52 protein-coding genes and 7 tRNA genes (1 of these 59 cut by a window edge) are annotated in these 56,779 nt (G+C 71.9%); 43 read left to right on the top strand and 16 right to left on the bottom strand.

The features are described 5' to 3' along the window. The 10 genes from AB0F04_RS31820 to AB0F04_RS31775 all read left to right on the top strand — a co-directional run. Window positions 1–110 carry the 3' end of an HAD family hydrolase gene (locus tag AB0F04_RS31820; protein WP_362047882.1) on the top strand. Its footprint begins 541 nt before the window's first position, so 110 of the gene's 651 nt are visible here — the last part of the coding sequence; the start codon falls outside the window, past its left edge; it ends in the stop codon at window positions 108–110. A 375-nt stretch (window positions 111–485) separates the two neighbouring features. Further along, complete coding sequence (locus AB0F04_RS31815; RefSeq protein ID WP_362047879.1) at window positions 486–1,520, top strand: ATP-binding cassette domain-containing protein; 1,035 nt, start codon at window positions 486–488, stop codon at window positions 1,518–1,520. Next, complete coding sequence (locus tag AB0F04_RS31810; protein WP_189726498.1) at window positions 1,517–2,224, top strand: methionine ABC transporter permease; 708 nt, start codon at window positions 1,517–1,519, stop codon at window positions 2,222–2,224. The genes AB0F04_RS31815 and AB0F04_RS31810 overlap by 4 nt, the downstream gene beginning before the upstream one ends. 62 nt (window positions 2,225–2,286) lie before the next feature. Then, window positions 2,287–3,105 (top strand): MetQ/NlpA family ABC transporter substrate-binding protein, encoded by an 819-nt coding sequence (locus AB0F04_RS31805; RefSeq protein ID WP_362047875.1) that lies wholly within the window; start codon window positions 2,287–2,289, stop codon window positions 3,103–3,105. A gap of 140 nt (window positions 3,106–3,245) precedes the next feature. Next, window positions 3,246–3,878 (top strand): GNAT family N-acetyltransferase, encoded by a 633-nt coding sequence (locus tag AB0F04_RS31800; protein WP_362047873.1) that lies wholly within the window; start codon window positions 3,246–3,248, stop codon window positions 3,876–3,878. 145 nt (window positions 3,879–4,023) lie between these two features. Next, on the top strand, window positions 4,024–5,244 hold the full coding sequence (gene cbiE / locus AB0F04_RS31795; RefSeq protein ID WP_362047870.1) for a precorrin-6y C5,15-methyltransferase (decarboxylating) subunit CbiE: 1,221 nt from the start codon (window positions 4,024–4,026) through the stop codon (window positions 5,242–5,244). A 378-nt stretch (window positions 5,245–5,622) separates the two neighbouring features. Continuing rightward, a complete protein-coding gene (cobT, locus tag AB0F04_RS31790) occupies window positions 5,623–9,882 on the top strand; it encodes a nicotinate-nucleotide--dimethylbenzimidazole phosphoribosyltransferase (RefSeq protein ID WP_362047867.1) in 4,260 nt (1,419 codons plus the stop codon). A 194-nt stretch (window positions 9,883–10,076) separates the two neighbouring features. Further along, window positions 10,077–11,318, top strand: coding sequence for a uroporphyrinogen-III C-methyltransferase (gene cobA, locus AB0F04_RS31785; RefSeq protein ID WP_362047864.1), 1,242 nt, complete (start codon window positions 10,077–10,079; stop codon window positions 11,316–11,318). A gap of 64 nt (window positions 11,319–11,382) precedes the next feature. Further along, on the top strand, window positions 11,383–12,201 hold the full coding sequence (locus AB0F04_RS31780; RefSeq protein WP_104778730.1) for an RNA methyltransferase: 819 nt from the start codon (window positions 11,383–11,385) through the stop codon (window positions 12,199–12,201). 3 nt (window positions 12,202–12,204) lie between these two features. Continuing rightward, window positions 12,205–12,597, top strand: a complete 393-nt coding sequence (locus AB0F04_RS31775; protein ID WP_362047861.1) for an NUDIX domain-containing protein — start codon at window positions 12,205–12,207, stop codon at window positions 12,595–12,597. 53 nt (window positions 12,598–12,650) lie between these two features. Here AB0F04_RS31775 and AB0F04_RS31770 read toward each other — a convergent pair whose 3' ends face one another. Continuing rightward, the gene (locus AB0F04_RS31770; protein WP_362047858.1) at window positions 12,651–14,105 is read right to left on the bottom strand and encodes a protein kinase; all 1,455 of its coding nucleotides are present in this window, start codon (window positions 14,103–14,105) and stop codon (window positions 12,651–12,653) included. A gap of 195 nt (window positions 14,106–14,300) precedes the next feature. On the opposite strand from AB0F04_RS31770, the gene AB0F04_RS31765 reads away from it, so the two are divergent. The 4 genes from AB0F04_RS31765 to AB0F04_RS31750 all read left to right on the top strand — a co-directional run bounded on the left by AB0F04_RS31765 (window position 14,301) and on the right by AB0F04_RS31750 (window position 16,479). Further along, window positions 14,301–14,540, top strand: coding sequence for a hypothetical protein (locus AB0F04_RS31765; RefSeq protein ID WP_053668256.1), 240 nt, complete (start codon window positions 14,301–14,303; stop codon window positions 14,538–14,540). A 235-nt stretch (window positions 14,541–14,775) separates the two neighbouring features. Continuing rightward, complete coding sequence (locus AB0F04_RS31760) at window positions 14,776–14,985, top strand: hypothetical protein (protein WP_362047855.1); 210 nt, start codon at window positions 14,776–14,778, stop codon at window positions 14,983–14,985. A gap of 188 nt (window positions 14,986–15,173) precedes the next feature. Next, window positions 15,174–16,109: an aminoglycoside phosphotransferase family protein gene (locus tag AB0F04_RS31755; protein ID WP_362047852.1), complete on the top strand. Its 936-nt coding sequence runs from the start codon at window positions 15,174–15,176 to the stop codon at window positions 16,107–16,109. Window positions 16,110–16,188: 79 nt separating this feature from the next. Further along, window positions 16,189–16,479 (top strand): zf-TFIIB domain-containing protein, encoded by a 291-nt coding sequence (locus AB0F04_RS31750; RefSeq protein WP_362047849.1) that lies wholly within the window; start codon window positions 16,189–16,191, stop codon window positions 16,477–16,479. Window positions 16,480–16,552: 73 nt separating this feature from the next. Here AB0F04_RS31750 and AB0F04_RS31745 read toward each other — a convergent pair. The 5 genes from AB0F04_RS31745 to AB0F04_RS31725 form a co-directional block, all read right to left on the bottom strand. Further along, window positions 16,553–16,624: transfer RNA gene (locus tag AB0F04_RS31745), tRNA-Val, on the bottom strand. 43 nt (window positions 16,625–16,667) lie between these two features. Beyond that, a tRNA-Val gene (locus tag AB0F04_RS31740) sits at window positions 16,668–16,739 on the bottom strand. Between the two features lie 23 nt (window positions 16,740–16,762). Next, window positions 16,763–16,834: transfer RNA gene (locus AB0F04_RS31735), tRNA-Val, on the bottom strand. A gap of 1 nt (window position 16,835) precedes the next feature. After that, a tRNA-Cys gene (locus AB0F04_RS31730) sits at window positions 16,836–16,909 on the bottom strand. Between the two features lie 37 nt (window positions 16,910–16,946). After that, a tRNA-Gly gene (locus tag AB0F04_RS31725) sits at window positions 16,947–17,019 on the bottom strand. A gap of 178 nt (window positions 17,020–17,197) precedes the next feature. On the opposite strand from AB0F04_RS31725, the gene AB0F04_RS31720 reads away from it, so the two are divergent. The 3 genes from AB0F04_RS31720 to AB0F04_RS31710 are packed head-to-tail and all read left to right on the top strand — an operon-like array spanning window position 17,198 to window position 19,950. Continuing rightward, window positions 17,198–18,253: a chorismate-binding protein gene (locus tag AB0F04_RS31720; RefSeq protein WP_362047846.1), complete on the top strand. Its 1,056-nt coding sequence runs from the start codon at window positions 17,198–17,200 to the stop codon at window positions 18,251–18,253. Further along, a complete protein-coding gene (locus AB0F04_RS31715) occupies window positions 18,250–19,071 on the top strand; it encodes an aminodeoxychorismate lyase (protein WP_362047844.1) in 822 nt (273 codons plus the stop codon). Before AB0F04_RS31720 ends, AB0F04_RS31715 begins: the two co-directional genes overlap by 4 nt. A gap of 54 nt (window positions 19,072–19,125) precedes the next feature. After that, on the top strand, window positions 19,126–19,950 hold the full coding sequence (locus AB0F04_RS31710; protein ID WP_362047841.1) for a GNAT family N-acetyltransferase: 825 nt from the start codon (window positions 19,126–19,128) through the stop codon (window positions 19,948–19,950). A 30-nt stretch (window positions 19,951–19,980) separates the two neighbouring features. Here the strand turns inward: AB0F04_RS31710 and AB0F04_RS31705 are convergent, their stop codons facing one another. Then, the gene (locus tag AB0F04_RS31705; protein ID WP_362047838.1) at window positions 19,981–20,505 is read right to left on the bottom strand and encodes a DsbA family protein; all 525 of its coding nucleotides are present in this window, start codon (window positions 20,503–20,505) and stop codon (window positions 19,981–19,983) included. Between the two features lie 179 nt (window positions 20,506–20,684). On the opposite strand from AB0F04_RS31705, the gene AB0F04_RS31700 reads away from it, so the two are divergent. Together AB0F04_RS31700 and AB0F04_RS31695 are read left to right on the top strand one after the other, a co-directional pair. Next, on the top strand, window positions 20,685–21,122 hold the full coding sequence (locus AB0F04_RS31700; protein WP_362047835.1) for a hypothetical protein: 438 nt from the start codon (window positions 20,685–20,687) through the stop codon (window positions 21,120–21,122). A 159-nt stretch (window positions 21,123–21,281) separates the two neighbouring features. Further along, complete coding sequence (locus AB0F04_RS31695; RefSeq protein ID WP_078955791.1) at window positions 21,282–21,500, top strand: hypothetical protein; 219 nt, start codon at window positions 21,282–21,284, stop codon at window positions 21,498–21,500. A 111-nt stretch (window positions 21,501–21,611) separates the two neighbouring features. Here the strand turns inward: AB0F04_RS31695 and AB0F04_RS31690 are convergent, their stop codons facing one another. Together AB0F04_RS31690 and AB0F04_RS31685 are read right to left on the bottom strand one after the other, a co-directional pair. Further along, window positions 21,612–22,172 carry a CGNR zinc finger domain-containing protein gene (locus tag AB0F04_RS31690; RefSeq protein WP_362047832.1) on the bottom strand — a complete coding sequence of 187 codons (561 nt, stop codon included), beginning with the start codon at window positions 22,170–22,172 and terminating at the stop codon, window positions 21,612–21,614. 309 nt (window positions 22,173–22,481) lie between these two features. Further along, complete coding sequence (locus AB0F04_RS31685) at window positions 22,482–22,895, bottom strand: SsgA family sporulation/cell division regulator (RefSeq protein ID WP_004002642.1); 414 nt, start codon at window positions 22,893–22,895, stop codon at window positions 22,482–22,484. A 191-nt stretch (window positions 22,896–23,086) separates the two neighbouring features. Here AB0F04_RS31685 and AB0F04_RS31680 point away from each other — a divergent pair, with 191 nt between their 5' ends. From AB0F04_RS31680 to AB0F04_RS31650, 7 genes are all read left to right on the top strand, one after another. Further along, the gene (locus AB0F04_RS31680) at window positions 23,087–23,545 is read left to right on the top strand and encodes a TIGR02611 family protein (RefSeq protein ID WP_362047829.1); all 459 of its coding nucleotides are present in this window, start codon (window positions 23,087–23,089) and stop codon (window positions 23,543–23,545) included. Window positions 23,546–23,591: 46 nt separating this feature from the next. Then, window positions 23,592–23,663, top strand: a tRNA-Val gene (locus tag AB0F04_RS31675). Between the two features lie 713 nt (window positions 23,664–24,376). Further along, window positions 24,377–25,666, top strand: a complete 1,290-nt coding sequence (locus AB0F04_RS31670) for an extracellular solute-binding protein (protein ID WP_362047826.1) — start codon at window positions 24,377–24,379, stop codon at window positions 25,664–25,666. Next, window positions 25,666–26,667 carry a sugar ABC transporter permease gene (locus AB0F04_RS31665; RefSeq protein ID WP_362047824.1) on the top strand — a complete coding sequence of 334 codons (1,002 nt, stop codon included), beginning with the start codon at window positions 25,666–25,668 and terminating at the stop codon, window positions 26,665–26,667. Before AB0F04_RS31670 ends, AB0F04_RS31665 begins: the two co-directional genes overlap by 1 nt. Beyond that, window positions 26,664–27,542 (top strand): carbohydrate ABC transporter permease, encoded by an 879-nt coding sequence (locus AB0F04_RS31660; protein ID WP_362047821.1) that lies wholly within the window; start codon window positions 26,664–26,666, stop codon window positions 27,540–27,542. The genes AB0F04_RS31665 and AB0F04_RS31660 overlap by 4 nt, the downstream gene beginning before the upstream one ends. A gap of 7 nt (window positions 27,543–27,549) precedes the next feature. Then, window positions 27,550–28,140 (top strand): hypothetical protein, encoded by a 591-nt coding sequence (locus tag AB0F04_RS31655; RefSeq protein ID WP_362047818.1) that lies wholly within the window; start codon window positions 27,550–27,552, stop codon window positions 28,138–28,140. Window positions 28,141–28,251: 111 nt separating this feature from the next. Then, window positions 28,252–30,987: a Tat pathway signal sequence domain protein gene (locus AB0F04_RS31650; RefSeq protein WP_362047815.1), complete on the top strand. Its 2,736-nt coding sequence runs from the start codon at window positions 28,252–28,254 to the stop codon at window positions 30,985–30,987. Between the two features lie 54 nt (window positions 30,988–31,041). On the opposite strand, the gene AB0F04_RS31645 is transcribed toward AB0F04_RS31650, so the two are convergent. The 4 genes from AB0F04_RS31645 to AB0F04_RS31630 all read right to left on the bottom strand — a co-directional run bounded on the left by AB0F04_RS31645 (window position 31,042) and on the right by AB0F04_RS31630 (window position 36,990). Then, window positions 31,042–31,248 carry a hypothetical protein gene (locus tag AB0F04_RS31645; protein WP_362047812.1) on the bottom strand — a complete coding sequence of 69 codons (207 nt, stop codon included), beginning with the start codon at window positions 31,246–31,248 and terminating at the stop codon, window positions 31,042–31,044. Window positions 31,249–31,259: 11 nt separating this feature from the next. Then, window positions 31,260–32,576: a diaminopimelate decarboxylase gene (locus tag AB0F04_RS31640; protein ID WP_362047809.1), complete on the bottom strand. Its 1,317-nt coding sequence runs from the start codon at window positions 32,574–32,576 to the stop codon at window positions 31,260–31,262. 261 nt (window positions 32,577–32,837) lie between these two features. Then, window positions 32,838–34,484, bottom strand: a complete 1,647-nt coding sequence (locus tag AB0F04_RS31635) for a helix-turn-helix domain-containing protein (RefSeq protein WP_362047806.1) — start codon at window positions 34,482–34,484, stop codon at window positions 32,838–32,840. Window positions 34,485–34,605: 121 nt separating this feature from the next. Continuing rightward, a complete protein-coding gene (locus AB0F04_RS31630; RefSeq protein WP_362047803.1) occupies window positions 34,606–36,990 on the bottom strand; it encodes a hypothetical protein in 2,385 nt (794 codons plus the stop codon). A gap of 98 nt (window positions 36,991–37,088) precedes the next feature. Between AB0F04_RS31630 and AB0F04_RS31625 the strand changes: the two genes are divergently transcribed. Then, window positions 37,089–37,535, top strand: coding sequence for an SRPBCC family protein (locus AB0F04_RS31625; RefSeq protein ID WP_362047800.1), 447 nt, complete (start codon window positions 37,089–37,091; stop codon window positions 37,533–37,535). Window positions 37,536–37,574: 39 nt separating this feature from the next. After that, window positions 37,575–37,646 (top strand) — tRNA-Val (locus AB0F04_RS31620). 68 nt (window positions 37,647–37,714) lie between these two features. Here AB0F04_RS31620 and AB0F04_RS31615 read toward each other — a convergent pair. Then, window positions 37,715–38,443 (bottom strand): 3'-5' exonuclease, encoded by a 729-nt coding sequence (locus AB0F04_RS31615; RefSeq protein WP_362047797.1) that lies wholly within the window; start codon window positions 38,441–38,443, stop codon window positions 37,715–37,717. A 170-nt stretch (window positions 38,444–38,613) separates the two neighbouring features. Here AB0F04_RS31615 and AB0F04_RS31610 point away from each other — a divergent pair, with 170 nt between their 5' ends. From AB0F04_RS31610 to AB0F04_RS31595, 4 genes are all read left to right on the top strand, one after another. Then, entirely contained in the window at window positions 38,614–39,180 is a 567-nt protein-coding gene (locus AB0F04_RS31610; RefSeq protein ID WP_053668277.1) for a DUF4365 domain-containing protein, read from the top strand. Then, a complete protein-coding gene (locus AB0F04_RS31605; RefSeq protein WP_362047794.1) occupies window positions 39,177–40,403 on the top strand; it encodes a hypothetical protein in 1,227 nt (408 codons plus the stop codon). The genes AB0F04_RS31610 and AB0F04_RS31605 overlap by 4 nt, the downstream gene beginning before the upstream one ends. 212 nt (window positions 40,404–40,615) lie before the next feature. Then, window positions 40,616–42,592 carry a threonine--tRNA ligase gene (thrS, locus tag AB0F04_RS31600; protein ID WP_362047791.1) on the top strand — a complete coding sequence of 659 codons (1,977 nt, stop codon included), beginning with the start codon at window positions 40,616–40,618 and terminating at the stop codon, window positions 42,590–42,592. A 66-nt stretch (window positions 42,593–42,658) separates the two neighbouring features. Then, window positions 42,659–43,219 carry an HIT domain-containing protein gene (locus AB0F04_RS31595; RefSeq protein WP_031104476.1) on the top strand — a complete coding sequence of 187 codons (561 nt, stop codon included), beginning with the start codon at window positions 42,659–42,661 and terminating at the stop codon, window positions 43,217–43,219. Between the two features lie 124 nt (window positions 43,220–43,343). Here AB0F04_RS31595 and AB0F04_RS31590 read toward each other — a convergent pair whose 3' ends face one another. After that, a complete protein-coding gene (locus AB0F04_RS31590) occupies window positions 43,344–45,011 on the bottom strand; it encodes a hypothetical protein (protein WP_362047788.1) in 1,668 nt (555 codons plus the stop codon). 170 nt (window positions 45,012–45,181) lie between these two features. After that, window positions 45,182–47,380 (bottom strand): elongation factor G-like protein EF-G2, encoded by a 2,199-nt coding sequence (locus AB0F04_RS31585; RefSeq protein ID WP_362047785.1) that lies wholly within the window; start codon window positions 47,378–47,380, stop codon window positions 45,182–45,184. 218 nt (window positions 47,381–47,598) lie between these two features. Here AB0F04_RS31585 and pgsA point away from each other — a divergent pair, with 218 nt between their 5' ends. The 11 genes from pgsA (at window position 47,599) to yajC (ending at window position 56,694) form a co-directional block, all read left to right on the top strand. Then, on the top strand, window positions 47,599–48,363 hold the full coding sequence (gene pgsA / locus AB0F04_RS31580) for a phosphatidylinositol phosphate synthase (protein WP_362048104.1): 765 nt from the start codon (window positions 47,599–47,601) through the stop codon (window positions 48,361–48,363). Next, window positions 48,360–49,268, top strand: a complete 909-nt coding sequence (locus AB0F04_RS31575; protein ID WP_362047783.1) for a phosphatidylinositol mannoside acyltransferase — start codon at window positions 48,360–48,362, stop codon at window positions 49,266–49,268. The genes pgsA and AB0F04_RS31575 overlap by 4 nt, the downstream gene beginning before the upstream one ends. Beyond that, a complete protein-coding gene (locus AB0F04_RS31570; protein WP_362047780.1) occupies window positions 49,265–50,428 on the top strand; it encodes a glycosyltransferase family 4 protein in 1,164 nt (387 codons plus the stop codon). The genes AB0F04_RS31575 and AB0F04_RS31570 overlap by 4 nt, the downstream gene beginning before the upstream one ends. 147 nt (window positions 50,429–50,575) lie before the next feature. After that, window positions 50,576–51,118, top strand: a complete 543-nt coding sequence (locus tag AB0F04_RS31565) for a membrane protein (protein WP_033309754.1) — start codon at window positions 50,576–50,578, stop codon at window positions 51,116–51,118. Between the two features lie 136 nt (window positions 51,119–51,254). After that, window positions 51,255–52,160 carry a pyridoxal 5'-phosphate synthase lyase subunit PdxS gene (pdxS, locus tag AB0F04_RS31560; RefSeq protein ID WP_053668287.1) on the top strand — a complete coding sequence of 302 codons (906 nt, stop codon included), beginning with the start codon at window positions 51,255–51,257 and terminating at the stop codon, window positions 52,158–52,160. Window positions 52,161–52,172: 12 nt separating this feature from the next. Beyond that, window positions 52,173–52,781 (top strand): pyridoxal 5'-phosphate synthase glutaminase subunit PdxT, encoded by a 609-nt coding sequence (gene pdxT / locus AB0F04_RS31555; RefSeq protein ID WP_362047777.1) that lies wholly within the window; start codon window positions 52,173–52,175, stop codon window positions 52,779–52,781. Between the two features lie 48 nt (window positions 52,782–52,829). Continuing rightward, complete coding sequence (locus tag AB0F04_RS31550; RefSeq protein WP_362047774.1) at window positions 52,830–53,582, top strand: YebC/PmpR family DNA-binding transcriptional regulator; 753 nt, start codon at window positions 52,830–52,832, stop codon at window positions 53,580–53,582. 198 nt (window positions 53,583–53,780) lie between these two features. Continuing rightward, entirely contained in the window at window positions 53,781–54,320 is a 540-nt protein-coding gene (gene ruvC / locus AB0F04_RS31545; protein ID WP_362047771.1) for a crossover junction endodeoxyribonuclease RuvC, read from the top strand. After that, window positions 54,317–54,922, top strand: a complete 606-nt coding sequence (gene ruvA, locus AB0F04_RS31540; protein WP_362047768.1) for a Holliday junction branch migration protein RuvA — start codon at window positions 54,317–54,319, stop codon at window positions 54,920–54,922. The genes ruvC and ruvA overlap by 4 nt, the downstream gene beginning before the upstream one ends. A gap of 24 nt (window positions 54,923–54,946) precedes the next feature. Then, window positions 54,947–56,017, top strand: coding sequence for a Holliday junction branch migration DNA helicase RuvB (gene ruvB / locus AB0F04_RS31535; RefSeq protein ID WP_352098101.1), 1,071 nt, complete (start codon window positions 54,947–54,949; stop codon window positions 56,015–56,017). A 185-nt stretch (window positions 56,018–56,202) separates the two neighbouring features. Continuing rightward, complete coding sequence (gene yajC, locus AB0F04_RS31530) at window positions 56,203–56,694, top strand: preprotein translocase subunit YajC (RefSeq protein ID WP_362047764.1); 492 nt, start codon at window positions 56,203–56,205, stop codon at window positions 56,692–56,694. The last annotated feature ends 85 nt before the right edge of the window (window positions 56,695–56,779 follow it).

The following is a 56,779-nucleotide window of genomic DNA, read 5'->3' as shown; positions in this document are numbered from 1 at the left end:
CCACAACCCATCAGGCCCACGAACTCCACGCCGATCTCGTCGTCGAGAATCTGTCGGCCCTGTCCGCGCTGGTCACCGAGCGGGGTGTGGAGATCTCCGTGCGCGGCTGACGCCCAGGGGACTACGTCCACCACTGTCCAGCATGCGGACACCGGTGGGCCGGTCAGGACCGTACGCGTGTTTTACTGACGACATGACCACGACGAGCGACCGCATCCCCGCGACCGAGGCGACCATGACGCCCGGTGCTCGTTGTATGTGTCGAATGTGCGCCTTCTAGAGGGCCCCTGCACCACCCCTGAGCTCGCGCCCCGAAGCGAGACGCGGCCTGTCCGCACGCCCTGAGCGTCGCGTGAACCGAAGCCGCCCCGCGCACATGTTCTCCCCGGTTCCACTCCTCAGCGAGAACCGTGTCGCGTCCCTGACCGAATGCACCTGTGCCCGGGCACACCCACGCCCGCGCACTCGACAGTGACGGAATCCCAGTGATCACCACCTCGGGCCTGACCAAGGTCTACCGTGCACGCGGCCGTGAGGTCACCGCCCTGGACGGCGTCGACCTGCACGTCCGCGAGGGCGAGGTGTACGGCGTCATCGGCCAGTCCGGCGCCGGCAAGTCCTCGCTCATCCGCTGCGTCAACATGCTGGAACGCCCCACCGCCGGCACCGTGACCGTCGCCGGGCAGGACCTGACCGCCCTGGCCGGCCGCGGCCCGCGTGCCGGGAGGGAGCTGCGTCAGGCGCGCAGCCGTATCGGCATGGTCTTCCAGCACTTCAACCTGCTGTCCTCCCGGACCGTCCAGGACAACGTCGAGCTGCCGCTGGAGATCCTCGGGAAGTCCGGGCGGGAACGCTCCCGCAAGGCGCTGGAGCTGCTCGACCTGGTCGGTCTCGCCGACAAGGCCAAGTCCTACCCGGCGCAGCTCTCCGGCGGCCAGAAGCAGCGCGTCGGCATCGCCCGGGCCCTCGCCGGCGACCCGAAGGTCCTGCTGTCCGACGAGGCCACCAGCGCCCTCGACCCGGAGACCACCCGCTCGGTCCTGGCGCTGCTGCGCGACCTCAACCGCCAGCTCGGCCTGACCGTCCTGCTCATCACCCACGAGATGGACGTCGTGAAGTCGGTCTGCGACTCGGCCGCCCTCATGGAGAACGGGCGCATCGTCGAGTCCGGCACCGTCAGCGAACTCCTCGCGACCCCCGGCTCGGAACTCGCCTCGGCGCTGTTCCCGCTCGGCGGCGAGGCCTCCGGCGAGGACCGCACCGTCGTCGACGTCACCTTCCAGGGCGAGAGCGCGACCCAGCCGGTCATCTCGCAGCTCGCCCGGACCTACAACATCGACATATCGATCCTCGGCGCCGCCATCGACACCGTCGGCGGCCTCCAGGTCGGCCGCATGCGCATCGAACTGCCCGGCCGTTACCAGGACAACGTCGTGCCCATCGGCTTCCTGCGCGAAAAGGGCCTCCAGATCGAACTCCTGGGCCACGACTCCGAACCGGTGAAGGAAGGTGCCAAGTGACCTGGTCCGAGATGCAGCCCCTGCTGGAGCAGGCGTGTTGGGACACCCTCTACATGGTCGGCTGGTCGACGCTCATCGCCGTCGCCGGCGGACTGCCGCTCGGCATCCTGCTCGTCCTCACCGACCGTGGCGGGCTCCTGCAGAACCTCGCCGCCAACAAGGTCATCGGGCAGGTCGTGAACATCGCCCGCTCCCTGCCGTTCATCATCCTGATGGTCGCGCTGATGGGCTTCACCCGCTCGATCACCGGTACGACCATCGGCGTCGAGGCCGCCATCGTGCCGCTCGCCGTCGGCGCCATCCCGTTCTTCGCGCGCCTGGTCGAGACGGCCGTCCGCGAGGTGGACCACGGGCTCGTCGAGGCGGTGCAGTCCATGGGCGGCAACACCTGGACCATCGTCCGCAAGGTCCTCGTCCCCGAGTCCCTGCCGTCGCTGATCTCCAGCACCACCACCACGATCGTCGCCCTCATCGGCTACTCGGCCATGGCGGGCACCGTCGGCGCCGGCGGTCTCGGCGACATCGCCATCCGCTACGGCTACCAGCGCTTCGAGACCCAGCTGATGTGGATCACCGTCGCGATCCTCGCCGTCGTCATCTCGGTCATCCAGTTCGCCGGCGACTACGCGGCCCGCTCCCTGCACCGCCGCGGCGCCCACTCCGGCCCCGCCCCCAAACTGCGGCTGCTCAAAGCCGCCTCCTGAACCCCCCGTACACCCACCACGGGGTCGCGCCACCCGCAAGGCCATAAGGAAAGGCACTTTTCGTGCGTAACACCGCCAAGATCACCACCGCCGTCCTCGCCACCGGAGCCCTCACCCTCGGGCTCAGCGCCTGCGGCGCGGACAGCTCGGACGCCGACGGACCCCTGATCGTCGCCGCCAGCCCCGTCCCGCACGCCGAGATCCTGAACTACGTCAAGGACAACCTCGCCAAGAAGGAAGGCCTCGACCTCCAGGTCAAGGAGTTCACCGACTACGTCACGCCGAACACGGCGACGCAGGACGGCTCCGTCGGCGCCAACTACTTCCAGAACAAGCCGTACCTCGACGACTTCAACAAGAAGAACGGCACCGACATCGTGCCGGTCGTCACGGTCCACCTGGAACCGCTCGGCCTCTACTCGCACAAGGTCAAGAAGGCCGACGACCTGAAGAGCGGTGCGACGGTCGCCATCCCCAACGACACGGTCAACGAGGCCCGCGCCCTCAAGCTCCTCGCCGCCAACGGGCTCATCACCCTCAAGTCCGGCGTCGGCAACGAGGCGACCCCCGCCGACATCACCAAGAACCCCAGGAACCTCAAGTTCAAGGAACTGGAGGCGGCCCAGACCCCGCGCTCCCTCGACGACGTGGACGCCGCCGTCGTCAACGGTAACTACGCCATCGAGTCCGACCTCAAGCCGTCCGAGGACGCCCTCGTCCTGGAGTCCCCGAAGAACAACCCCTACGGCAACTTCCTCGCCGTCAAGAAGGGCGACGAGGACGACCCGCGCGTGAAGAAGCTCGCCAAGCTCCTCACCTCTCCCGAGGTCAAGAAGTTCATCCAGGACAAGTACGCAGGCTCCGTGCTCGCCTCCTTCTGAGCCCCCCGCCCGGCACTCGCGCTCAGGGCCCTCACCCCACCCGGCGGGGTGAGGGCCCGTGATGCGGACGAGTGCTTTCATGCTGCATGCTGGGCAGTTCAGCATGCCCTGAAGGTTCACCGAAGGTTACGGAGCGGCGCATGACGAGCACCTTCCCCAACATCTCCATCAGCACGGAGCGGTTGGTGCTGCGTCCCCTCGACGAAGACGACGTCGCCTCCCTGGCCGCGATGATGAACGACGAACAGGTGGCGGCCTGGACCTCCGTCCCCCAGCCCTTCACGGAGGACGGCGCACGCACCTGGATCACCGAGTACGCCCCCACGCAGCGCACCGAGGGACACGGCATCGACTTCGCCGTCACCGAGTTCCTCACCCAGCGCCTGGTCGGCGTCATCCAGCTCACCAAGACCAACTGGCATGTCCGCTCCACCGAGCTGTCGTACATCATCGCCCCCTGGGCGCGCGGTGAGGGCTACGCCTCCGAATCCGCCCTGGTCACCGCCCGGTGGCTCTTCACGGACCAGAAGTTCGAGCGCATCGAACTGCGCACGGCGGCCGACAACACCGCCTCCCAGCAGGTCGCGCAGAAGATCGGCTGTATCAGCGAGGGCGTGCTGCGCAACGCCTGCATAGCCCGGGCCCGTGCCGAGGACGGCACGTGGACCGAGGTGCGGACCGACTTCATCGTCTGGAGCCTGCTTCCGGAGGACCTCGAGGGCGTCGGGGAGCAGCTCCGCGACGGCTTCACGTCCTTCGGCGACTGGAACTGACCGGAACCACCCGGAGGACCTCGGCGCCTGGGGCACCGGTACTCCGCCTTTCACCTCCACCGGGTACCCTCACGGAGCCCGCCCCCGGGCTGCTCCCCACCCCGCCACGCAGACGACCTGCGAAAACCCCTGGAGACTGACGACGATGGCCGACCGCGTCACGGTGATCGGCTGGGACGGTTCGCCGCTGACCGCCGCGGCGAGCGCCGCCCTGGGCGCCGCCACGCTGGTGGCCGGCGCCGCCCACCACCTGGCGCTCCCGGAGGTGCCCGCCGGCGCCGAGCGCATCCGCCTCGGCAGTGTCGCCCTCGCCGCCCGCCGTATCGCCGCCCACCGCGGCACGGCCGTGGTCCTCGCCGACGGCGACCCGGGCTTCTTCGGCGTCGTACGCACCCTGCGGGCCCCCGAGTTCGGCCTCGAGGTGGAGGTCGTCCCCGCCGTCTCCTCCGTCGCAGCGGCCTTCGCCCGCGCCGGGATGCCCTGGGACGACGCACAGGTGGTCGTGGCACACCCCCGCACCCTGCGACGCGCGGTCAACGTATGCCGAGCCCACACCAAGGTGGCGGTCCTCACCTCACCCGGCGCCGGCCCCGCCGAACTCGGCCTGCTCCTCGAAGGAGTCCACCGCTCCTTCGTCATCTGCGAGGAACTCGGCACCGCCCGCGAACGCGTCACCGTCGTCACCTCCGACAAGGCCGCCGACCACACCTGGCGCGACCCCAACGTCGTCATCGTCCTCGGCGGCCCGGCACGGCCTGACACGGCGGGGGAGAGCGGCGGCTGGATCTCCGGCCGCGATCCGTCCACCGGACCGCGCGGCTGGACCCTGCCCGCAGACGCCTACGGCACGCACCTCGGCGAGGGCGAGACCCAGCTGCTGCGCGCCTCCCAACTCGCCCGTCTCGGGCCCCGGGTCGGCGACCTCGTGTGGGACATCGGCTGCGGCAGCGGCGCCTTCGCGGTCGAGGCCGCCCGGGCCGGCGCCGCCGTCCTCGCCGTCGACGGCGACCGGACCGCCTGCGCCCGCACCGACGCGACGGCCCGCCGCCTCGGCGTCCAGCTCCAGATCGTGCACGGCACCGCCCCGCACGTTCTGGAGAACCTCCCCGAACCGGACGTCGTCCGTGTCGGCGGCGGGGGAGCGGCTGTGGTGTCGGCTGTCGCCGACCGCCGCCCGCAGCGCATCGTCACGCACGCCGCCACCCGCGACGCCGCCGAACTGATCGGACGCGACCTGACCGAGCACGGCTACAACGTCGAGTGCGCCCTCCTCCAGTCCGTCGAACTCGACACCAGGGCCTGGACGGAGAAGGAACGGAGCGTCGTGTTCCTGCTCAGCGGCGTCCTGCCGAAGCGCGGCGCCTGACGCTGCGTCCGTTCCCGCGACCGTCCCCGTGATCGGTTTGTCGTACTGCGCGCGGTAGGCTGGCCGATCGCTGCACCGCACAAGGACGCCCGGCGCTTCGTCGGTCAATGTCCGGAAAACCCGCCCGTTTTGGGGTGTGTGTGGTACGGCGGATGCGGAGGACGCGCAACGTGGCGCAGTCCACAGCGGAACCGTGGCGGATCAAGCTGCCGTGGGGGTGGTTCGACCGCGACAATGCCAGTGAATGGCTTTGTCGCCTTTTTCGGCGGACCGTTCGTGCCGCTGGGGACGCACGCTCGTTCTTCACTGCGGGGCGGTCGGTGCGCCGTTCCGGGCGAGCTGGTCGTAGGAGCACTAACCGATGGGCGAGGGGTACGCATGACCGACACCGGCCAGGTCCCGGGCGAGGGACTGCCGGAGAGCGCAGGCATGGTGGAGCAGCCGGACGCCCCCGCGCCCGGTGCGTACCCCTACCTCTCCGAGACCACCGCCGAGGACGAAGACCTGCTGCTGTTGCCGGGCGCCCAGGGCGCCTGGGGCAACGAGGTCCCGCCGCCCGCGCCGGAGCCGGTCCAGGAGGCCGTGCACCAGCCCGGTCCGCACGAGATCTCCGGCCGCGACAGCGGTTCGGTGGACCTCGGCGGCGTCCGCCTGCCCGACCCGCCGCCGATCCCGCCCATCACCCCGCGCCGGCCCCTGCACCTCGGTCCGCCGCTGCCGGACAGCTCGGCGAGTCCCGTGCGCTCCCTCGCCGACCGCGGCCCCGCCGACGCGCCGGTACGCCAGCCGTCACCGTCCCCGGCGGGTCCCGAGTACCTCGACGGCCCCCGTGCCGCAGAGCCGCCGGCGCAGCCCGCCGCGCCCTGGGGCGTGCCGGCGCCGCACCCGGCCCAGGTGAGCGCCGGGGCGGCGCCTGCGGAAACGGTTGTTCCGGCAGCGGAACCGATGGGCACGGCCCAGGCGGTCGCGACCCGGATGCCGACGGAGACGAACCACACGACACCGCCGGCTCCGGCCGCCCCCGAGCAGCCTGCAGCGGCACAGCCCGTTCACGCCGAGCAGCCCGCGAGCGCGCCTCCGGAGACCGCCGAGCCCGAGCCGGTCATCCGCGAGGCGGAAGCGGCTGCCCAAGGCGACCCCGGGGTTCCGGGCGCGGACCCGGCGGAGGGTCAGCGGGCCGAGGCCGGACAGGCTCCTGTGGGTGTTCCCGTCGGTGCGGCTGTCCCCGCCGGCGCGGGTGCCGGTCCGGACGGGGCCCACGTCGTCGCCCAGCAGCAGGTCATGGCCGCGGCGCAGGGGACAGATCCCGCGGTCCTCGCCGTGGACGCGGCAGTGGGCCGAGTGACGGCTGCCCAGGCCGGCCTGGTCGCTGCCGACGGTTCCGCCGGTGAGGCCGAGGCTCAGGTGGCCGGGGCCGGGTACGCCACTGCCGAGCAGGCCGCGGCCGCCGCGGGCGACCCCGCCGGAGCCGGGACCGGTCCCGACGCGGGCCAGGTGGCCGCAGCCGACGCGGGGGCCGTGGCTGCTCCGGAAGCGGTCGTGCCGCCGGTGTCGCAGCCGGGACCGGTCCTGAACGACCCCGCGTACAACGGTGAAACCGCCGGTGAGTCTCCTGCGGCCCCCGGTTCGGACGCCACCGTCGAACAGACCCCGGTGGCGGCCGCCGAGCAGGCCGAGGCACCGGCTCCTGCCCCGCAGACCGCCCCGGCTGCGCAGGCCGACCCGGTCCCGCAGGCCGAACCGGCCCCGGAAGGTGCCCCGGCTGCGCAGACCGCCCCGGCCCCTCAGGCCGGGCAGGTCCCTGAGGCGGTGCCGTTCCCGGATGCCGCCGCTGCCCCGGAGCACGCGGCCGTCACCCCGTCCGAGCCCACCGGCGGAGAACTCCCCGCCCAGGTACCGGACGAGGTCACCCCCGAGGCCTCCGCTCCCGCGCCCGACGGGGCGGCGGCCCCGGCTCCGGAGACCGTCGCGCCGATGCCGACTCCGGGCCTCGCCCCCGAGACCGAAGTAACGGGCCCGGACGAAGCCGCCGCGCCGGTTGCGGACGCCGCCGGCCCCGAGACCGCGGTGCCGGAGCCGGAGGCGGAGGCCACCGCCGAAGACACCGGGCCGCAGCCGCAGCCGGTCATGGACACCGCGCCGGCCGCGCAGGAACCCGAGGCGGCTGTGACGCCGCAACCCACCCCTCCCGACGCTGACCCCGAGGCACCCGGCCAGGCCGACGCTGCCCGGGCCACCGAACCGGTGGGCCCGGAAGATACCGCTCCGCCCGCCGGGGCCGCCGCCCCTGCCTCGGCCCCGGTCGCCGAAGGTGCCGCTGCCCCGGCAGCCGAAGGTGTCGTCCCCCCGGCCCCGGCCCCGGAACCGGGAGCCGAAGCCCCGGTGCCCGTCGACGCATCCGCCCCCGCGCCGGACGCCACCCCGAGCGCGACCGCCCCGGCCCAGCCTCTCCCCGCGGCGGCACCCGCCGAGGTCCCCGTCCCCCCTCAGGCATCCGAGGCGACCGAGGCACCCGTCGCTGCCCCCACCGCCGACGCGGCGGACCCTGCGGCCGGCGCCCCGGAGCCGGTCACGGGCGCCCCCACCGCCGGAACCGTCGAGCCGGACCCGGCCGCCGACGCCCCCGCCTCCGCCGAGGACGTCACCGTCGTACTCCCCGCCCCCGCCGCGGACGAACAGCCCGGACAGCCGGTACAGGGCCCGCAGCAGTCGCGGCCGGCGGCGTCCGGGACGCCGGAGCCCCCCGCACCCGCCGTCATCGTCCCGGCGCCCCGCGACGGCGACGCCGAACTCGTACAGAACGCCGACGACCTGGACACCCGGGCCGCCGAACAGGAAGACCTGGCCGACCAGGAACGCCGAGAAGAGAGCGCGGCCGCTGTGGCAGAAGCCCGTCAGTCCACCGGCCCCGCGGCCCCCGGCTACGACCCCGCCGAGCGCGAGGCCGTCCTGAAGGTCATGCGGGAACGCCGTGACATCCGCAACGGCTTCCGCGGCGACCCGATCCCGCACGAGGTGCTGTTGCGCGTCCTGGAGGCGGCTCACCACGCGCCCTCCGTCGGCCACTCGCAGCCCTGGGACTTCGTCGTCATCCGCTCCGCCGACACCCGGCGCGCGATGCACGAACTGGCCATGCGCCAGCGCGACGCCTACGCGAAGTCCCTCCCCAAGGGCCGGGCTAAGCAGTTCAAGGAACTGAAGATCGAGGCCATCCTCGACACGCCGGTGAACATCGTGGTCACCGCCGACCCGACCCGTGGCGGCCGCCATACCCTCGGCCGCCACACCCAGCCCCAGATGGCGCCGTACTCGGCCGCCCTGGCCGTGGAGAACCTCTGGCTCGCCGCGCGCGCCGAAGGCCTCGGCGTCGGCTGGGTCAGCTTCTTCGACGAGCGCGAGATGGTCCGCGCCCTCGGCCTGCCCGAGCACCTGGAGATCATCGCCTACCTGTGCGTCGGCTACGTCGACGAGTTCCCGGACGAGCCCGAGCTGTTGCAGGCCGGCTGGTCCAAGCGCCGCCCGCTGTCGTGGGTCGTGCACGAAGAGACATACGGCCGCCGTGCCCTGCCCGGAGAGGAACCCCACGACCTGCTCGCCGAGACCGTCGCGCAGATCCGCCCGCTGGACGCCAAGGCGCTCGGCGAGGCGTGGGAGCGCCAGAAGCGAATGACCAAACCGGCCGGAGCGCTGGGCATGCTGGAGATCATCTCCGCGCAGCTGTCCGGCCTGTCCCGCCAGTGCCCGCCGCCCATCCCGGAGCCCGCGGCCGTAGCGATCTTCGCGGGCGACCACGGTGTGCACGCCCAGGGCGTCACCCCCTGGCCGCAGGAGGTCACGGCCCAGATGGTGGCCAACTTCCTGGGCGGCGGCGCCGTGTGCAACGCCTTCGCCACCCAGGTCGGTGCCGAGGTCTGCATCGTCGACGTGGGCGTCGCCGCGGACCTCCCGGCCACCCCGGGCCTGCTGCCCCGCAAGATCCGTGCCGGTACGTCCGATCTGACGGCCGGTCCCGCCATGACCCGCGAGGAGGCCAAGCAGGCCATCGAGGTCGGCATCGAGACCGCCCGGGATCTGGTCGCCGCCGGCAACAAGGCCCTGCTGACCGGTGAGATGGGCATCGCGAACACCACCGCGTCCGCCGCCCTGATCTCCGTCTTCACGGGCGCGGACCCGGCCGAGGTCACGGGCCGGGGCACCGGGATCAACGACGAGACCCTCGCCCGCAAGACCGAGGTCGTCCGCCGGGCCCTGGAACTCCATCAGCCGGATCCGGCCGACCCGATCGGCGTGCTCGCCGCGATCGGCGGCTTCGAGCACGCCGCCCTGGTCGGCCTGCTCCTCGGTGGCGCCTCCCTGCGTACGCCGGTGATCCTGGACGGCGTCAGCGCCGGAGCCGCCGCCCTGGTCGCCCGCGCGATCGCCCCGGAGGTACTGGCCGCGTGCATCGCGGGCCACCGCAGCGCCGAGCCGGGCCACGTCGCCGCCCTCAACAAGCTGGGTCTGCGCCCCCTGGTCGACCTCGACCTCCGGCTCGGCGAGGGCACCGGCGCCCTGCTCGCCCTGCCTCTGGTCCAGAGCACGGCCCGGGCGATGCACGAGGTGGCGACGTTCGACTCGGCGGGAGTGACGGAGAAGTAGGGCTCCACGCCGCCGTCGCCGTGGGCCCGTGGGCGGAGTTCCGCAAGGCGGACCGCCCAACGGACCGCCCCGGACCGCCCACGGGCGGCACCCTCGGGTGCCCAGCCACTGGACCACCTGGGCCGCCTTCCCTCCCGCCCACTAAAATCCGCACGTCAGGGCACTGAACACCGCCGCAACAGGAGCCGCACCTCATGGCCGAACATCCCGCCTACCCCGTAGGTCTCCGCCTCACCGGCCGTCGTGTGGTCGTCCTCGGTGGCGGCCAGGTCGCCCAGCGCCGCCTCCCGGCACTGATCGCGGCGGGCGCGGACATCTTCCTCGTGTCCCCCGAGGCGACCCCCTCGGTCGAGGCCATGGCGGACGCCGGTGAGATCACCTGGCACAGGCGCCCGTACCAGGAGGGCGACCTCGCGGACGCCTGGTACGCCCTGATCGCCACCAGCGACACGGAGGCGAACGGCAGGGCCTCGGCCGAGGCGGAACGCCACCGCGTCTGGTGCGTCCGGTCCGACGACGCCGACAAGGCCACGGCCTGGACCCCGGCCACCGGCCACAGCGAGGGCGTCACGGTCGCCGTCCTGACCACCGACGCCAAGGGCCGCGACCCCCGCCACACCGCCGCCGTCCGCGACGCGGTCGTCGAGGGCCTGCGCGACGGCACGCTCGTGGCCCCGCACCACCGCACCCGCACCCCCGGAGTCGCCCTGGTCGGCGGCGGCCCCGGCGACCCGGACCTGATCACCGTGCGGGGCCGCCGCCTGCTCGCCGAGGCGGACGTCGTGATCGCGGACCGCCTCGGCCCGCGCGACCTGCTCGCCGAACTCCCGTCCCACGTCGAGGTGATCGACGCGGCGAAGATCCCCTACGGCCGTTTCATGGCCCAGGAGGCCATCAACAACGCGCTGATCGAGCACGCGAAGCAGGGCAGGTCGGTCGTCCGCCTGAAGGGCGGCGACCCGTACGTCTTCGGCCGCGGCATGGAGGAGCTCCAGGCCCTCGCCGAGGCCGGCATCCCCTGCACGGTCGTCCCCGGTATCTCCAGCTCGATCTCGGTCCCCGGCGCAGCCGGCATCCCGGTCACGCATCGCGGCGTCGCCCACGAGTTCACCGTGGTCAGTGGCCATGTCGCGCCCGACGACGAGCGCTCCCTGGTCGACTGGCCTGCCCTGGCCCGGCTGACCGGCACGCTGGTGATCCTCATGGGTGTCGACAAGATCGGAAAGATCGCCGAGACGCTCGTCGCCCACGGGAAGCCGGCCGACACCCCCGTCGCCCTCGTGCAGGAGGGCACGACCGCCGCCCAGCGCCGCGTCGACGCCACCCTCGCGACGGTCGCTGAGACCGTGCGCACCGAGGACGTGAAGCCCCCGGCGGTCATCGTCATCGGCGAGGTCGTGAAGGTCGGCTCCCCGGCACCGGCGACGAAAGAGTAACCCCGGGTAACCCAACCCGTCCCGAGCCGTTGGCACCGCACCCAGGACAAGGCAGTATCACCCTGTGGCCGATCTCATCACCGTCGAGGATCCCGACGACCCGCGTCTGCGCGACTACACCGGCCTGACCGACGTGGAGCTGCGCCGCAAGCGCGAACCCGCCGAGGGCCTGTTCATCGCCGAGGGCGAGAAGGTCATCAGAAGGGCCAAGGAAGCGGGCTACGAGATGCGGTCCATGCTGCTCTCGGCCAAGTGGGTCGACGTCATGCGCGACGTCATCGACGAACTCCCCGCCCCGGTCTACGCCGTCAGCCCGGAGCTCGCCGAGCAGGTCACCGGTTACCACGTGCACCGCGGCGCGCTCGCCTCGATGCAGCGCAAGCCCCTGCCCACGGCCGCCGACCTCCTCCGTACCGCCCGCCGCGTCGTCATCATGGAGTCGGTCAACGACCACACCAACATCGGCGCCATCTTCCGGTCGGCCGCCGCCCTCGGCATGGACGCCGTCCTGCTCTCGCCCGACTGCGCCGACCCCCTCTACCGCCGCAGCGTGAAGGTCTCCATGGGCGCGGTCTTCTCCGTCCCCTACGCCCGCCTCGACACCTGGCCCAAGGGCCTTGAGTCGGTCCGCGAGGCGGGCTTCACCCTCCTTGCCCTCACCCCCGACGAGAAGGCCCGGTCCCTCGACGAGGCCGCCCCGCACACCATGGACCGCGTGGCCCTCATGCTCGGTGCCGAGGGCGACGGCCTGTCCACCCAGGCCCTGGTCGCCGCCGACGAGTGGGTCCGCATCCCCATGTCCCACGGCGTCGACTCGCTCAACGTGGGCGCGGCCGCCGCCGTGGCCTTCTACGCCGTGGCCACCGGCCGGCCCACCGCCTAGGCCGTGGAGCGACGCGAGGCGATCGTCGCCGTGCTGCTGCGCGGCGAGCGCCTCCTGGCGATCCGGCGCGGCCCGGCCGTCGCGCGCCCCGGCTACTGGCAGCCCCTCAGCGGCAAGGTCGAGCCGGGCGAGACCCAGGAGCAGGCGGTCGTCCGGGAGGTCCGCGAGGAGGTCGGCCTCACCGTCGTACCGGAGGCCAAGGTCTGGGAGTCGGAGACCGACGACCACCGCTTCCGTCTGCACTGGTGGACAGCCCGGGCCGACACCGGCGAGGTGGTCCCCGACCCGCGCGAGGTCGCCGAGACCCGCTGGGTCACCCCCCGGGAGTTCCTCGCCCTGGACCCGGTCTTCGACGGCGACCGCGAGTTCTTCGAACGGATCCTGCCGCGGCTGTGACACCCCGCTGAGTCCGTGCGTCGTTCCACGGCCGGGGTCGCGCGACCATGCTCCTACGGCACGAAGCTGCGCGGGGGGTCCTTCTGCTGAACGTGCTCATGCCGCACGCCGCCCCCGTCGCCGCCGAGTCCGCGGGCCGGCCCCTGGCAGCCCTGCACGAGGGCGATACCGACCGCCACCAGCAGCGTCACCACGACGAACACGAACAGCCGCTGCCGCAGCAGCCGCGGATTGGCGGGCCGCAGTCTGGTGCCCGTGTTCCTGGACGCCGGACGCCCGGCGCCGCTGTGCGGAGCGGGGCGCCCGCCGCTGCCCGACCGGATCCCGTCGCGCCCGGTGGGCGTCGGCCGCGATCCCGATCGCGAGGGGGCGCCGCCACGCGAGGGACCCGGCCCGCGCATCGGGGTCCTGCCGCGGCTTCCGCCCCCCGTCGACCGGTTTCCGCCCCCGGCCGCCCGGGATCCGCCCCGCGCACCCGTCCCGCTCTGCGAGGCCGTTCCGTCCGGCGAGGCATGGCCGTCCCGGGAGGGAGCGGAACCCCGGGGCGGGGGAGTGCTCCGCCCACGCTGTGCCCCGGAACCCTGCTGCGCCTGCGGGTGCCGGACCCGCTCGGGGTAGGTGTCGACGGGCCGGTCGCCGTCCGCACCGCGCGGCGCGGGCGGCCGGACACCGGTCAGGTCCTGCGACTCCCGGGCCGCGATCTCCTTGAGCCGCAGCGACAGTTGGAGCGTGCTGGGCCGCTCCTCGGGGTCCTTCGCCAGACAGGCCCGGACGAGCGGAGCCAGCGCGTCGGGCACACCGTGCAGCTGCGGCTCCTCGTGCACCACGCGGTACAGCATCACCTCGGAACTGCCGTGCCCGAAGGGCGAGTCGCCCATGCAGGAGTACGCGAGAGTGGCACCGAGCGAGAACACGTCCGTGGCCGGTGTGACGGCGGCCCCGCGCACCTGCTCCGGCGCGAGGAAGCCGGGCGAGCCGACCGCCGTACCGACGTGGGTGAGCGTCGAGGCGCCGGTGGCCCAGGCGATGCCGAAGTCGATGATCCGCGGCCCCTTGGGGGACAGCAGGATGTTGGACGGCTTCAGGTCCCGGTGCACCACCCCGGCCTCGTGCACCGCGACCAGGCCCTCCGAGAGGGCGGCGCCGACGGCCGCGACATCGGCCGCGCAGAGCGGCCCCTCGGCCGCCACCTTGTCGTGCAGTGAGGGGCCGGGTACGTACTGCGTGGCGAACCACGGGCGGTCCGCGTCGAGGTCGGCGGCCACCAGCCGGGCCGTGCAGCCGCCACGGATCCGCCGGGCCGCCGAGACCTCACGGGCGAACCGGGAGCGGAACTCCTGGTCCTCCGCCAGGTCGGGCCGGATGACCTTGAGCGCGACCCGCTGCCCCTTCTTGTCGGAGCCCAGGTAGACCACGCCCATCCCGCCCGCGCCGAGCCGTCTGTGAAGCTTGAACGAGCCGACGACGCGCGGGTCCTCGCGCCTCAGGCGCATCATCGCCATGTTCATCCCCGCTGCCCGGTCCTGTGACGAGCCACAGCTTACGTTTCCGCGGCCGCCCGCGCGCAGAGGCCGCGCCCTCTCGGAGTGATGGATTGTCAGTGGTGGGTGGGAGACTTGAAGGGTGGTCAGGGAGGGCGCGCAGAGGCGGACTTCGCGCGCGATGTGATCCCAACCACCCGTCGCAGAAGGGGGATTGGTCCTGTGAAGGGTGATCGTGTGGAGATAGTCGTGGACGCGGGGGACACGACGCGCACCTACGAGGTCGTGGCGAGCAGAGCGGGCCGCAGGGTGGAGACGGCGGTGCGCCGAGGTGTGGTGGAAGTGAGCGAAGTCACCCGAAGCGGTACGGTCGTCCGTACCGCCCGCTTCATGGCGAATCGGGTGCTGGCCCTGGTGGAACAGCCCGTTCCGCGGGAGGAGAGCTCGGACAAAGAGGGATGATTCCGGCGTCCCGTCGGGGAAGACCCTGAGACCGGCGTCCCCGTCTCCACCCAGGGGAGTACACCGCAGGTGGCGGCTCATCCTCGGGGAGGCCCGGCAATCGGTACGAGGGCATGACGCCGAGGAGGGGCCGGACGCCTAGATTTGAGGTCAAGCGGCGGGTGGCAGCACTCGTCCCCCGAGGTCAGACGCCCGCCGCTGCCCACCACAACCGAGAACGGTCAGGAGAGGGACCATGGCCCAGACGGCACCGCGGACACTGTTCCGCGCTGAGGGACGCAAGGCGTACGCCGCCGCGTTCCGCCCCCGCCGCCAGGGCCGTCGCCACCCGCTGGTGGCGACGCTGATGGCCCTTCCCCTGGCGGTCCTGCTCCTCCTCGTCTTCGACGGGTGGGAGACAGTGGCCACACAGGCGTCGTCCGTGGGAGAGATGCTGGGGCGCTGAGCGGCGACCCCAGGCCCGGAAGAGCGGTCCGGGCGGGGACATCACACCCATGAAACCCCGTGGGGACGGGGGTGCGGCGGACGGCACAGATGCCGGCGCAGCTGGGGAGCTGCGCCGGCATTGCTTTTCCCTCAGTCGGTGCCGCCCCTTCCTGACGCAGCGCACCCCACCGCACGTACCCTCACCCCGTGACCCCCGCCTCCCTCCTGCGCGCGCTCGCCGCCAGGGCCCGAGTCGCCGCACATAGGCGGTCGTCGGCCTGCCCCTGCGGCGCGGCCACGCTCGCGGACCGCCCTGACGGCGTCGTCGTACGCCATGCGGACACCGTCGCGAAGGCCCACCCGCCGGACAGCGACCCGGCCGAACTCGCCGGCCGCCTCACCCTGGCGACCCGACTCCCCGGCATCCTCCTGCCCCCACTCGACCCCACTCCGCTCGCGCTGCACGGACGCCTCGTGACGTTCTGGCCGTACGGCGCCCCGGTGGATCCCGACGACCCGGACGCCGCTCCTTGGGAAGCCGCCGCCACTCTCCTCGCCCGCCTCCACCGCACCCCGGCCCCGCCGGGCCTGCCGCCCATGCGCGGCCCTGTCAAGGCGGCCCGGGCCGTGGCCCGGCTCCGCGAGGCCGGACCGCACCCCGCGGCCACCCCCGTCCTGCGCGCCTGGGCCACCCTCCCGCCCTGGGCCCGGGCCGAGGCCCCGATGCCGCACACCGGCACCCTCTGCCACGGCGACCTCCACCTCGGCCAGCTCGTACGCGGCCCCGCCCCCGACGGCCCCTGGCTGCTGATAGACGTGGACGACCTCGGCACGGGTGTCCCCGCCTGGGACCTGGCCCGCCCCGCCGCCTGGTACGCCTGCGGCCTGCTCCCGCCCGGGGACTGGACCCGGTTCCTCACCGCCTACCGCGACGCCGGCGGCCCCGCCGTCCCCGCCGAGGGCGACCCATGGCCCGCTCTCGACGTCGCCGCCCGCGCTCTCACCGCACAGACCGCGGCCCGGGCCGTGGCCAAGGCGGTGGCGGCCGGGCGCCCGCTGGACGAGGTGGAGCAGTCGGTCGTGGACGCCTGTGACCGAATGGCTACCGTTCCGGCACAGTTGGCGCAGGAGCACGCGAAGTAGGGTGCAACCGACTGCAGCGGGACAGAGTCTGTCCTGGCGAGATGTGAAGCAGGACCGACCGGCGAGGAGTTGAACGACCATGCAGTGTCCGAAGTGCCGTGCGCCGATGCACACGTACAACCGCAACGGTGTCCAGATCGAGCAGTGCAGCGGCTGCCGCGGGATCTTCCTCGACTACGGCGAGCTGGAGTCGCTGACCCGGCTCGAGGCCCAGTGGTCCCAGCCCGCCCCGCCACCCCCGCCTGGCCCGCAGGCCTACCCCGCCCCGCCGGCCCCCGCCTGGGGCGCCCCGCACGGTGGCCACGGGCATCACGGTCATCACGGCCACCACCGCAGCAAGGGCTTCGGCCGCATGCTGTTCTCGTCCTGACGCCTCGCGCCGGACGACGACGCGAAACGCAAGAAGCCCCCGGTCGCGCATGACCGGGGGCTCCTGTGTGATGTGGACGATACTGGGATTGAACCAGTGACCTCTTCCGTGTCAGGGAAGCGCTCTCCCGCTGAGCTAATCGTCCTCGGGACCATGTATACGGACTGCATCCGTTCATGGGCACTGCGTGCGCGATACTGGGATTGAACCAGTGACCTCTTCCGTGTCAGGGAAGCGCTCTCCCGCTGAGCTAATCGCGCGGGTGGGATCTTGAGGGATCCAGTGGACGATACTGGGATTGAACCAGTGACCTCTTCCGTGTCAGGGAAGCGCTCTCCCGCTGAGCTAATCGTCCTTGGAGGTGGAGACGGGATTTGAACCCGTGTAGACGGCTTTGCAGGCCGTTGCCTCGCCTCTCGGCCACTCCACCAGGAGTGTAGGGGACCGGGAGTCCCCTTCTTCCTTCGAGCGGACGACGAGGTTCGAACTCGCGACCTCAACCTTGGCAAGGTTGCGCTCTACCAACTGAGCTACGTCCGCCTGTCGTTTCGGTCCGCTCCCGCGGCCCGGCGACGTGTTGAACTCTAGCGGATTCCGGGGCCAGTACAAAAACGCGTTTGTGCAGCGTGCTGCGCATCCCCTGCTCAGGGACGGAACGGGGCCGCCCCACGGGACATCCCCCGGCCACCCGCGAGACACCCGCCATAGACTCGACCACGTGCTCGACCTCCCTCCTCTCGCCCGCTTCGGTGACCGTGTCGCCACCGGGCTCCTCGACGTCACCGATGACCCCGAAGCCCTGGAGTCCAGCGGTTTCTGGGCCGTCTGTGCCGACTTCGAGGGCGGCCTGACCTGCGCCCGCTTCGCGCAGGTCCGGACCGCCGCGGTGCCCGCCCCCGTTCCCGGCGCGTGGCACGGGCCGGCGGCCGGTGACTGGACGTCCTCGCTCGACCGCCCCGCGTACACCGCGGCCGTGCGGCGGATCCGCGACCACATCGCGGCCGGCGAGGTCTACCAGGCCAACCTGTGCCGGGTGCTCTCGGCGCCCGTCCCGCCCGGCGCCGACGTGGACGCCCTCACCGCACTGCTCGCCCGCGGCAACCCGGCCCCGTATGCGGGAACGATTCGCCTGCCCGGGCACGGCGTGGAGATCGCCACCGCCTCGCCCGAACTGTTCCTGCGGCGCGACGGCCGGGTCGTCGAGTCCGGGCCGATCAAGGGCACCGGAAGGACGGAGGCGGACCTGCTGGAGAAGGACTACGCCGAGAACGTGATGATCGTGGACCTCGTCCGCAACGACATCGGGCGGGTGTGCGCCACGGGCAGTGTCACGGTGCCCGACCTGTGCGCCGTGGAGAAGCACCCGGGGCTGGTCCACCTCGTCTCGACGGTCCGCGGTGAGCTGGAGCACGGGGCCGGCTGGGCCGAGCTGATCGGTGCCGCCTTCCCTCCCGGCTCGGTCACCGGCGCACCCAAGTCCAGCGCGCTGCGGATCATCGACGCGCTGGAGACGGCGCCCCGGGGGCCGTACTGCGGCGGGATCGGATGGGTCGACGCCGACCGGGGGGCCGGAGAGCTGGCCGTCGGCATCCGTACCTTCTGGATCGACCGGACCGAGGGCGTACTGCGCTTCGGCACCGGCGCCGGCATCACCTGGGGCTCCGACCCCGAGGGGGAGTGGCGGGAGACCGAGCTGAAGGCGTCCCGGCTGCTCGCGATAGCGTCGGGAACGTACGAGGTGAGTGCGGCGGAAGTGCAGGAGGACCTGACGTGAAGATCTGGCTCGACGGCGCACTGCAGGACATCGAGTCCGCCCGCGTCTCCGTCCTCGACCACGGTCTGACCGTGGGCGACGGCATCTTCGAGACGGTGAAGGCCGTGCACGGCCGGCCGTTCGCCCTCACCCGGCACCTCGACCGGCTGACCCGCTCCGCGCGCGGCCTCGGGCTGCCGGACCCGGACCACGACGAGGTGCGCCGCGCCTGCGCCGCGGTCCTCGATGCCGACCCCGTGCCGCTCGGCCGTCTCCGCATCACCTACACCGGTGGCCACGGCCCGCTCGGCTCCGACCGCGGCGACCACGGCCCGACCCTCGTCGTCGCCGTCGGCGAGACGACCCGCCGCCCCGACTCCACCGCGGTGATCACCGTGCCCTGGACCCGCAACGAACGCGGCGTGCTCACCGGCCTGAAGACCACCTCGTACGCCGAGAACGTCGTCGCTCTCGCCCGGGCCCGTGAACAGGGCGCCTCCGAGGCCCTGTTCGCCAACACGATGGGACAGCTGTGCGAGGGCACCGGGTCGAACGTCTTCGTCGTCCTCGACGGCGAGATCCACACCCCGCCGGTCGCCTCGGGCTGCCTCGCGGGCATCACCCGCGCGCTGGCGGCGGAATGGACCGGCGCGAAGGAGACCGACCTGCCACTGGACGTCCTGGAACGGGCGGAGGAGGTCTTCCTGACGTCCACCCTGCGGGACGTGCAGGCCGTGCACCGCGTCGACGGCCGTGAGCTGCCCGACGCGCCCGGCCCGGTGACCGCCAAGGCCATGCGGATCTTCCAGGAACGGGCCGCGAACGACCTCGACCCCTGACAGCACCCGGAAATCGGGCTGAACGGGCCCGGGGTTGCGGGTAGAACACCCCTGATGACCACGACCCTGCGGCCGACCGAGCCGCTTCAGCAGAACGCCGACGGGACGCGCTCACGCCGCTACCAGGTGTGCGTGAACAGCCGTCCCGTGGGGGCGATACACCTCGGCACGCATCCCGTGTTCGGCCGGGCGGTGGCCCGGATCATGAAGCTCCACATCGACGAACCGGACCGCAGGCGGGGCCGGGGCACGGTCGCCGCGCTCGCCGCGGAGGAGGTGGCGCGCGGCTGGGGGTGCCGCCGCATCGAGGCATCGGTGCCCGCCACGTCCGAGGCGGGCCTGCGGCTCGCCACGGCGCTCGGCTACGTCGTCCGCAACCGTGGCATGGAGAAGAGGCTCGGCGACACACCGCCGGTGCTGCCCGAGGGCAGCCGCGCCCGGCCCATGACCGAGGCGGAGTTCGGCCCCTGGCTGGAGAAGGGCAAGGAGGACTACGCACACAGCTGGATCGAGCGGGGCGTCCCGGAGGCCGAGGCCCGGGCCAAGTCGGAGCGCGACCACGCCACTCTGCTGCCCGACGGCCTCGCCACCCCCGGCATGCTGATCAGCGTCGTCGAGCACCTGGGGACACCGGTGGGCACGCTGTGGCTGGCGGTGCGTGCGGACAGCGCGTTCGTCTTCGACGTGGAGACCGACGCCGCCCACCGCGGAAAGGGCCACGGCCGCACCCTGATGCTGCTGGCCGAGGCCCAGACGATCACGGAGGGCAGGCGGACCCTCGGTCTCAACGTCTTCGCCGGCAACACCCCGGCCGAGCGGCTGTACGCGTCACTCGGCTACGAGACCGAGCAGTACGCCATGTACAAACCGCTGCTCTAGGGGTCAGGGATCCGCTAGGGGAGCGGGGCGTCAGTGTTCTCGCCCGGCCAGCAGACGGTCGGCGATCTCCTCGATCCGCTCGCGCAGCCCCTCCTGGCTCTTGCCGCCGTCGAGCCGCTCACCGCCGATGACGTACGTCGGGGTGCCGGTCACGCCGATCGCCTTGCCCTCGGCCTGGTCGGCGTCCACGATCAGGATGTGCCGGCCGTCGACCAGCGCGGTGTCGAACTCCTCGGCGTCCAGGCCCAGTTCACGGGCCAGCTCGACCAGGACGGGCTCCCCCTCACGGGCCAGCTCCTCGACCCGCCCCAGCAGGGCCTCCGCGTACGGCCATCCCCGGCCCTGCTCCCACGCCTCCTCGGCCGCCTGGGCCGCGGCGAAGGCGTGCTTGTTCTTCTCCAGCGGGAAGTGCCGCAGCCGCAGCTCCAGACGGTCGCCGTAGCGGGCGCGCAGGGCCTGGAGGTCGTCCAGCGCGGTACGGCAGTCCGGGCACTGGAGGTCGCACCAGACGTCGAGAACGGGGGTGGCGGAACGGTCGGAGGAGAAGTCGCTCATACCGACAGTCTTCCAGCAGGTACGGCCGGGAGCGCAGCCCGCATCGGCACCTGCGGAGGACGCGACCCGGAGATGTCCCCGATCTCGGGCCCGGAGCATGGCCCGCCGGGGTGCGGCGGGTGCAGGATGGAAGGGACGAAAGTGTTCCGACCCGCACCCCGCCACGCCTGGAGGACCGGATGATTGCCGAGACCGTCTGCTCCGCCGTGTCCGCGGCAGGCCTGGGCATCGCGGTCGTCACGGCGTACCGCAAGCGCTACCTCACCGCGGTGCGCATCGCGGCCTACTCCCTCATCCCGATCGGCCTGGTGATGACGGGGATCGTCGAATGGCTGGCCGACACCGCGTTCAGCCCGACGGCCTGGGCCGGTTTCGGGGTGCTCGGCCTCGCCTGGGTGCTCTTCATGACCACCCGAGCCGTGGAGCGCCGCCGCGGCGGCACCCGCAAGGAGCGCAGGGCCGCGGCCCGAGCGGGCGAACGGCCCGATGCGGTGGCCCCCGCCTCTGCACCCTCCCTGGGCCAGAGTTCCCGCCCGGCGAACCGGCCCGCGCCGGCGTCACGCGGCGAGGACGACTTCAGCGACATCGAGGCCATCCTCAAGAAGCACGGCATATGACGGCCGCGCGACCATCCGTGACTGAATCGTCACAGTGGGTCCGCTGACGCGCGGAAGTGATCACAACCCGAACCGGACCTCGCGGAATCGGCGCACTCCCGCACGGAACGAGCGCACTGATCGCGTTCGGCCGGGCGACTGCGTCATCATCGCCGCGAGATGCTGGACACGACGAAACAGAGCGACCCCGCACCGCCGCAGGACGAGCCAGGTCCTCCGCGGGACGAGCCCTTTCTCCCTCCGGACGAGCCACGTCCCCGGCAGGACGAGCCGCGCGGTTGTCTCTTCGCCCTCTCCCAGCCACCGCTGATGATCTTCCTGGCGGTGATCGGGAGCCTGCTGCTCATGGCCTCGTTGCACGATCTGCTGCTGCTGTGAGCCCGACCCGCGGTACCCGGCGCCACCCGCCGGGGCCGCGCCGGCATCGGCAACCTCGGCACGGGCCGTCCGGAAACGACGCTCAGCGGCCCCGCGCCCCGGCGACCGCTGTCAGCCCGCCGCTTCCTTGCGGCGCGCGCGGTACGCGGCCACGTGCAGGCGGTTTCCGCAGGTGCGGCTGTCGCAGTAGCGCCGCGAGCGGTTGCGGGACAGGTCGACGAAGGCGCGCCGGCAGTCGGGCGCCTCACAGCGCCGCAGCCGCTCCTGTTCCCCGGCGACCACGAAGAACGCCAGCGCCATTCCGCAGTCGGCGGCCAGGTGATCGGCTACGGAGGCACCGGGGGCGAAGTAGTGCACATGCCAGTCGTAGCCGTCGTGGTCGGTGAGCCGCGGTGTGGTGCCGGCGGCGGCGACCAGGTCGTTGATCTGCCCGGCGGCACTCCGGGCGTCGGGGGCGGCGAAGACGGCCGCGAAGCGTCCGCGGATCTTGCGTACCGCGGACAGGTCGAACTCCGAGAGCACCCCGACATCGCTGATCTCGTGGTTCCGCACGAAGTCCGTGAGGGCCGCCACGTCCGGCAGCCCGTCCGTCGCCGTGTCGTCCTCCGGTGCGGTGTTCACCAGGTCGACCACGGTGTCGAGGGCGCACCGGGTGTCGTGGGTGATCAGCACGATTCGCTCCCTGGCCTGAGGGTCGGGCGGGCGCCCGCCGATGCTGGCCGATGGTAACGGCTCCGCCACCGCCGGACCCTCCACATGCCCGCACATGGCTTCGAATACAACGCCGCAGGGCCCGCGAGGGTTCCCGAGTGGCCGCCGGCCGCCGACGGGCGCGGCGAGTGGGGGAGGGGCGCGCACGTGAACCGGCGCCATACCGCGTGAGCAGCGGTCATGGCGCCGGTGTCATCCCGTATGCGGTTGTCCTGGCCCGCGCCGTCTCCCCGAGTGGACGGCGCCGGGCGGCTTTGCGGGGGCCTCGCCCTAGCTTTCCGCCAGGATGTGCGAGAGCTCCTGGTCGAGGTCGAAGTGCCGGTGTTCCGTGCCGGGCGGCACGGCGGCGTCGGTCCGCTTCAGGAAGGACTCCAGGGCCCGTGCCGGGGCCTCCAGCAGGGCCTCGCCCTCCGGCGAGCTCAGGGCGATGCACACGACGCCCTGGCCGTGACTGCGCGACGGCCAGACGCGGACGTCGCCGGTGCCCGTAGGGCGGTGAAGTCCCTCGGCGAGGAGGTCGCGGGCGAACACCCACTCGACGGTCTCCTCGGCTCCGGTGTGGAAGGTGGCGTGCACGGCGTAGGGGTCGGCCGTGTCGTACCGCAGGCCTGCGGGGACAGGCAGGGAGGACTCGCTCGACACAACGAGGCGCAGGTGCAGCTCGCAGCTGACCGTGGTGTTCATAAGCGCCAGGGCCTTTCGCTCAGTGTGCGCTCGGGGATTCGCACGTCGGCGAAATCGACATGCCACCTACGGTGCCGTTGTAAACCCCTCTGAGTGTTTTGCGTGCCTTTACGTAACTCTTCCGGCCGAGAGGTCGTTCGCGTCGTGCGTCCATTCCGGTGACTGGTTTCGCTCGGGTAGTGTTCGGCCGTATGAATACGGGGAGTAACGAGCCGGGCGAGGTGGCCGTGGCATCGGACGGGACGGGGCCGGGCGAGGCGCACGGCGAGCAGGACCGGGGGCTCGGCTCGCGGGCGCCCGAATTCGTCAAGGCGCGCCGGGCGCTGCACGTGAGCTGGCAGGTCGGCGTTTTCATCATCGGCCTCGCGGTCGTCGTGGCCGGCATCATCATGCTGCCGCTCCCGGGGCCGGGCTGGGTCGTGATCTTCGGTGGCATGGCGATCTGGGCGACGGAGTTCGTCTGGGCCCAGCTGGTGCTCCGCTGGACCAAGCGGAAGGTCACCGAGGCGGCCCAGCGGGCGCTCGATCCCAGGGTGCGTCGCCGCAACATCATCCTGACGTCGATCGGGCTGGTGATCGTGGGCGTCCTGGTCGGTGTCTACCTGTGGAAGTTCGGCATCGTCATGCCGTGGAAGATCAAGGACCAGTGAGCGTCACAGGCACCCGCTGACATGGGGTAATGTTCTTCCTGCGCCCGGGCGATTAGCTCAGTGGGAGAGCGCTTCGTTCACACCGAAGAGGTCACTGGTTCGAACCCAGTATCGCCCACCCGGACCGGCAGCCCACCTGCGATGAAGCAGGTGGGCTGCCGTCGTTGTACCGCCTGGAGCCTCCTCGGGTCTCCGGCCGGGGGCGCGGTCGCGCGGTATGGCTGACGGAAGGCTGGCCCGCGGCGGCCGGTGCCGTCCGGCGGCGTGGCCGGAACACCGCCCCTCGATCCGCCGGGCGGATGCCGCTTGGGCCCCCGCGATTCCGCTGACGTCGAGTCCCGCGAGGTCAGGGCTGTCGCCTCCTCCGTCGGGCGGAGTGACGACGAGCCGCGGGGAGCACCCGCGTCCTGGGCGTCGGTCCACGCGCCCGCCGTCGCCCTCGGCCCCTTTGCCGTTCCGGGTCGGGGCGGCTGACCGGTCGCCGTCACCCGGCGGGCACCGCACCGCAACGAACCGGGGAGCGGCCTGGCCGGAAAGGGCCCCCACGCCCGCACGCTCCGTCCGCCGGACCGCCGTCGCTTTTCGGTCGCACCCATCGCGGCTCCGCTCACCCCTCTGCGTCCGGCGTCCCGGTCACGCCCTCGCCACCAGCGACGTCGCCCGAGCCGGTCGCCGGCCCCGCCCCCGCGGTCCGCTCCGTCGCCCACCTTCCCCGGTAAGAAATTCTTGCCCGAATCATTGACGCACTCTCAGCCCCTCCGTACCTTGTGCCAGCAAGCGCTTACTTGAAACGATTCATGCGAGCGGGACGACGTGCGGGGAGGTCCAACCGTGGTGAACGGCAGGAATGTTGAGAGACGTACGATCCTGAAGGCGGCCGGAGCCACGGCAGCCACCCTGGGGCTGGCCGCGACGACCGGCTGCGGTGGCGACGGAGGGACCTCCGCGGACGGGACGGTGACGATCCGTTACGCGTGGTGGGGTGCGGAGGACCGCGCCGAGAGAATCAACAAGACGATCGCCCTCTTCGAGAAGAAGTACCCGAAGATCAAGGTGAAAACGGACTTCCAGCCTTATCCCGACTTCTGGAAGAAGTTCAACACCCAGGCCTCCGGCGGGAATCCACCGGACGTGTTCCAGAATGCCATCGGCTTCCTCCGGAAATACGACGCGAAGAACGTGCTGCTCGATCTCAGCGAGCAGGCGAAGGCCGGCAACCTCCGGATGGACGGGTTCCGCGCCGGCCTCGAGAAGTTCGGCGAGATCGACGGCAAGCTCCTCGGCGTGCCGGTCGGTTCGAACTCCATGGCCCTGGTCATCGACAAGCCCGTCTACACGCGGGCCGGCGTGAAGCCGGAGCAGGGCTGGACTTGGGACGACTACCACGCGGCGATGAAGAAGATCCGCCAGAAGACGGGGCGTGCCGGTGACACCGGCCCGTACAACGTCATGTACCTCTACGACCTCTACCTGCGCCAGAACGGCAAGGCGTTCTTCACCGAGGACGCGCTCGGCTTCAGCGAGGCGGATCTGACGGACTGGTGGACGAAGGCCAAGGAGGGCGTCGAGGACGGCAGCTACGCCAACCAGAAGAAGGTCGCCCAGATCAAGCCCAAGTCGGCGGTCGCGGGGGAGATCTCCGGCGGTGAGTTCACCTGGGACAACTTCACCGTCCGCTACACCTCCGAGGGCAAGAGCGAGTACGGCCTGGCCCCCATCCCCACGACGGACGGCAAGAAGACCGGCCAGTACCTCGGCTCCCTCATGCTGAGCGCCTCCAAGCGCACCCAGCACCCCAAGGAGGTCGCCCAGTTCATCGACTTCATGGTGCACGACCCCGAGGTCGCCAAGATCATGGGCTACGACCGGGGCGTGCCCGCGACGCAGGCGCAGTACGACGCGTACAAGCCGGCCGACGAGGTCAACAAGGCGATCGCCGCCTACGAGGAGTCCCTTGTCGAGGCGGGCGTCCTGGAGCCCATCACCCCGCACCCGAACGGCGCGGACGTCTGCGAGGCCGCCTTCCTGCGCATCGGCGAGGAACTCGGTCTGGGCAAGCGTTCGGTGGACGAGGCCGTCAAGCAGTTCTTCACCGAGTCGAAGACGGCTCTCGGCACCTGATGGGAACCACCGTGACACACGCCCCTGCGACGGAGGGCCTGTCCCGGGACTCCGAGCCGCGGCACGGTCCGGTGAAGCCCGAGCGCCCCGCCGCCCTCAAGCGGCGGCGGCGCCGGGAGAACCTGGCCGGCTATCTCTTCATGTCCCCCTGGATCGCCGGGTTCCTGCTGCTCACCGCGGGCCCGATGATCGCCTCGCTCTACTACGCCTTCACCGACTACAACCTCTTCGACGCCCCCAAGTGGATCGGCCTCGGCAACTTCTCCGAGATGTTCGGCGATCCGCGCTGGCGCCACTCGGTGCAGGTGACGCTCTGGTACGTCGCCGTCGGCACACCGCTCAAGCTGATCGCAGCTCTCGGCGTGGCCCTGCTGCTCGCCCAGAGCCGGCGCGGTCAGGCCTTCTACCGGGCCGCCTTCTACGCGCCGTCGCTCATCGGTGCGAGCGTCTCCGTCGCGATCGTCTGGAAGGCGATCTTCTCGGACGACGCGATCGTCGACCGCACCCAGAAGATCTTCGGCATCGACGCCGGCGGCTGGACCGGTGACCCGGACCTGATCATCTACAGCCTGGTGGCGCTCACGGTCTGGCAGTTCGGCGCCCCGATGGTCATCTTCCTGGCCGGGCTCAAGCAGGTCCCGCGCGAGCTGTACGAGGCGGCCGAGGTCGACGGGGCGGGCAAGCTGCGGCGGTTCTGGAACATCACGCTGCCGATGATCTCCCCGGTCCTCTTCTTCAACGTGCTGCTGGAGACGATCCACTCCTTCCAGATCTTCAGCTCGGCGTACATCGTCGGCGGTGGTGCCGGAGGCAACGCCTGCGGTCCGGCCGACGGGTCGATGGTCTATACCTGCTACCTCTACGTCCAGGGCTTCGAGAACAGCCGCATGGGTCTGGCCTCCGCGATGGCCTGGCTCCTGCTGATCGCGGTGGCCCTGGTGACGGCGGTGCTGTTCTGGTCCCAGAAGCGCTGGGTGCACTACGAGGAGGGCGCCCGATGAGCGCGCAGGCCACCGAGATCAAGCCCGCCGGCAGGCTCCGGCACAAGCTGCCCGGGTCCCTCGCCTGGCACATCGGCTCACTGCTGATCCTCGCGGTGATCCTCTACCCGGTGATCTGGGTCGTCGGCGGGTCCTTCAAGAAGAGCGAGGACATCGTCGGCAGCCTGGACCTCTTCCCGGGCGACCCGGTCATCGCCAACTACACGAGCCTCGCCGACGGCATCGCCGACATCCCGGTCTCCACGTTCTTCTTCAACTCCCTCTTCCTCGCCGTCGGTTCGGTCGTCGGCATCCTGGTGTCCTGCTCGCTGACGGCCTATGCCTTCGCGAGGATCCGGTTCGCGGGCCGCAATCTGCTGTTCACCCTGATGATCGGCACGCTCCTGCTGCCCTACCACGTGCTGCTGATCCCGCAGTACGTGCTGTTCCGCAACCTGGAGCTGATCAACACCTACACACCGCTGCTGCTCGGGAAGTACCTGGCCACCGAGGCGTTCTTCGTCTTCCTGATGGTGCAGTTCATGCGCAACATGCCGAAGGAGCTGGACGAGGCGGCCCGCCTCGACGGCTGCGGACACCTGCGGATCTACTGGTCGATCGTGCTGCCGCTGGCCCGGCCGGCCCTCATCACCAGTGCGATCTTCACCTTCATCAACTCCTGGAACGACTTCATGGGCCCGCTGATCTACCTCAACGAGCCCGACAAGTACACGGTCTCGCTCGGCCTGAAGATGTTCGTCGACCAGGAAGGACTGGCCAACTACGGCGGCATGATCGCCATGTCCCTGGTCGCGCTGCTTCCGGTGCTCGCCTTCTTCCTCGCCTTCCAGCGGTATCTGATCGACGGCATGGCCACGTCGGGTCTGAAGGGCTGAGGGCGGCATGGCCGGGACGCGGGTGAAGGCACGCGGGGAGTCGGTGTTCGCCGAGCGTTTTGCGGTGTTCGCCGAGTGCCTGCTGACGGGTGTGTGGATCGCGGTGGCCTCCCTGGGGGTGGTCACCTATCCCGCCGCGTTCGCCGCCGGGGCGCGGCACCTGCGGCGCCGTACCGCCCATGAGGGCGGTGGCCGGCGGGAGTTCGCCGCCGACTTCCGTACGGCCCTGCGCGGCGGGTGGCTCGCCGGGCTCGCCGGGTGGGCGGCGGCCGGGGCGGTCTGGGTGGACGTGCAGGCGGCCCGGGCGGGGATTCCGGGCGGACCGCTCGTCGGGACCGTCGGAGTCCTCGCGCTGATCGGGCTCCTCGTGACCGGCCTGCGGGCGGCGGCGGTCTGGGAACCGGGAGCGCGCTGGCGGACGCTGCTGGCCCGGGCCGGGCGGCGCACGGTGCTCGATCCGGCCGGGTCCTTCCTGATCGTCGGCGGGCTGGCCGTGGTGGCCGTGTCCGCCTGGTTCGCCGCGCCGCTGGCGGTCGCCGTCCTCGGAACCGTGGCGGCGGCGGCCGTCGCCGTGGAGGAGCGCTACCGGCACCGCTGAACGGTCAGCCCTCCCTTCCCGATGGGCCCGCGCGCCGCACCTCTCTCTGTCATGCCCACGGAACTGCTTCCCGCACTGCTTCCCGCACGGACAAGGAAAGGCATCATCGCCATGTCTCCCATCCCCCGCAGAATTCTCCTCAAAGCAGCCGCCGTGACCGGAGCCGCCGCCCCGTTCAGCTGGGCGCTGGGAGCCCAGGAGGCCCAGGCCGCGCCCGGAGCCGACCCCGCCGACGCGGACCCGGTGACCCTGGACTGGCTGGAGGACGGCGGTCTCGGCGCCGCCCCCGGTTCCACCGTCGGTGTGCCCTGGCCCAAGGGCGCGTACCGGAAGGACCAGACCTTCGCGCTGACGGACGCGGGCGGCAAGGCCGTACCCGTGCAGTCCTGGCCGATCGCCTACTGGCCCGACGGCTCACTGAAGTGGACCGCCCACGCGGTCGCCTCGGGCGACGGCAGGCTCACCCTCACCGCCGGGACGCCCGCCGCCCCCGAGAAGAAGGTCACCGTCGAGAAGCGCGGCGGCACCATCGGCATCTCCACCGGCGTCATCACCGCCAGGATCGGCACGTCCGGCTCCACCCTCGTCAAGTCCGTCACCCGCGGCTCCACCGAGATCGCGAAGAACGGCCGGCTCGTGCTGATCCGCCAGCCCGAGATCGAGGACGAGGACCAGGGCGCGGTCAGGACCGAGCGCTTCGACGGCACGATCTCCAAGGCCGAGGTCGAGCAGGCGGGCCCGGTCCGCGCGGTCGTCCGCATCGACGGCAAGCACCGCAAGGGCGGCCGCAGCTGGCTGCCGTTCTCGATCAGGCTCTACTTCTACGCGGGCGCCGACTCCTTCCGCATGGTGCACACCATCACTTACGACGGCACGCAGGAGCCCGGGAAGGCCAGTGGTGACTTCATCCGCGGCCTCGGGGTCCGCTTCACGGTGCCGATGCGGGACGAGGGCTACGACCGCCACATCCGCATCGGCGGTGACGGCACCGGCCTGCTGCGTGAGGCCGTCAAGGGCATCACCGGACTGCGCCGGGACCCGGGCGCGGCCGTGCAGTCGGCTCAGTTCGAAGGCAGGAAGCTGCCCGACCCCGCCACCTGGGACCAGCGGGTGACGACCCGGCTGCAGTACATCCCCGAATGGGGCGACTACACCCTCTCGCAGCTCTCCGCCGACGGCTTCACGCTGCGCAAGCGCACCAAGAAGGGACACGGCTGGGTCGCGGCGGGCGGTGGCCGGCGCGCCTCCGGCTTCGGCTACGTGGGCGGGGCGAGCGGCGGATTCTCCTTCGGGCTGCGCGACTTCTGGGAGAAGTTCCCCGCCCAGCTCGACATCCGGGACGCCCACACCGACGAGGCCGAGGTGACCCTCTGGCTCTGGTCCCCCGAGGCACAGCCCATGGACCTGCGCTTCTACCACGACGGCATGGGCCAGGACACCTTCCCCGAGCAGCTGGAAGGCCTCAACATCACCTACGAGGACTACGAGCCGGAGTTCGGTACCCCTTACGGCATCGCCCGCACCTCCGAACTCCTCTTCTGGGCCAACGACTCGACGCCGGGCCCCGAGCGGCTCGCCGAGCAGGTCGAGGCCGTCCGCGTGCTGCCGCAACTGGCCGCCGCACCGGGGCAGCTCATCAAGGCGAAGGTCTTCGGGCCGGGCCTGTACTCCGAGCCCGACCGCTCCACCCCCGCAAAGGCGAAGATAGAGGACCACCTCGACTTCCTCTTCACCTACTACAAGGACCAGGTGGAGCAGCGCCGCTGGTACGGCTTCTGGGACTACGGCGACATCATGCACACCTACGACACCGTCCGGCACCAGTGGCGCTACGACGTCGGCGGCTACGCCTGGGACAACTCCGAGCTGTCCCCGGACCTGTGGCTCTGGTTCGCCTACCTGCGCTCCGGCCGCGCCGACATCTTCCGCTTCGCCGAGGCGATGACCCGGCACACCGGCGAGGTCGACGTCTACCACCTGGGCACGTGGGCGGGCCTCGGTACCCGGCACGGCGTGCAGCACTTCGCCGACAGCGCCAAGCAGCAGCGCATCGCCAACACGACCTACCGGCGCTACTACTACTTCCTCACGGCGGACGAACGCGTCGGCGACCTCATGCACGCCAACGTCGACTCCGACGAGACGTTCCTCGTCCTCGACCCCATCCGCAAGATCCGCACCGAGCCGTACACGCCTGACCGGCACGCCCTGTCGATCGGCTTCGGCACGGACTGGAGCGGCCTGGTGTCGGCCTGGCTGACGGAGTGGGAGCGCAAGGGCCCCAAGTGGGAGAAGGCCAGGGCCCGCGTGCTGTCCACCATGGAGACCATCGCCGCCCAGCCCAACGGCTTCGTCCAGGGCACCGGGCTCTACGACCTGGACACCGGCAGGTTCGCCATCGCGGACAAGCCCGTGGTGAGCGTCTCCCACCTGTCGGCCGTCTTCGGCCTCAACGAGCTGTGCGCCGAACTCATCGACCTCGTCGACATGCCGGAGTTCAACGAGGCGTACTTCGACTACTGCCGTCACTTCAACGCCACCAAGGCCGAGCAGAAGGCCCGCTACGGTTCCGACTTCGGCAGCCTGCTGCTGTTCCAGGGCCACTCGCGCCTCGATGCCTACGCGGCCGTCAAGACCGGGGACGAGAAGCTCGCCAAGCGGGCCTGGGAGAAGTTCTACAACTCCGACGGTTACAAGGAGTCGGCACCCTGGCGGACGGACAAGCTGAGCGGCCCGGTCGCGCTGGTGCCGGGCAGTGAGGCGACCTGGGTCTCCACCAACGACACCGCGCTGTACGGCCTCGCCGCCATCGAGAACCTGGCGCTGCTCGGCGACCGGATGCCGTAAGGGGCACGTACCCGGGCGGGGTTCCGGGGGCGCCGCCCCTGGAACCCCGCCCGGCTAGTCGATGATCTGGTGGAAGAACAGCACGGCCGGTGCCGCCACCCCGCCGCCCACGCTCACCGCGACGGGCCAGGTGTTGCCGGCCAGTGCCGACAGGACGGTGGCACCGATGCCGACCAGGGCCGCCAGCAGGAAGACGATGGCGGCGCGCTGGGTGAGGAGCGGCCCGTCCCGGCCGGTGCGCCGACGGTTGGGCTGTGCCACCCGAGTGCTCCCTACCTCATTCCGGCAGCGGGCTCGAACACCGGTACGTCCCACGGGTCCTGCGCGGGACGCAGGAGTTCGAAGCGGACCCCGCCGCCACCGCTCGTCCGGACCCCGTGGACGGCGGGTTCGGGCAGGCTGTTGTAGTGGAACGGCGTCGAGAAGTAGTAGGCGCCGGTGTCCGGGACGGTGACGATGTCACCCGGCTCCAGCAGGGGCAGAGCGCGGTCGCGCGCCAGCAGGTCCCCGGCGAAGCAGGCGGGTCCCGCGATGTCCTGGCGGACCGGTCCGCCTCGCTTGGCCCTGCCGCTCGCGTCGTGCGCCTCGATCCGCAGCGGCCAGGCGTCGGGGTTGAACACCGTCCGGGTGGCCACCTGCACACCGGCGTGGGTGACCGCGATCGGCCGGCCGCCCATGCTCTTCGTGTACTCCACGTACGCGGCGGTGAACCCGTTCTTGGCGAGGACGGACCGCCCGAACTCGGTGACGATCTCGTACCGGCCGGAGAACAGGGCGGGAGCCTGGGCGCGCAGTTGCCGGACGTACGTGTCGAAGGTCGGCGTGGTCTCGTCGTCGGCGAAGTTGACGGGCAGTCCGCCGCCGATGTCGATGCCGACGACCTGGCGCCGCCCGAGCGAGGCGTTGACCTCCTCGGCGAACGCCACGGCCTGTCCGACCCCGCCGGCCATGAGGTCGAGCGGGCAGCCCTGCGAACCGGCGTGCGTGTGCACCCAGGTCAGCCAGGGGTGGTCGTGGTAGGCGCGCAGCAACCGCTGCCGGCTTCCCGGGTCCGCCAGGGGGATGCCGAACTTCGAGGTGCTCGTCGCCGTGCTCATCGCGGCGATGCTGCCGCCGCCGAGCTGGGAGTTGACACGTACCCCGATCCGCGAGACCGGGACGCGGCCGCCCAGCGCCCGGTCGATCCTCGCCAGTTCCTGGTGGTTGTCGGCGTTGACGGTCACGCCCAGGCCGAGGGCGTGCCGCAGTTCGCCCTCCGTCTTGGCGGGGGAGTCGAAGACGATCCGCTCGGGAGCGAATCCGGCCGCCAGGGCTCGGGCCAGCTCACCCGCGGTGGCCACCTCGCAGCCCATGCCCAGCCGCCGCAGCTCCGCCAGCACCGGTACCAGGCAGTTCGCCTTCGCGGCGAACGCGTGCAGCACAGGCGGCGAGGAGGGAAAGGCGCGGTGCAGCGACTCGACCGTCGCGGCGACGCCGTCGAGGTCGACGAAGGCGGCCAGCTGGGACCGCTCGGCGTCCAGCAGTCCCTGCCGCACCGCTTCCCGCAGGATCCGTTCGCGCCGCTCGGCGGCGGGGGTCAGTCCGGTCATGGTGAGCCTTCCGGTGTCGTACACGGCGCCCGGGACCGCCCCGGGCGTGACACCAGGCTGCGGTCGGCACCGGCACCGCGTCTTCGTCGAGTCGTCAAAGACGCGGGCCTCACCGACGGCCTCCGGACGCAACAACCCCTCCGCCGGGCACAGGCGTTGTGCGATACGACAAGAGGGAGGCCCTTCGATGGTGGCCCGCACCGAACGGCGGACGACACCCGCGCGGTCGCGCCCCGCTGCCGTCACTCAGGCCGGTACGCCTCAGGCCTCCCCGCCCAGCCGCAACTGCAACTGGGCTAGCAGCCGGGCGTCGGGACTGTCCAGGTCCAGTCCTGACACCTGCCTGATCCGGCGCAACCGGTAGCGCAGACTGTTGGAGTGCACGCCCAGCGCGCGCGAGGCGGCGGACACGTCGCCGAAGTGGTCGAGGTAGGCGCGCAGGGTTTCCACCAGGCAGCTGCCGCTGTGATCGGCGTCGAACTCCCTCAGCCGGGCCACGGAGGTCCGCGCGGGCAGCGTCAGCCCGCGCAGGGCCTCGACGACCTGGAGGATGCCCACGGTGTCGGCGACGTCCGCGCTCCGCGCGACGGTGTGCGGCCCGCCGGCCGCGACGAGCGCCTGCAGGGCCTGCTCGGCCGAGCGGCGTGACGCGGACGCCCCGGCCAGGCCCGCGACCACCTCGCCGAGCCCCACCTTCACCGTCGAGCCGATCGTCGCCGACAGTTGATCGGCCAGTGCGTTCCCGAGCCGTCCGACCTGGCCGTCGGCCCGCTCGGGGTCGCGTCGCAGCCCGCTCAGCAGCACCAGGGCCCCACTGCCGGCCGGGACCACCACGACTCGGTGACCCAGCGCCGCGCAGTGCAGGGCCAGCAGACCGGGCAGCCCGGACGGGTCCTCGTCCGAGGGGCGGCCGGACCCGATGCCCACCGCCAGGACGGCACAGGGCTCCCGGGGCGGCAGCGAGGCGCGTTCGGCGAGCACCGCGACGGACCCGCGGTCCTCCAGCAGCGCCCGGGCCGCATCCTCCACCAGCCGGCCGTCCGAACTGTGGGTGCGGTGATGGAGCAGGTGGGCGGCGGCGGTCCGGGCCGCCGCCCGCAGCGTCTGCGCGGCGTTCGGCGACAGCGGGCGGCCGGCCACCGCCGCCACCCAGATGGACCCGAGCGCCTCTCCGCCCGCCCGCACCGCGCCCACCAGACGCTCCGGGTTCTGTCCGTGGGCGGGCCGGTGCAGCACGTCACCCGCACCCCACAGCGCCTGGAAGAACCCCGCCTCCCGCATGGCCGCCACCCGCCAGGGCGGCACACGGCGGCCGAGGATGGTCAGCCGGCGCATCTCGTCCACGTTCTCCTCGGTGGACGAGTACGCCAGCACCCGCGACTCCGTGTCCTCGATCGTCACCGAACCCCCCACCAGGGCGGCCACCGCATCGGCCAGTGAGTCCAGATCGCCCAGGGGCACGCCGCTGGTGGCGGGCATCGGGGGAGCGCCCGCCGCGGCCAGCCCGGCCCTGAGCACCCCCACGAGCTGTGCCCAGGTGCACCATGCGGTGCGGAAGAGCACCGCCGTGCCGGCTTCCTCCGCGGCCGCCTGCAACGCCCGGGCGGTGGGATCGGGCCGGCCCGGGCCGAACACCACACCCGCCGCACCGGCCGCACCGGCCCGGCGCACCACGTCGACCGCATGGGCCGACGCCGGGTCGACGCCGACCGCGAGCAGTAACTCCCGGGGGCTGATGACCGGTTCCAGGGCGTCCAGCACATGGACGCCGGTGACCGTCGTCCGCAGTCCCTCCGGAGCCGTGTGCAACTCCACGGCTCCCACACCCACCACCGAGAGCAGGCGCTCCAGTGTCCCCTGGTCCCCGGCGCCCGTGCCCCCGCCCGGCGATGCCCCCAGGTCCGTCATGATGCCCCCCCGTCCACCCAGCCCACCCCGTGTACGCCCGGGCGTGCCGCTGTCGCGGCGGCCGGCCGGAGAACGTATGACATCACGGGACTTGTCCGCGGTCGAGACGGCCTCAAAGGTCCTACTCCATCCTCCCCAGGACCTCCCGAACCCGCCGGACGTCCCGGAGCCGCTGCTCGTACGTCGCGCCGCAGGCGAGCAGCAGGAGGCCGGCGAGGGCGGGGGGTGCCCAGCGGGGGAGGGCCCCCGTCACCTGCACGACGTACGGGGCGAGTTCGTGCAGGGTGACCAGGGCCAGCACCCAGCCGCCGAGCACCAGCGGCGCCCGCAGGCGGTGCCGGGCCCCCAGCAGGGTGACCAGCAGTGCCGCGCCGCCGAGCAGCAGCGGCCGCGTCCACTGCGGATCGGTCCAGGCCGCCGCCAGACCGGGCAGCAGAGTCGCGGCGAGCCCGGCACCGTACGCCGTCCAGGAGGAGGTCTGCGGGTCGCGGCGCCGGCGCAGCGCTCCGACCAGCAGCGCCGGGACGGTCACCGGCAGGGTGTAGGCCTCGGGCGTACCGACGTCCCAGGCGGCCAGCCGGACCCAGGCGGCCAGGACGAACAGCGCCGTGGCCGCGTAGCCCACGGGACGGCGCCCGGCACGCAGGGCCGTGCCCGCGGCGATCACCCCGCACAGGGCCAGCACCAGGGCGAGCATCGGCGGGTCGGTGACGGCCAGCGCCACGGCGAAGAGACCGACGGCGGCTCCCACGGCCTCGACGGGCACCGTCGCCCTCGACTCACCGAGGCGCGCCGCCAGCACGGCGGCGGCAGCCGCAACCGCCAGGACCCCCAGGGCGGTTCGGGCCGCCGGCCAGTCCGCCGCGGCACCCGACGCCGAAGCCAGCGCGGCGGCGTGCACGAGAGCCGTGGGAGCCGTGAACGGGGCGACGCCGGCCCGCCACGAGGACACGGCGAACAACGTCGTCAGCGCGGACAGCACCACCAGGGTCGCCGACTGGGACGCGAGGGAGACCAGCGTGAGACCGGCGGCCGTGACCAGGGCGAGGACGAGAGCCGTGATCCGCGCAGCCGACGCCGTGATCCGGCACGAGGCCAGCGCGGCCGCCGTCATGACCCCCAGAACCAGCATGCCGAGTGCATAGGGGATCTCCAGGACCGCCGGAAGGATCAGCGCCGTGGCCCACAGGAGGCCCAGGGCGCCCAGCCGGGCCCGTGAAAGCCACACATCCCCGCGGACCGCCAGGGCGAGCGCGGCGGCCACGGTCGTCAGCACCACCGGAGCCACGGCCGCGTGCGGCGGCCAGGGCACATCGACGACCACCGCCGCACGGGCGTCCGACGGCGCCCCGCTCCACACCCGGCCCAGCCATCCGGCCGGCCCCAGCAGCACCACGGCCACGACGGGCAGTGTCCACAGCACGGCCAGCGCCTGCACGGCACCGGAGGCCCAGGCGAGACCCCGCCGCATCGCGTCCGGCAGCCGTTCGAGCCGTACCGCCGCCAACAGGGCGATGCCGACGAACAGATGAGCCGGGACCGCCCACTGCGACGGCAGCCCGGAACGCGCCACCCCGCCGAGCGCCCCCACGACGAGCAGCCCTGCCGTGATCGCGAGGCCGAGGGCATGCCCGACACCCGGCCCGCGCAGGGCCGAACCCACGGCGATCACCGCGGCGAGCAGGAGCAGCGCGGCGGCGCGCGAGGCGTCGACCGGGCCGTCGGCCGTCAGGGACAGCCAACCGGCGCCCACAGCGCCCCAGCCGCCCACGCCGTACGCACCCACGACGGCGGTGACCCGCGGCGCCCCGGCCGGCAGCCGCATCAGCGCGACCGCGTCGAGCCCGGCCGTCACCAGCAGCGCGGCCGTGATCGGGTAAGGACCCGCGTCGGCGGCCAAGGCCCCCAGCAGCAGCGGGAACTGGGCCGCCGCCAGGGCGCAGGGCAGGGGCAGCCGCAGTACGGCCGTGGCCGGCAGCAGACCGTACGCCGCCCAGGTCACGGCCAGTACCGCCGTGGCGGCCGCCGCGTACCCGGTCCCGTCCGTCCCGGCGAGGGCCGCCGCGTGCAGCGCGTACGCGTCCAGGACGGTCAGGGCGAGCCCGAGACCCGCCACCGACTCGGCCGTCGACCGCAGCCCGCGCTTCAGCAGGGCCACAGGCGCGGCGAGCGTGGCCAGCGTGACCGCGCCGAGCACCAGGGCCCGCCCGGTGATGCCGAGGTGCCCCCAGCTGACCAGCGTGAACACCGCCGCCGCGAGCGTCAGCAGGACACCGCCGAGCACGAGCAGCACGTTCTGCACGCTCGGCGCGGCGGTCTCGGGGCGGGGCGCCGTGGCGGACGGCGTCCGCGGGTGCGCCCAGGGCCGCGACGGCTGCCCCGGCTGCTGCAGGGCCGCGACCAGCCAGGCGCGGCGAGTCAGCAACTGGGCCCGGCGGGCGTCCAGTTGCCTCAGTTCGGCGTCGAGGAGCCGCAGTTCCTCGGCCGGAGGCGGAAGGTGCGTCATGGCACGCAGTGTGGTCCGCGTCACCGCGCCGGACATGAGTGCGGATACTCAGGCGCGTACTCAGCCGGATCCCGCGCTGAAGTGGGCACACTGCGGGCATGGACTGGAACCACTACCGCTTCCGCAGTCTGTGGCCCCTGCCCGCACCGCCCGCCACGGTGTACGAGGTGCTGCAACGCCCCGAGGACTATCCGCTCTGGTGGCGCCAGGTCCGGGAAGTGATCCGGCTCGACGACACCACCGGGGTGATCCGCATCCGCTCCCTCCTGCCGTACGACATGACCTTCACGGCGCGGGAGGTGCGGCGCGACCCCGCGGCCGGCCTGCTGGAGACGGCCCTGTCCGGGGACATCGACGGCTGGGCACGCTGGACCGTCACACCGCACGGGGCGGGCAGTCTCGCGCGCTACGACCAGGTCGTCAGCGTGCACAAGCCGCTGCTGCGACGCCTCGCCGTACCGGGACGGCCCCTCTTCCGTGCCAATCACGCGCTGATGATGCGGTCAGGGCGGTGCGGACTGAGCCGGCACCTCCGGGCGGTTTGAAGGAAGCGTGCCGGGACCTGTATGGTTCAGTGCGTTCCCGGGCGATTAGCTCAGTGGGAGAGCGCTTCGTTCACACCGAAGAGGTCACTGGTTCGAACCCAGTATCGCCCACCGGAAACGGCCGGTCCGTCACAGACGGACCGGTTTTTTCATGCCCCGGGTTGTCCGAAAGCGGGATCTCAAGCCGCCGCCGGCAGGTCCGGACGCAGCGGCCAGGCCGGGTCGACCACCTCGTCCACACCGCTGCGCGCGAACCACGCCTGCAGGCCCCGCGCCTGCGCCGCATGCCACACCGCCTGCAGGGTGTGCAGCTCACCCGGGTCGAGACGCTCCAGCCGGGACGCGAACCGGCGGCCCACCGCCCGGGTGACCTCCAGCGCCGCCACGGCGTCGGCCGCCGCGTCGTGCGCGCCTGCCAAGGCCACGCCGTAGTGCGCGCACAGGTCGGTCAGCGTGCGGCGGCCCTTGCGGTAGCGGTCCAGATGCTTGTCCAGAACGCGCGGGTCCAGCACGGACAGCGGCGCCGACTCGAACCAGCGGCCGAGCCCCGAGGCGCGGTGGCGGCGCAACTCCCGGTCGAGCAGGGTGAGATCGAACGGCGCGTTCATCACCACGACCGGGCGCCCGGCGTGCGCCTGCTCGGCCAGCGCCTGCGCTATCTCGTACATCACCGGCGCCGGCCACCGGCCGTTGCGCTGCAGGTGCTCCTCCGTCAGCCCGTGCACCGCCGTCGCCTCGGCGGGCACCGGCACCCCCGGGTTCACGAGCCAGCGGCTCACCCGCGGCCGGCTGCCCGGCGCATCCTGGACCACGACGGCGGCCGACACGATCCGGTCGGTCTCGACGTCCACGCCCGTCGTCTCCGTGTCGAACGCGGCCAGCGGCCCCTCGTACCAGCACGTCGTCATCGGCCCCACAACCCCTCAATCACCTTCGGCAGTTGACGCACCGTCCGCTGCCCGATCCGGTGATACCCGGGCTGTTTGCGCCGTACGCCGGACGGAGACAACAGGAGTACGGGTCGTTGCAGTTCAGCGGCCCGCAACGGGGAAACACTTGTTCTGGAAGGCTGTTGGCCATGGCCATTGCGCAGCCCGAACGGGGCGGGCTGCTGCCCGAGCGCACGGCTCCCTCCCGCGGCACCCTCGCCACCACCGCCTGCATGGAGACACTGCAGGTCGGCTATCTGCACGCCGTCGCGGCGGCCGCCGGCTGTTCCCTGTCCCAGCCCTTTCCCGACAACGGCATCGACTGGCACGTCAGCCACAGCGCCCCCGGGCACACGGTCGACGACGAGGTCACCATCAAGGTGCAGCTCAAGGCCACCTACCAGGTGCCGCCCAACCCGCCCGGCCGCACCTTCTCCTTCACCCTCGACAACGACCACCTGGCGAAGCTCGCCCGCACCCCCGTGTCGGTGCACAAGATCCTCGTGGTGATGCTGGTGCCGCGCTCACAGGACGACTGGCTGCGCGCCGGCCACGACCGGCTCGACCTGCGGCACTGCTGCTACTGGACCAATCTCGCCGGGCAGCCGATCACCGGCCGCCGCCGCACCACCGTGCGGATACCGACCTCACGCATCTTCGACGACCGGGCCCTGTGCGAGATCATGACGCGGGTCGGGACGGGAGGTAAACCGTGACGCACCGCCCGACCGGGGAGCCACTGAGGCAGGTCCGGCCGCATCCCGCCGACACCACGTGGAGCGGCTCTGCGCCCGAGCCGCCCGAGCCCGCCGGCATCGACCCGGCCGTGCTGGGCGCCCTGCTGCGCCGGCACGGCTGGCAGCGGCGCGGCGGCGCCCCCGGACGCTACGGCCGCTGGACCCCGCCCGGCCCCGGAGGCTCCGGCACCAGCCTCCTGGTGCCGGAGAGCCGCGCCTTCCCCGACAGCGACGAGCTGCTCGGTGAGGCCCTGCTCGCCCTGTCCCGCAGCGGCTCGCCCTCCGCCCGCGAGGTCCTCGTCTCCCTCGCCGTGCCCAGCGACGAGATCCGCTGGTGGCACGACGTCCCCGCCGGTCCCGCCGGCGCGGCGTCCTGGACCGTCGAGGACCGGCTGCGCGGCGCCGCCCGCCGGATGCTGCTCGCCGCGGCCCTCGCCACCCGCGCCCGGGCCGGCTACCACGGTGCCCGTCACCGCCGTGCCGCCGCCGCGGCCCTGGAGAACGTCCTCGTCGGCTCCGCCACCGACGGCAGGCTCACCGCGTTCGTGCCGGTCGCCGGCGGCCGACCCCTGGCCGTACGCCTCCACCAGGCGCTCTTCGCCGCCCGGGAGGCCATCGACTACCAGCGGGCCACCGGCGGCATGGACGGCTTCGACACCGCCGTCGAGGCAGGGGTGAGCCACGAGCTCACCGAGGCTCTGGTGACCCTCGTCCGGGGCACGGAGGGCGCCCGGATCGCCGTCGAGTGGGCCCCGGCGGCGGGCGTGCCCGAGGGGTGCGCCCCCTCAGCGGAGCCGGTCGAGTTCTCGCCCGGCGACCTGGCCGTGCTGCGCGAGGCGGGCGCCCGCTACCTGCGTGAGGAACCCGCCGTGCCGGTGCGGCTCACGGGCGCGGTGGTCCGGCTGCGCCGGTCCGGGCCGCGCGGCGAGGGCACCGTACGGCTACGCGTCCTGGCCGGGGCCGACGTGCCCAACGTCCGGATCACCCTCGACGAGGACGCGTACCGGATCGCCGGGCACGCCCATCTCGTGGGACTCCCGGTCCGGGTGCAGGGGCGGCTGGAGAGCCGGAGCGGGTTCCGCCGCCTCACCGGCGCCCACGGCGTCGTCCCCGTCCAGGTCGACGACGCGGAGCGGGACCGTCTGATGAAGGAGCTCCACGAGAACCTCGACTTCTTCGAAGAAGCCTGCGAAGGAGACTGACGAGCCCGGTCGAGGGGGGGCGGACGCAGCCTGCCGAGGAAGACGCGCGCGTCCCGCCCGGGGGCCGGCGGAGCCCGCGGACGGGGCTGACGGAGCCCGCGCAGGGGGCCGGCGGGACCGATTTCGCGTCGGGCGGTCCCGGGTCGGTACGATCCTTACTCGTGCGCGCGCTCGGGTATGGCGCCGCAGCCCCCTTCAGTCAGGAGAGACCGGTGTCAGACGTCCGTGTGATCATCCAGCGCGATTCCGAGCGGGAAGAACGCGTGGTGACGACGGGCACTACGGCCGCCGAGCTCTTCGCCGGCGAGCGCGCGATCATCGCCGCGCGCGTGGCCGGCGAGCTCAAGGACCTGTCGTACACCCTGTCCGAGGGCGACGAGGTCGAGGGCGTCGAGATCTCCTCCGAGGACGGCCTGAACATCCTGCGCCACTCCACCGCGCACGTCATGGCCCAGGCCGTGCAGGAGCTCCACCCCGAGGCCAAGCTCGGCATCGGCCCGCCCGTCAAGGACGGCTTCTACTACGACTTCGACGTCGAGAAGCCGTTCACGCCCGAGGATCTCAAGGCCATCGAGAAGAAGATGCAGGAGATCCAGAAGCGGGGGCAGCGCTTCTCCCGCCGCGTGGTGACCGACGAGGCCGCCCGCGAGGAGCTGGCCGACGAGCCCTACAAGCTGGAGCTGATCGGCATCAAGGGCTCCGCCTCGTCCGACGACGGCGCGGACGTCGAGGTCGGCGCCGGCGAGCTGACGATCTACGACAACCTGGACGCCAAGACCGGCGACCTGTGCTGGAAGGACCTCTGCAGGGGCCCCCACCTGCCGTCGACCCGTGCCATCCCGGCGTTCAAGCTGATGCGCAACGCGGCCGCCTACTGGCGCGGCAGCGAGAAGAACCCCATGCTCCAGCGCATCTACGGCACCGCCTGGCCCACCAAGGACGAGCTGAAGGCGCACCTGGAGTTCCTCGCCGAGGCCGAGAAGCGCGACCACCGCAAGCTCGGCAGCGAGCTCGACCTGTTCTCCGTCCCCGAGCAGATCGGCTCCGGCCTCGCCGTCTTCCACCCCAAGGGCGGCGTCATCCGCCGGGTCATGGAGGACTACTCGCGGCGCCGCCACGAGGAAGAGGGCTACGAGTTCGTCTACACCCCGCACGCCACCAAGGGGAAGCTCTTCGAGACCTCGGGCCACCTGGACTGGTACGCCGACGGCATGTACCCGCCCATGCAGCTCGACGAGGGCGTGGACTACTACCTCAAGCCCATGAACTGCCCGATGCACAACCTGATCTTCGACGCGCGCGGGCGTTCCTACCGTGAACTGCCGCTGCGCCTCTTCGAGTTCGGGACGGTGTACCGGTACGAGAAGTCGGGCGTCGTGCACGGCCTGACCCGGGCCCGCGGCTTCACCCAGGACGACGCGCACATCTACTGCACGCGCGAGCAGATGTCGGAGGAACTCGACAAGACGCTCACCTTCGTCCTCGGCCTGCTGCGCGACTACGGCCTGACCGACTTCTACCTGGAGCTGTCCACCAAGGACCCGGAGAAGTTCGTCGGCTCGGACGAGGCCTGGGAGGAGGCCACGGAGACGCTGCGCCAGGTCGCCGAGAAGCAGGGCCTGCCCCTGGTGCCCGACCCGGGCGGCGCCGCCTTCTACGGCCCGAAGATCTCCGTCCAGACCAAGGACGCCATCGGCCGCACCTGGCAGATGTCGACGATCCAGCTCGACTTCAACCTGCCCGAGCGCTTCGACCTGGAGTACACCTCCGCCGACGGCTCCAAGCAGCGCCCCGTCATGATCCACCGCGCGCTGTTCGGCTCCATCGAGCGGTTCTTCGCGGTGCTCCTCGAGCACTACGCGGGTGCCTTCCCGGCCTGGCTGGCCCCGGTCCAGGCCGTCGGCATCCCGATCGGCGACGCGCACGTGGAGTACCTGGAGAAGTTCGCCGCCGCGGCCAGGAAGAAGGGCCTGCGCGTCGAGGTCGACTCCTCCTCCGACCGCATGCAGAAGAAGATCCGCAACGCCCAGAAGCAGAAGGTGCCCTTCATGGTCATCGCGGGCGACGAGGACATGTCCCACGAGTCCGTGTCCTTCCGCTACCGCGACGGCTCGCAGGAGAACGGCATCCCCTTCGACGAGGCCATCGCGAAGATCCTCAAGGTCGTCGAGGAGCGCGCCCAGGTCTGATCACGCGGTGCGAAGGCCCCCGGTGAGATCCCGGGGGCCTTTGCCGTCCCCCCAGCTCGACGCCATATGCTGCACTGCATGACGAGTGAGCCGGAGCAGCAGCTGGGAGTGGGGACGCAGGACGCGTTCCAGCGCCTGTGGACGCCCCATCGGATGGCCTACATCCAGGGCGAGAACAAGCCCACCGGCCCGGGCGCCGGCGACGGCTGCCCGTTCTGCTCGATCCCGGCCAAGTCCGACGAGGACGGACTCGTCGTCCGGCGCGGCGAGCAGGTCTACGCGGTGCTCAACCTCTACCCGTACAACGGCGGCCACCTGATGACCGTCCCCTACCGGCACGTCGCCGACTACACCGACCTCACCGCGGGAGAGACCGCCGAACTCGGCGAACTGACCAAGCAGGCGATGACGGCCCTGCGCACGGCCTCCGGCGCCCACGGCTTCAACATCGGCATGAACCAGGGCACGGTCGCCGGCGCCGGAATCGCCGCACACCTGCACCAGCACATCGTGCCGCGCTGGGGCGGGGACACGAACTTCATGCCGGTGGTGGGGCACACGCGGGTGCTGCCGCAGCTCCTGGCCGACACCAGGAAAATGCTGGCGGAGGCCTGGCCGACCGCTTGATTCCGGCGGGGGTGGCACCCCCCCAGCCCGTCCGGCGTTTGAGGACGAGGCGTTTCAGGCCGACGGGGGCCCGGGGGCGCAGCCCCCGGGAACACCGGCCCCCCACCGGCCCGCGGACGATCAACTACGCGTCGTACACATCCGCCTTCTTCGGCGAAGCCTCCTGCACCGCCCCGCTGAGCGCCGCCGACCTGGACCCGAACTTCTCGACGTCCACCCCGTTCTCGCGCAGCACCTTCAGCGCCGCCGTGTGCACCACCCGCAGCACCGGCGTGGCCGCCCGCAGCGCGTCGTCGGCCATGAAGCGGTGCCGCCACGGCTGGTCGGCCCACGCGTGCCGCAGACCGAACGGCTCCGGCAGCGTCAGACCACCGCCGAGCCACTTGAGCACCGGCGGGTACCAGGTCAGCGGGGCGCGGGCGGCCAGCCGTACCACCTCGTCGGCGTCGATCAGCGGGAGCTTCACCGTGCGGGTCTCCCAGAACCGCAGCGACTTCTGGACCGTCTTCTCCTTGGCGGCGGGCTTCTCGTTGAACAGGGAGTTCACCGGCCCCAGGGCGTGCCCGGTGACCTCGATGCGCAGCGTGTCGTGCAGCACGGTCACCGTGATCAGCATCGTGATCACCAGGTGGCCGTCCCACAGGGTCCACTGCACGCCCAGATAGTGCCGGTCGCCGCTGCCGAACTGCTGCTTGTTGCAGATGTCCTGGATGGCGTGCGTACGGACCGTGTACGCGTCGACGTCCGTGCCGCTCGGCCGGGACACCTCCGTCGCCTTCTCGCCGATCGGCGTGACGACCCAGTGCGTGATGGACGGCTTGGGGAAACCGCCGGTGTTGATGGACGTACGCTCCAGCATGCCGAGGCCGCCCTGGATCGCCACGATGACGTCCCAGCTGCGGAACGGGTGGAACTCCTTGCCCGGCTCGGCCGAGACCAGCTCCTCGGCCAGCTGCCAGCTGCCCCACCGCGTGCCCATGCCGAGTATGCCCTTGGGGCCGGCGTAGAAGACCGAGTTGGAACGCTGCTCGGCCGCGAGGCGGGCCAGCTCCTTGCGGACCTGCTCGGCCGCGTCACCGGGATTGCCGGGAACGGCCTCCGGAATCTTGGCGCCGACACCGCCGCCCGACAGCAGGGTCGACCAGCGCTCCCGCAGGTCCCGGGCGGTCCGCTCGCAGATGTGCTTGGCCCAGAACCAGCCGACGACAGGCATGATCACCGCCGCGCGCCCGTACAGGGCCCAGAATCCCGTGAACGGCATGCGCAGCAGGAACAGCACGGCCAGCGCGCCCACGGCGACCAGCAGCGTGGTGGCGAGGGCGCCCGCACGCTTGTCCTCACGCCTGGCCATCGTGGTGCGCAGGGTGAACACCAGCAGCCACACCAGGAAGCCCGGCAGGAACAGGAGCCCGCAGATCACCGTGACCGCGGACAGCCGGTTGTCGCGGTCGCGGCGGATGCGGTGGGCCGCCAGGCAGTGCTCCACGACGACCTGGGGCTCGATGCCGAAGGACTGGATGACCGGCTTGCGCTCGGCACCCAGCATCCGGTCGATCACCGCGCGGGAGAAGGCCTCGCCCAGCCTGGGGCGGAAGATCTTCGCCCAGGAGCGCGGCGGGGTCACCTTCGACTGGTGCCACTCGTTGTCGGCGGCCAGGATCTTGGTGACCTCGTCGTCCCGGTAGGCCGCCGCCGCCAGCGCGTAGGTCGCCGCCGTCTGGCCGCTCGCACCCGCGAGGGGCACCTGGGCCCCCGGGCTGAAGTCGAATCCGTCCGTCACTGCCGCCCCCATCGCTGCCGCATCCGCATCTGCGGCCTTCCCGACTTCCGCGCTCCGCACACCTGTTGATCAGGTCATCAGCGTATCCGTCCGCACCGGCGAGCGGGGGCGGGCGGCCCGTCAAGCCGTCCGCCCCCGCGGAGGGGAGCCCCCAGAGGGAACTTGGTGGCGCCCGGCGCCCACTACGAGGCCACGCGCTCCTCTTCGCGCACCCGGTCCGCGACCTGCTGCGGCATCGGTTCGTGCCGTGCGTACTTCCGGCTGAACCCCGCCGTGCCGTGCGCCATCGACCGCAGGTCGATCGCGTACCGGCCGATCTCGATCTCGGGCACCTCGGCCCGGATCAGTGTGCGCCCGCCGGGGGTCTGCTCGGTGCCGAGCACCCGCCCGCGCCGCCCCGACAGGTCGCTCATCACGGCACCCACGAAGTCGTCGCCGACCAGCACCGACACCTCGGCCACCGGCTCCAGCAGATGGATCCTCGCGCCGGCCGCGGCCTCCCGCAGCGCCAGCGCCCCGGCCGTCTGGAACGCGGCGTCGGAGGAGTCCACCGAGTGCGCCTTGCCGTCCAGGAGGGTCACCCGTACGTCGATGAGCGGGTATCCGGCAGCGACTCCCCTGGCCGCCTGAGCGCGTACGCCCTTCTCCACCGACGGGATGAACTGCCGGGGCACCGCACCGCCCACGACCTTGTCGACGAACTCGATGCCGGACCCGCCGGGCAGCGGCTCGACCTCGATCTCGCAGATGGCGAACTGCCCGTGCCCGCCGGACTGCTTGACGTGCCTGCCCCGGCCGGCCGACCTGGTCGCGAACGTCTCGCGCAGCGACACCCGGTGCGGCACGACGTCGACCTGGACGCCGTACCGGCTGCGCAGCCGCTCCAGGGCGACGTCGGCGTGCGCCTCGCCCAGGCACCACAGCACCACCTGGTGGGTGTCCTGGTTCTGTTCGAGCCGCATCGTCGGGTCCTCGGCCACCAGCCGGGCCAGACCCTGGGAGAGCTTGTCCTCGTCCGGTTTGCTGTGCGCCCGGATGGCCAGCGGCAGCAGCGGGTCGGGCATCTGCCACGGCTCCATGAGCAGCGGGTCGTCCTTGGCGGACAGAGTGTCGCCGGTCTCGGCGCGGCCCAGCTTCGCCACACAGGCCAGGTCACCCGCGATGACGTGCGACACCGGGCGCTGCTGCTTGCCGAACGGCGTGGACAGGGCGCCGATCCGCTCGTCGACGTCGTGGTCCTCGTGCCCCCGGTCGGCCAGACCGTGCCCGGAGACGTGGACGGTCTGATCGGCGCGCAGGGTGCCGGAGAACAGCCGGATCAGCGACAGCCGGCCGACGTACGGGTCGGAGGAGGTCTTCACGACCTCCGCGACCAGCGGAGCGCCCGGGTCGCACGGCTTGAGCTCGCGCGGCTTGCCGTCGATGGTCGTGACCTGCACCGTCTCGTGCTCCAGTGGCGTGGGGAAACCCCGTGTGATCAGCTCCAGCAGCTCCAGGGTGCCGAGCCCCTGCCGGGCTCCCTCACCCGCGGGGGCGGCGGCCAGGACGGGGAAGAAGACGCCTCGCGCGACGGCCCGCTCCAGATCCTCGATGAGCGTGGGGACGTCGATCGGCTCCCCGCCGAGGTAGCGGTCCATGAGGGTCTCGTCCTCGCTCTCGGAGATGATCCCCTCGATGAGCCGGTTACGGGCCTCCTCGATCAGCGGCAGCTGGTCCTCGCCCGGCTCGGACTCCTTGCGCTCGCCGGTCGAGTAGTCGAACAGCTTCTGCGACAGCAGGCCGATCAGCCCGGTCACGGGCGCGTGCCCGTCGGGGGCCTGGGGGCCGTGCAGCGGCAGGTAGAGCGGCAGGACCGCGTCGGGATCGTCCGCGCCGAAGGCCTCCGCGCAGGTCCGTGTCATCTCCTCGAAGTCGGAACGCGCCGACTCCAGGTGCGTGACGACGATGGCCCGGGGCATGCCCACGGCCGCGCACTCCTCCCACACCATGCGGGTCGAGCCGTCCACGCCGTCCGAGGCCGAGACGACGAAGAGGGCCGCGTCCGCCGCGCGCAGACCGGCCCTGAGCTCGCCGACGAAGTCGGCGTATCCGGGGGTGTCGAGGAGATTGACCTTGATGCCGTCCCACTCGACGGGCACCAGGGACAGCTGCACCGAGCGCTGCTGCCGGTGCTCGATGTCGTCGTAGTCGGAGACGGTGCCGCCGTCCTCCACGCGGCCCGCCCGGTTCACCGCCCCCGCCGTGAGGGCGAGGGCCTCCACCAATGTGGTCTTGCCCGATCCGGAGTGGCCGACCAGCACCACATTCCGTACGGACTGAGGGTGGTCGGCCGCTCGTGCCCTGCCGGCGGCCCCAGGGTGTGTCTGTGCCTTGTCGCCCATGATCCTGCCTCCCGTGCACGGTGAGGTCACTGTGGGCGCGGACACGCGGAGCCCGCGTGCGGTGCGGCTCCGGCGACGCCCGCGGTCATTCGACCTTCCCACTCCCGTCACGGCGCGTCCATACGAACGACGAGGGCACGCGGCGCACCAGAGGCTCGCCGGTTCCCCCGAAAGGGGTCCGGGTGCCCGTCCCTCGCCCACGCGCGCGCGTGACTACGATGGGCCAGCCGGTGGCCAGCAGGGGCCAGACGGCGACACCGACCCTCGGGAAGGCCATGCTGAACAAGTACGCGCGTGCATTCTTCACGCGTGTCCTCACACCGTTCGCCGCGTTTCTGATCCGGCGGGGCGTCAGCCCCGACACCGTCACGCTCATCGGCACCGCCGGTGTGGTCGCGGGCGCGCTGGTCTTCTACCCCACGGGCGAGTTCTTCTGGGGCACGGTCGTGATCACGCTGTTCGTGTTCTCCGACCTCGTCGACGGCAACATGGCCCGTCAGCTCGGCCGCTCCAGCCGCTGGGGCGCCTTCCTGGACTCCACGCTCGACCGGGTCGCCGACGGCGCGATCTTCGGCGGCTTCATCCTCTGGTACGCCGGAGGGGGTGACGACCTCGTCCTGTGCGCCGTCTCGATCTTCTGCCTGGCCAGCGGGCAGGTGGTGTCGTACACCAAGGCCCGGGGCGAGTCGATCGGCCTGCCGGTGGCGGTCAACGGGCTCGTCGAGCGGGCAGAGCGGCTGGTGATCTCCCTGGTCGCGGCGGGACTCTCGGGCCTGCACAAGTTCGGTGTGCCCGGCATCGAGTACCTGCTGCCCGTCGCCCTGTGGATCGTCGCCGTGGGCAGCCTCGTCACGCTGATCCAGCGGGTCGTCACGGTCCGCCGGGAGTCCGCCGAAGCCGAGGCCGCGGCGGCCGGGCCGGACGGCCAGGACAATGGTGACGAGCAGCAGAACGCCTCTCACGGGAGCGAGGCGGCCACGTGAGCGCTCAGGACCGGCTGACGGACGCGTTGTACGGCCTCGGCTGGGGCACGGTCAAGAAGCTCCCCGAGCCGGTCGCCGCACGGCTCGGCCGGACCATCGCCGACCTGGCCTGGAAGCAGCGCGGCAAGGGCGTGCAGCGTCTGGAGAGCAACTACGCGCGCGTGGTGCCCGGCGCGAGCCCCGAGCGCCTCGCCGAGCTGTCCCGCGCCGGCATGCGCTCCTATCTGCGCTACTGGATGGAGTCCTTCCGCCTCCCCGCCTGGAGCGAGGAGCGGATCAAGGGTGGTTTCGAGGCGAAGGACCTGCACCACCTCACCGAGGGCATGGCCGCCGGCAAGGGCGTCATACTCGCTCTTCCGCACCTCGCCAACTGGGACCTCGCCGGCGCCTGGGTCACCACCCGGCTCGGCATCCCCTTCACCACGGTCGCCGAGCGCCTGAAGCCCGAGACGCTCTACGACCGGTTCGTCGCCTACCGCGAGGGCCTCGGCATGGAGGTCCTGCCGCACAGCGGCGGCACCGCCTTCGGCACCCTGGCCCGCCGGCTGCGGGACGGCGGCCTGGTCTGCCTGGTCGCCGACCGCGACCTGTCCGCCTCCGGCGTCGAGGTGGACTTCTTCGGCGACACCGCCCGGATGCCGGCCGGACCCGCCCTGCTCGCCCAGCAGACCGGCGCCCTGCTGCTGCCCGTCACCCTCTGGTACGACGACACCCCCGTGATGCGGGGCCGCGTCCATCCGCCCGTCGAGGTCCCCGAGACGGGCACGCGTGCCGAGAAGACGTCCGTCATGACGCAGGCGCTGGCCGACGCCTTCGCCACGGGGATCGCCGACCATCCGGAGGACTGGCACATGCTGCAGCGCCTGTGGCTCGCGGACCTCGACCCCGCGAAGGGGCGCCCGTGAGAATCGGTATCGTCTGCCCGTACTCCTGGGACGTACCGGGCGGCGTGCAGTTCCACATCCGTGACCTCGCCGAGTACTTCATCCGCCTCGGTCACGAGGTGTCCGTCCTGGCCCCGGCCGACGACGACACCCCGCTGCCGCCGTACGTGGTCTCGGCCGGACGCGCGGTGCCGGTGCCGTACAACGGCTCGGTGGCCCGGCTGAACTTCGGTTTCCTGAGCGCGGCCCGGGTACGCCGCTGGCTGCACGACGGCGCGTTCGACGTGATCCACATCCACGAGCCGACCTCGCCGTCGCTGGGCCTGCTGACCTGCTGGGCCGCCCAGGGGCCGATCGTCGCCACGTTCCACACGTCCAACCCGCGCTCCCGCGCGATGATCGCCGCGTACTCGATCCTCCAGGCCGCCCTGGAGAAGATCAGCGCCCGCATCGCGGTGAGCGAGTACGCCCGCCGCACGCTGGTGGAGCACCTCGGCGGCGACGCGGTCGTGATCCCCAACGGCGTCGACGTCGACTTCTTCGCCGACGCCGAGCCCAAAGCCGAGTGGCAGGGCGACACGATCGGCTTCATAGGGCGCATCGACGAGCCCCGCAAGGGACTGCCGGTCCTGATGAGGGCCCTGCCCAAGATCCTCGCCGCCCGCCCGCGGACCCGGCTGCTCGTCGCCGGGCGCGGCGACGAGGAGGAGGCCGTGGAGTCCCTGCCGGCCGACCTGCGCTCGCGTGTCGAGTTCCTCGGCATGGTCAGCGACGAGGACAAGGCCCGTTTCCTGCGCAGCGTCGATCTGTACGTCGCGCCCAACACCGGCGGCGAGAGCTTCGGCATCATCCTTGTCGAGGCCATGTCCGCCGGAGCCCCCGTCCTCGCCTCCGACCTGGACGCCTTCGCCCAGGTCCTGGACCGCGGGGCGGCCGGCGAACTGTTCCCCAACGAGGACGCCGACGCCCTGGCCGACGCTGCCGTACGGCTCCTGGCGGACCCGCAGCGGCGGGCGGAGCTGCGGGAGCGGGGGAGTGCCCACGTGCGGCGCTTCGACTGGTCGACCGTCGGCGCGGACATCCTGTCCGTCTACGAGACGGTCACGGCGGGAGCGGCGGCGGTGGCCGAGGACGAGCGGGCGACGGGCCTGTGGGGGCGGCTGGGGTTCGCCCGGGACTGACACCGGGTGGCACCGGGCCCGCGGGGGAGGCTGCTGTCCGCCCGGGACCGGTGCCGGGCACCCTGGACCCTGCACCCGGCCGACGGCCGACCACGGGCGGGCGGGGGGTGAACGGCGAGGCCGCCCCTGCCGCTAGCCTTGCCGCCCGTGACCACCACTCTCATCTGGATCGCCGTCGCCCTGGTCGCGATCGGGCTCTACCTGAGCTGGACCGCCGGCCGGCTCGACCGTCTCCACGCCCGGATCGACGCCGCCCGGGCCGCCCTGGACGCGCAGCTGCTGCGCCGGGCCTCGGTCGCGCAGGAACTGGCGACCTCGGGAGTCCTGGACCCGGCCGCCTCGATCGTGCTGTACGAGGCCGCGCACGCCGCCCGGCAGGCCGAGCAGGAGCAGCGGGAGATCGCGGAGAGCGAACTGAGCCAGGCGCTGCGGGCCGTCTTCGGGGAGGCCCCGCAGGTGGAGGCGGTACGGGAGGCGCCCGGGGGAGAGGAAGCGGCCCGGGAGCTCACCGAGGCGGTCCGCAGGGTGCCGATGGCCCGGCGTTTCCACAACGACGCCGTGCGGGCGGCCCGGGCCCTGCGCCGGCACCGTAAGGTGCGCTGGTTCCGCCTGGCCGGTCACGCGCCCTTCCCGATGGCCTTCGAAATGGACGACGAGCCTCCGGCGGCCCTGGTGGACCGGGCGGCCTGAGCCCCGTTCACGCGGCGTTTTCCGGCCGTCCGTCGCAAAAGGATCCACGGCCTTGTCATTGGCCCTTGCTGTGGCCTGCTTCTGTCACGTTTCCTCAGTGCTGCAGAAATCCCCTTTCCCCTCAGCGAGGTCACCCGTGTCCATCTCCGAAAACCAGGCTCCCGAGACCGGTACCGCCCGTGTGAAGCGCGGCATGGCCGAGCAGCTCAAGGGCGGCGTCATCATGGATGTCGTCACGCCGGAGCAGGCGAAGATCGCCGAGGACGCGGGCGCCGTCGCCGTCATGGCACTGGAGCGGGTCCCGGCCGACATCCGCAAGGACGGCGGCGTGGCCCGCATGTCCGACCCGGACATGATCGAGGGCATCATCGACGCCGTCTCCATCCCGGTCATGGCCAAGTCCCGCATCGGCCACTTCGTCGAGGCCCAGGTCCTGCAGTCCCTCGGGGTCGACTACATCGACGAGTCCGAGGTCCTCACCCCGGCCGACGAGGTCAACCACTCGGACAAGTGGGCCTTCACCACCCCGTTCGTCTGTGGCGCCACCAACCTGGGCGAGGCCCTGCGCCGCATCGCCGAGGGCGCGGCGATGATCCGCTCCAAGGGCGAGGCCGGCACCGGCAACGTCGTCGAGGCCGTCCGCCACCTGCGCCAGATCAAGAACGAGATCGCCCGCCTGCGGGGTTACGACAACAACGAGCTGTACGCCGCCGCCAAGGAGCTGCGCGCCCCGTACGAGCTGGTCAAGGAAGTCTCCGAGCTCGGCAAGCTCCCCGTGGTGCTGTTCTCCGCCGGCGGTGTCGCCACCCCGGCCGACGCGGCCCTGATGCGTCAGCTCGGCGCCGAGGGCGTCTTCGTCGGCTCCGGCATCTTCAAGTCCGGCGACCCGGCCAAGCGCGCCGCCGCCATCGTGAAGGCCACCACCTTCTACGACGACCCGAAGATCGTCGCCGACGCCTCCCGCAACCTCGGCGAGGCCATGGTCGGCATCAACTGCGACACCCTCCCCGAGGCCGAGCGCTACGCCAACCGCGGCTGGTAGGGCACAGGATCCATGAGCGACATCCCCGTCATAGGCGTCCTGGCTCTCCAGGGCGACGTACGGGAGCACCTCGTCGCCCTGGCCGCGGCCGATGCCGTGGCCAGGCCGGTGCGGCGCCCCGAAGAACTCGCCGAGGTGGACGGCCTCGTCCTCCCCGGCGGCGAGTCCACCACCATCTCCAAACTGGCCGTCCTGTTCGGCCTGATGGAGCCGCTCCGCGCGCGTGTGCGCGACGGCATGCCCGTCTACGGCACCTGCGCCGGCATGATCATGCTCGCCGACAAGATCCTCGATCCGCGCTCGGGCCAGGAGACCATCGGCGGCATCGACATGATCGTGCGCCGCAACGCCTTCGGACGGCAGAACGAGTCCTTCGAAGCGGCCGTCGGCATCCGGGGCATCGACGGCGACCCGGTGGAGGGCGTCTTCATCCGCGCCCCCTGGGTCGAGTCCGTCGGCGCCCGCGCCGAGGTGCTCGCCGAGCACGACGGCCACATCGTCGCGGTCCGTCAGGGCACCGCGCTGGCCACGTCGTTCCACCCGGAACTGACCGGCGACCACCGCGTGCACGCCCTGTTCGTCGACATGGTGCGGGGGAACCGGACAGCGGAGTCCTTGTAGGATTCCTGCGTTCGTTGCTGAGATGGGTTACGCGAAGGAGACAGGCAGATGTCCGGCCACTCTAAATGGGCCACGACGAAGCACAAGAAGGCCGTCATCGATGCCAAGCGCGGCAAGCTCTTCGCGAAGCTGATCAAGAACATCGAGGTCGCGGCGCGGATGGGCGGCGTCGACCTCGAGGGCAACCCGACGCTCTACGACGCCGTTCAGAAGGCCAAGAAGCAGTCGGTCCCGAACAAGAACATCGACTCCGCGATCAAGCGTGGTGGCGGTCTCGAGGCCGGCGGCGCCGACTACGAGACGATCATGTACGAGGGCTACGGCCCGAACGGCGTGGCCGTGCTCATCGAGTGCCTCACCGACAACCGCAACCGCGCGGCCTCCGACGTCCGCGTCGCCATGACCCGCAACGGCGGCTCGATGGCCGACCCGGGCTCGGTGTCGTACATGTTCAGCCGCAAGGGCGTCGTCATCGTCCCCAAGGGCGAGCTGACCGAGGACGACGTCCTCACGGCCGTCCTGGACGCGGGCGCCGAGGAGGTCAACGACCTCGGTGAGTCCTTCGAGGTCATCAGCGAGGCCACCGACCTGGTCGCGGTCCGCACCGCCCTCCAGGACGCCGGGATCGACTACGACTCCGCCGACTCCAGCTTCGTGCCGTCCGTCCAGGTCGAACTGGACGAGGAGGGCGCCAGGAAGATCTTCAAGCTCATCGACGCGCTCGAGGACAGCGACGACGTGCAGAACGTCTTCGCCAACTTCGACGTGAGCGACGAGGTCATGGAGAAGGTCGACGCGTAACGCGCCGCTAATGCCGCGATCTCGGCGGGCCGGGGGACACACGTCTTCCGGCCCGCTGTCGTTGTCGGTGGCAGCGGATAGCCTGGCGTAGCCAAAGATCACCGTCGGCGGACCGCGACCATCGATCGAGGAACCACGACGATGCTCAGCCAGGTCCGCGAGAGCGGCGGCGGTTCAGCCGCGAAAAGGGGAGGGCGCGTGCGCGTACTGGGGGTGGACCCGGGGCTGACCCGGTGCGGTGTCGGCGTGGTCGAGGGCGTCGCCGGACGGCCGCTCACGATGATCGGCGTCGGAGTCGTCCGCACACCGTCCGACGCCGAGCTCGGCCACCGCCTCGTCGCCGTCGAGCAGGGCATCGAGCAGTGGCTCGACGAGCACCGGCCGGAGTTCGTCGCCGTCGAGCGCGTCTTCAGCCAGCACAACGTGCGTACGGTGATGGGCACCGCGCAGGCCAGCGCCGTCGCCATGCTCTGTGCCGCCCGCCGCGGCATCCCCGTGGCGCTGCACACGCCGAGCGAGGTCAAAGCGGCCGTCACCGGAAGCGGCCGGGCCGACAAGGCACAGGTGGGCGCCATGGTGACCCGTCTGCTCCGGCTCAGCGCACCGCCCAAACCCGCCGACGCGGCCGACGCCCTCGCCCTCGCCATCTGCCACATCTGGCGCGCCCCCGCGCAGAACCGCCTCCAGCAGGCCGTCGCCCTGCACACCGCACACACACCGAAAGGCCGGACGGCATGATCGCCTTCGTCAGCGGCACAGTGGCCGCGCTCGCTCCGGACGCCGCGGTCGTCGAGGTCGGCGGCGTCGGCATGGCCGTCCAGTGCACGCCGAACACGCTGTCCACGCTCCGCACGGGCAAGCCGGCCAAGCTGCACACCTCCCTGGTCGTCCGCGAGGACTCCCTCACCCTGTACGGCTTCGCGGACGACGACGAGCGGCAGGTCTTCGAGCTGCTCCAGACCGCGAGCGGTGTCGGACCGAGACTCGCCCAGGCGATGCTGGCCGTGCACAGCCCGGACGCGCTGCGCCGCGCTGTCGCCACCGGTGACGAGAAGGCCCTCACGGCCGTTCCCGGCATCGGGAAGAAGGGCGCCCAGAAGCTGCTCCTGGAGCTGAAGGACCGGCTCGGCGCACCCGTCGGCGCACCCGCCGTCGGCGCACCGGTCAGCACCGGCTGGCGCGACCAGCTGCACGCGGCGTTGATCGGCCTCGGCTACGCGACGCGGGAGGCCGACGAGGCCGTCGCCGCCGTGACCCCGCAGGCCGAGGCCGTCGAGGGCACGCCCCAGGTGGGGCAGCTGCTGAAGGCGGCCCTGCAGACCCTGAACCGAGCCCGCTGATCCACGACCCTCTGAGGCACATCCATGAACTGGGACGACACGACCGACACCACCGCCGGCGAGCGGCTGGTGGACTCTGTCGCCGACCGTGAGGACCAGGCCGTCGAGGCAGCCCTGCGCCCCAAGGACCTGGACGAGTTCATCGGCCAGGAGAAGGTCCGCGAGCAACTCGACCTCGTGCTGCGCGCCGCACGCGCGCGCGGGGCCACGGCCGACCATGTGCTGCTGTCCGGCGCCCCGGGCCTCGGCAAGACCACCCTGTCGATGATCATCGCGGCCGAGATGGGCGCCCCGATCCGCATCACCTCGGGCCCCGCCATCCAGCACGCCGGCGACCTCGCCGCGATCCTCTCCTCCCTCCAGGAGGGCGAGGTGCTCTTCCTCGACGAGATCCACCGCATGTCCCGGCCCGCCGAGGAGATGCTGTACATGGCGATGGAGGACTTCCGCGTCGACGTCATCGTCGGCAAGGGCCCCGGCGCCACGGCCATCCCCCTGGAGCTGCCCCCCTTCACCCTGGTCGGCGCCACCACCCGGGCCGGCCTGCTGCCCCCGCCGCTGCGCGACCGTTTCGGCTTCACCGCACACATGGAGTTCTACGAACCGGCCGAACTGGAGCGGGTCATCCACCGCTCGGCCGGTCTCCTGGAGGTCGAGGTCCGGCCGGAGGGCGCCGCCGAGATCGCCGGACGCTCCCGCGGCACGCCGCGTATCGCCAACCGCCTGCTGCGTCGCGTCCGCGACTATGCGCAGGTCAAGGCGGACGGGCTGATCACCAGGGACATCGCGGCGGCCGCCCTCGCGGTGTACGAGGTGGACGCCCGCGGCCTCGACCGTCTCGACCGGGGTGTGCTGGAAGCGCTGCTCAAGCTGTTCGGCGGCGGCCCGGTCGGCCTCTCCACGCTCGCGGTCGCGGTGGGAGAAGAACGTGAGACCGTGGAGGAGGTCGCCGAGCCCTTCCTCGTACGGGAGGGACTGCTGGCCCGCACCCCCCGCGGCCGGGTCGCCACGCCCGCCGCATGGGCGCATCTCGGCCTCACCCCGCCGCGCTCCCAGACCACCGGAAACGGACAACAGGACCTGTTCGGGGCGTGACGGGACCGTCACCGCCCCGGGGCGGCATGGTCACTGGCCGGACCAGGAACCCCGGTGCCATGCTGAGCGTTGTTCCATGCGCGCGGACTCGCTTAGACTCCGCCGATGCCGCCTTTGACGGCGGCGTACACACCCCCAACCATCTGGCCGCTCACAGCGCGGTCGTGTGAAGGAAGTACCGACCCGTGAGTCTCCTGACCCTCCTCCCGTTCATCGTGCTCATCGGGGCCATGTTCCTGATGACCCGATCGGCAAAGAAGAAGCAGCAGCAGGCCGTGGAGATGCGGAACCAAATGCAGCCCGGCAGCGGCATCCGCACCATCGGGGGCATGTACGCCACGGTCAAGGAGGTCAACGAGGACACCGTCCTCGTCGACGCCGGTCCCGGCGTCGAGCTCCTCTTCGCCAAGAACGCCATCGGCGCCGTGCTGACGGACGACGAGTACAACCGCATCGTCCACGGCATCGAGCACGACCTGAAGTCCGACGCCGACCTCGTCCCGGACGACGCCTCCTCCCTCACCGGGACCGGCGACTCCGCCGCCGACGCCCCCGCCGACGACAAGGCCGTCGACCTCGGCAAGAAGGACACGGCCGATGAGCCCGCCGACGAGACGACCGACGCGAAGACGGACGCAGAGCCGAAGAAGACCGACGGCGACTCCGAGGCGAAGTAGTCGTGTCCCGGGGTGCGCGGGCCTGGCCCCTGGCGATCGTGGCGGAAAAGCGGGACGCCGTCGACGAACTGGGCGGCAGGCGCGC

Source organism: Streptomyces sp. NPDC029041 (assembly GCF_040637515.1).
Taxonomy (GTDB): Bacteria; Actinomycetota; Actinomycetes; order Streptomycetales; family Streptomycetaceae; genus Streptomyces.
Note: the sequence above shows the minus strand (reverse complement) of the source record. Positions and strands in the feature narration are given on the sequence as shown.

Bases quoted from the DNA above. Each gene is read 5' to 3' on its own strand.
- AB0F04_RS31800 (WP_362047873.1), top strand. From the start codon at position 3,246: ATGACGAGCACCTTCCCCAACATCTCCATCAGCACGGAGCGGTTGGTG.
- cbiE (WP_362047870.1), top strand. From the start codon at position 4,024: ATGGCCGACCGCGTCACGGTGATCGGCTGGGACGGTTCGCCGCTGACC.
- cobT (WP_362047867.1), top strand. From the start codon at position 5,623: ATGACCGACACCGGCCAGGTCCCGGGCGAGGGACTGCCGGAGAGCGCA.
- cobA (WP_362047864.1), top strand. From the start codon at position 10,077: ATGGCCGAACATCCCGCCTACCCCGTAGGTCTCCGCCTCACCGGCCGT.
- AB0F04_RS31770 (WP_362047858.1), bottom strand. From the start codon at position 14,105: ATGAACATGGCGATGATGCGCCTGAGGCGCGAGGACCCGCGCGTCGTC.
- AB0F04_RS31760 (WP_362047855.1), top strand. From the start codon at position 14,776: ATGGCCCAGACGGCACCGCGGACACTGTTCCGCGCTGAGGGACGCAAG.
- AB0F04_RS31750 (WP_362047849.1), top strand. From the start codon at position 16,189: ATGCAGTGTCCGAAGTGCCGTGCGCCGATGCACACGTACAACCGCAAC.
- AB0F04_RS31710 (WP_362047841.1), top strand. From the start codon at position 19,126: ATGACCACGACCCTGCGGCCGACCGAGCCGCTTCAGCAGAACGCCGAC.
- AB0F04_RS31705 (WP_362047838.1), bottom strand. From the start codon at position 20,505: ATGAGCGACTTCTCCTCCGACCGTTCCGCCACCCCCGTTCTCGACGTC.
- AB0F04_RS31700 (WP_362047835.1), top strand. From the start codon at position 20,685: ATGATTGCCGAGACCGTCTGCTCCGCCGTGTCCGCGGCAGGCCTGGGC.
- AB0F04_RS31695 (WP_078955791.1), top strand. From the start codon at position 21,282: ATGCTGGACACGACGAAACAGAGCGACCCCGCACCGCCGCAGGACGAG.
- AB0F04_RS31685 (WP_004002642.1), bottom strand. From the start codon at position 22,895: ATGAACACCACGGTCAGCTGCGAGCTGCACCTGCGCCTCGTTGTGTCG.
- AB0F04_RS31680 (WP_362047829.1), top strand. From the start codon at position 23,087: ATGAATACGGGGAGTAACGAGCCGGGCGAGGTGGCCGTGGCATCGGAC.
- AB0F04_RS31665 (WP_362047824.1), top strand. From the start codon at position 25,666: ATGGGAACCACCGTGACACACGCCCCTGCGACGGAGGGCCTGTCCCGG.
- AB0F04_RS31660 (WP_362047821.1), top strand. From the start codon at position 26,664: ATGAGCGCGCAGGCCACCGAGATCAAGCCCGCCGGCAGGCTCCGGCAC.
- AB0F04_RS31655 (WP_362047818.1), top strand. From the start codon at position 27,550: ATGGCCGGGACGCGGGTGAAGGCACGCGGGGAGTCGGTGTTCGCCGAG.
- AB0F04_RS31650 (WP_362047815.1), top strand. From the start codon at position 28,252: ATGTCTCCCATCCCCCGCAGAATTCTCCTCAAAGCAGCCGCCGTGACC.
- AB0F04_RS31640 (WP_362047809.1), bottom strand. From the start codon at position 32,576: ATGACCGGACTGACCCCCGCCGCCGAGCGGCGCGAACGGATCCTGCGG.
- AB0F04_RS31635 (WP_362047806.1), bottom strand. From the start codon at position 34,484: ATGACGGACCTGGGGGCATCGCCGGGCGGGGGCACGGGCGCCGGGGAC.
- AB0F04_RS31630 (WP_362047803.1), bottom strand. From the start codon at position 36,990: ATGACGCACCTTCCGCCTCCGGCCGAGGAACTGCGGCTCCTCGACGCC.
- AB0F04_RS31625 (WP_362047800.1), top strand. From the start codon at position 37,089: ATGGACTGGAACCACTACCGCTTCCGCAGTCTGTGGCCCCTGCCCGCA.
- AB0F04_RS31615 (WP_362047797.1), bottom strand. From the start codon at position 38,443: ATGACGACGTGCTGGTACGAGGGGCCGCTGGCCGCGTTCGACACGGAG.
- AB0F04_RS31610 (WP_053668277.1), top strand. From the start codon at position 38,614: ATGGCCATTGCGCAGCCCGAACGGGGCGGGCTGCTGCCCGAGCGCACG.
- AB0F04_RS31595 (WP_031104476.1), top strand. From the start codon at position 42,659: ATGCTGCACTGCATGACGAGTGAGCCGGAGCAGCAGCTGGGAGTGGGG.
- AB0F04_RS31590 (WP_362047788.1), bottom strand. From the start codon at position 45,011: ATGGGGGCGGCAGTGACGGACGGATTCGACTTCAGCCCGGGGGCCCAG.
- AB0F04_RS31585 (WP_362047785.1), bottom strand. From the start codon at position 47,380: ATGGGCGACAAGGCACAGACACACCCTGGGGCCGCCGGCAGGGCACGA.
- pgsA (WP_362048104.1), top strand. From the start codon at position 47,599: ATGGGCCAGCCGGTGGCCAGCAGGGGCCAGACGGCGACACCGACCCTC.
- pdxT (WP_362047777.1), top strand. From the start codon at position 52,173: ATGAGCGACATCCCCGTCATAGGCGTCCTGGCTCTCCAGGGCGACGTA.
- AB0F04_RS31550 (WP_362047774.1), top strand. From the start codon at position 52,830: ATGTCCGGCCACTCTAAATGGGCCACGACGAAGCACAAGAAGGCCGTC.
- ruvA (WP_362047768.1), top strand. From the start codon at position 54,317: ATGATCGCCTTCGTCAGCGGCACAGTGGCCGCGCTCGCTCCGGACGCC.
- ruvB (WP_352098101.1), top strand. From the start codon at position 54,947: ATGAACTGGGACGACACGACCGACACCACCGCCGGCGAGCGGCTGGTG.